The 57,671-nt window shown below is 34.4% G+C and carries 47 protein-coding genes, 14 tRNA genes, 1 pseudogene, 1 riboswitch and 3 other annotated features (1 of these 66 running past the window's edge); of the genes and pseudogenes, 16 read left to right on the top strand and 46 right to left on the bottom strand.

All coding sequences use genetic code 11. The features are described from left to right. The 4 genes from ACYSNW_RS14715 to ACYSNW_RS14700 all read right to left on the bottom strand — a co-directional run. Positions 1-85, bottom strand: partial view of a DUF2273 domain-containing protein gene (locus ACYSNW_RS14715; protein ID WP_461745714.1) — the start only. 131 nt of this gene lie to the left of the window's left edge; 85 of the gene's 216 nt are visible here — the first part of the coding sequence; its start codon is at positions 83-85; its stop codon lies beyond the left edge, outside the window. A 12-nt stretch (positions 86-97) separates the two neighbouring features. After that, positions 98-661 carry an alkaline shock response membrane anchor protein AmaP gene (gene amaP, locus ACYSNW_RS14710; RefSeq protein ID WP_461745712.1) on the bottom strand — a complete coding sequence of 188 codons (564 nt, stop codon included), beginning with the start codon at positions 659-661 and terminating at the stop codon, positions 98-100. A gap of 168 nt (positions 662-829) precedes the next feature. Beyond that, positions 830-2,473, bottom strand: a complete 1,644-nt coding sequence (locus ACYSNW_RS14705; protein ID WP_461745710.1) for a peptide ABC transporter substrate-binding protein — start codon at positions 2,471-2,473, stop codon at positions 830-832. A gap of 24 nt (positions 2,474-2,497) precedes the next feature. Beyond that, a complete protein-coding gene (locus tag ACYSNW_RS14700; protein WP_461745708.1) occupies positions 2,498-3,220 on the bottom strand; it encodes a gamma-glutamyl-gamma-aminobutyrate hydrolase family protein in 723 nt (240 codons plus the stop codon). A 402-nt stretch (positions 3,221-3,622) separates the two neighbouring features. Next, positions 3,623-3,859: a binding site (T-box leader), on the top strand. 45 nt (positions 3,860-3,904) lie between these two features. After that, positions 3,905-4,143, top strand: a binding site (T-box leader). 132 nt (positions 4,144-4,275) lie between these two features. On the opposite strand from ACYSNW_RS14700, the gene ACYSNW_RS14695 reads away from it, so the two are divergent. From ACYSNW_RS14695 to ACYSNW_RS14685, 3 genes are read left to right on the top strand one after another with little or no spacing between them, the layout of a single operon-like run. Next, the gene (locus ACYSNW_RS14695; protein ID WP_461745706.1) at positions 4,276-4,917 is read left to right on the top strand and encodes an amino acid ABC transporter permease; all 642 of its coding nucleotides are present in this window, start codon (positions 4,276-4,278) and stop codon (positions 4,915-4,917) included. A gap of 30 nt (positions 4,918-4,947) precedes the next feature. Next, positions 4,948-5,583, top strand: a complete 636-nt coding sequence (locus ACYSNW_RS14690) for an amino acid ABC transporter ATP-binding protein (RefSeq protein ID WP_461745704.1) — start codon at positions 4,948-4,950, stop codon at positions 5,581-5,583. Positions 5,584-5,598: 15 nt separating this feature from the next. Then, a complete protein-coding gene (locus tag ACYSNW_RS14685) occupies positions 5,599-6,417 on the top strand; it encodes an amino acid ABC transporter substrate-binding protein (protein ID WP_461745702.1) in 819 nt (272 codons plus the stop codon). Positions 6,418-6,723: 306 nt separating this feature from the next. On the opposite strand, the gene wrbA is transcribed toward ACYSNW_RS14685, so the two are convergent. The 3 genes from wrbA to fosX all read right to left on the bottom strand — a co-directional run bounded on the left by wrbA (position 6,724) and on the right by fosX (position 9,935). Further along, positions 6,724-7,329: an NAD(P)H:quinone oxidoreductase type IV gene (wrbA, locus tag ACYSNW_RS14680; RefSeq protein WP_461745700.1), complete on the bottom strand. Its 606-nt coding sequence runs from the start codon at positions 7,327-7,329 to the stop codon at positions 6,724-6,726. A 163-nt stretch (positions 7,330-7,492) separates the two neighbouring features. Continuing rightward, positions 7,493-9,079 (bottom strand): ribosomal protection-like ABC-F family protein, encoded by a 1,587-nt coding sequence (gene abc-f / locus ACYSNW_RS14675; protein ID WP_461745698.1) that lies wholly within the window; start codon positions 9,077-9,079, stop codon positions 7,493-7,495. Between the two features lie 457 nt (positions 9,080-9,536). Then, positions 9,537-9,935 (bottom strand): FosX/FosE/FosI family fosfomycin resistance hydrolase, encoded by a 399-nt coding sequence (fosX, locus tag ACYSNW_RS14670; RefSeq protein ID WP_461745696.1) that lies wholly within the window; start codon positions 9,933-9,935, stop codon positions 9,537-9,539. Positions 9,936-10,114: 179 nt separating this feature from the next. Between fosX and ACYSNW_RS14665 the strand changes: the two genes are divergently transcribed. The 3 genes from ACYSNW_RS14665 (at position 10,115) to ACYSNW_RS14655 (ending at position 12,136) form a co-directional block, all read left to right on the top strand. After that, positions 10,115-10,579, top strand: a complete 465-nt coding sequence (locus ACYSNW_RS14665; RefSeq protein WP_461745694.1) for a hypothetical protein — start codon at positions 10,115-10,117, stop codon at positions 10,577-10,579. Between the two features lie 102 nt (positions 10,580-10,681). Next, the gene (locus tag ACYSNW_RS14660; protein ID WP_461745692.1) at positions 10,682-11,023 is read left to right on the top strand and encodes a hypothetical protein; all 342 of its coding nucleotides are present in this window, start codon (positions 10,682-10,684) and stop codon (positions 11,021-11,023) included. A 231-nt stretch (positions 11,024-11,254) separates the two neighbouring features. After that, positions 11,255-12,136 carry a helix-turn-helix domain-containing protein gene (locus tag ACYSNW_RS14655; RefSeq protein ID WP_461745690.1) on the top strand — a complete coding sequence of 294 codons (882 nt, stop codon included), beginning with the start codon at positions 11,255-11,257 and terminating at the stop codon, positions 12,134-12,136. Positions 12,137-12,184: 48 nt separating this feature from the next. Here the strand turns inward: ACYSNW_RS14655 and arcC (ACYSNW_RS14650) are convergent, their stop codons facing one another. The 4 genes from arcC (ACYSNW_RS14650) to ptcA all read right to left on the bottom strand — a co-directional run bounded on the left by arcC (ACYSNW_RS14650) (position 12,185) and on the right by ptcA (position 16,788). Then, entirely contained in the window at positions 12,185-13,108 is a 924-nt protein-coding gene (gene arcC, locus ACYSNW_RS14650; RefSeq protein ID WP_461745688.1) for a carbamate kinase, read from the bottom strand. A gap of 11 nt (positions 13,109-13,119) precedes the next feature. Beyond that, positions 13,120-14,223: an agmatine deiminase gene (gene aguA, locus ACYSNW_RS14645; protein ID WP_461745686.1), complete on the bottom strand. Its 1,104-nt coding sequence runs from the start codon at positions 14,221-14,223 to the stop codon at positions 13,120-13,122. 22 nt (positions 14,224-14,245) lie between these two features. After that, positions 14,246-15,577 carry an APC family permease gene (locus ACYSNW_RS14640; protein ID WP_461745829.1) on the bottom strand — a complete coding sequence of 444 codons (1,332 nt, stop codon included), beginning with the start codon at positions 15,575-15,577 and terminating at the stop codon, positions 14,246-14,248. 188 nt (positions 15,578-15,765) lie between these two features. Beyond that, complete coding sequence (gene ptcA, locus ACYSNW_RS14635) at positions 15,766-16,788, bottom strand: putrescine carbamoyltransferase (RefSeq protein ID WP_461745827.1); 1,023 nt, start codon at positions 16,786-16,788, stop codon at positions 15,766-15,768. 283 nt (positions 16,789-17,071) lie between these two features. Here ptcA and ACYSNW_RS14630 point away from each other — a divergent pair, with 283 nt between their 5' ends. Further along, complete coding sequence (locus ACYSNW_RS14630) at positions 17,072-18,013, top strand: response regulator transcription factor (RefSeq protein WP_461745684.1); 942 nt, start codon at positions 17,072-17,074, stop codon at positions 18,011-18,013. Positions 18,014-18,076: 63 nt separating this feature from the next. After that, positions 18,077-18,298 (top strand): linear amide C-N hydrolase, encoded by a 222-nt coding sequence (locus tag ACYSNW_RS14625; protein ID WP_461745682.1) that lies wholly within the window; start codon positions 18,077-18,079, stop codon positions 18,296-18,298. 321 nt (positions 18,299-18,619) lie between these two features. Here the strand turns inward: ACYSNW_RS14625 and ACYSNW_RS14620 are convergent, their stop codons facing one another. The 3 genes and pseudogenes from ACYSNW_RS14620 to ACYSNW_RS14610 form a co-directional block, all read right to left on the bottom strand. Next, on the bottom strand, positions 18,620-19,525 hold the full coding sequence (locus ACYSNW_RS14620; protein WP_461745680.1) for a lysostaphin resistance A-like protein: 906 nt from the start codon (positions 19,523-19,525) through the stop codon (positions 18,620-18,622). A 316-nt stretch (positions 19,526-19,841) separates the two neighbouring features. Further along, positions 19,842-22,256, bottom strand: coding sequence for a leucine--tRNA ligase (gene leuS, locus ACYSNW_RS14615; protein ID WP_461745678.1), 2,415 nt, complete (start codon positions 22,254-22,256; stop codon positions 19,842-19,844). Between the two features lie 114 nt (positions 22,257-22,370). Then, positions 22,371-22,587: a binding site (T-box leader), on the bottom strand. 444 nt (positions 22,588-23,031) lie between these two features. Further along, a pseudogene (locus ACYSNW_RS14610) lies at positions 23,032-25,212 on the bottom strand (LysM peptidoglycan-binding domain-containing protein); the annotation flags it as partial. Between the two features lie 388 nt (positions 25,213-25,600). On the opposite strand from ACYSNW_RS14610, the gene ACYSNW_RS14605 reads away from it, so the two are divergent. The 5 genes from ACYSNW_RS14605 (at position 25,601) to mnmM (ending at position 29,623) form a co-directional block, all read left to right on the top strand. After that, the gene (locus ACYSNW_RS14605) at positions 25,601-26,284 is read left to right on the top strand and encodes a DUF1700 domain-containing protein (RefSeq protein WP_461745677.1); all 684 of its coding nucleotides are present in this window, start codon (positions 25,601-25,603) and stop codon (positions 26,282-26,284) included. Position 26,285: 1 nt separating this feature from the next. Then, a complete protein-coding gene (locus tag ACYSNW_RS14600; protein WP_461745675.1) occupies positions 26,286-27,221 on the top strand; it encodes a DUF4097 family beta strand repeat-containing protein in 936 nt (311 codons plus the stop codon). A 205-nt stretch (positions 27,222-27,426) separates the two neighbouring features. Then, on the top strand, positions 27,427-28,077 hold the full coding sequence (locus ACYSNW_RS14595; RefSeq protein ID WP_461745674.1) for a phosphatase PAP2 family protein: 651 nt from the start codon (positions 27,427-27,429) through the stop codon (positions 28,075-28,077). A 14-nt stretch (positions 28,078-28,091) separates the two neighbouring features. Next, positions 28,092-29,039: a tRNA modification radical SAM protein MnmL/YtqA gene (gene mnmL, locus ACYSNW_RS14590; protein ID WP_461745672.1), complete on the top strand. Its 948-nt coding sequence runs from the start codon at positions 28,092-28,094 to the stop codon at positions 29,037-29,039. Positions 29,040-29,056: 17 nt separating this feature from the next. Continuing rightward, the gene (gene mnmM / locus ACYSNW_RS14585; protein WP_461745670.1) at positions 29,057-29,623 is read left to right on the top strand and encodes a tRNA 5-(aminomethyl)-2-thiouridylate-methyltransferase MnmM; all 567 of its coding nucleotides are present in this window, start codon (positions 29,057-29,059) and stop codon (positions 29,621-29,623) included. Between the two features lie 51 nt (positions 29,624-29,674). Here the strand turns inward: mnmM and ACYSNW_RS14580 are convergent, their stop codons facing one another. The 8 genes from ACYSNW_RS14580 to allC form a co-directional block, all read right to left on the bottom strand. After that, the gene (locus ACYSNW_RS14580; RefSeq protein WP_461745669.1) at positions 29,675-30,898 is read right to left on the bottom strand and encodes a pyridoxal-phosphate-dependent aminotransferase family protein; all 1,224 of its coding nucleotides are present in this window, start codon (positions 30,896-30,898) and stop codon (positions 29,675-29,677) included. 124 nt (positions 30,899-31,022) lie between these two features. After that, complete coding sequence (gene arcC, locus ACYSNW_RS14575) at positions 31,023-31,961, bottom strand: carbamate kinase (protein WP_461745668.1); 939 nt, start codon at positions 31,959-31,961, stop codon at positions 31,023-31,025. After that, complete coding sequence (locus tag ACYSNW_RS14570) at positions 31,958-32,842, bottom strand: oxamate carbamoyltransferase subunit AllH family protein (RefSeq protein ID WP_461745667.1); 885 nt, start codon at positions 32,840-32,842, stop codon at positions 31,958-31,960. The genes arcC (ACYSNW_RS14575) and ACYSNW_RS14570 overlap by 4 nt, the downstream gene beginning before the upstream one ends. Positions 32,843-32,868: 26 nt before the next feature. Then, complete coding sequence (locus tag ACYSNW_RS14565) at positions 32,869-34,128, bottom strand: YlbE family protein (protein ID WP_461745665.1); 1,260 nt, start codon at positions 34,126-34,128, stop codon at positions 32,869-32,871. 24 nt (positions 34,129-34,152) lie between these two features. Next, positions 34,153-35,904 carry an acyl-CoA synthetase FdrA gene (fdrA, locus tag ACYSNW_RS14560; RefSeq protein ID WP_461745663.1) on the bottom strand — a complete coding sequence of 584 codons (1,752 nt, stop codon included), beginning with the start codon at positions 35,902-35,904 and terminating at the stop codon, positions 34,153-34,155. A gap of 30 nt (positions 35,905-35,934) precedes the next feature. Continuing rightward, positions 35,935-36,996, bottom strand: a complete 1,062-nt coding sequence (gene allD / locus ACYSNW_RS14555) for an ureidoglycolate dehydrogenase (protein WP_461745661.1) — start codon at positions 36,994-36,996, stop codon at positions 35,935-35,937. A gap of 17 nt (positions 36,997-37,013) precedes the next feature. Next, positions 37,014-37,799: a (S)-ureidoglycine aminohydrolase gene (gene allE / locus ACYSNW_RS14550; protein ID WP_461745659.1), complete on the bottom strand. Its 786-nt coding sequence runs from the start codon at positions 37,797-37,799 to the stop codon at positions 37,014-37,016. Between the two features lie 144 nt (positions 37,800-37,943). Further along, a complete protein-coding gene (gene allC, locus ACYSNW_RS14545; RefSeq protein ID WP_461745657.1) occupies positions 37,944-39,176 on the bottom strand; it encodes an allantoate deiminase in 1,233 nt (410 codons plus the stop codon). 527 nt (positions 39,177-39,703) lie between these two features. On the opposite strand from allC, the gene ACYSNW_RS14540 reads away from it, so the two are divergent. Beyond that, positions 39,704-41,317 carry a PucR family transcriptional regulator gene (locus ACYSNW_RS14540; protein WP_461745656.1) on the top strand — a complete coding sequence of 538 codons (1,614 nt, stop codon included), beginning with the start codon at positions 39,704-39,706 and terminating at the stop codon, positions 41,315-41,317. 205 nt (positions 41,318-41,522) lie between these two features. On the opposite strand, the gene ACYSNW_RS14535 is transcribed toward ACYSNW_RS14540, so the two are convergent. The 6 genes from ACYSNW_RS14535 to ACYSNW_RS14510 form a co-directional block, all read right to left on the bottom strand. After that, entirely contained in the window at positions 41,523-42,317 is a 795-nt protein-coding gene (locus ACYSNW_RS14535; protein ID WP_461745654.1) for an alpha/beta hydrolase, read from the bottom strand. A 91-nt stretch (positions 42,318-42,408) separates the two neighbouring features. Then, complete coding sequence (locus tag ACYSNW_RS14530; protein ID WP_461745652.1) at positions 42,409-43,884, bottom strand: MDR family MFS transporter; 1,476 nt, start codon at positions 43,882-43,884, stop codon at positions 42,409-42,411. Positions 43,885-44,030: 146 nt separating this feature from the next. After that, on the bottom strand, positions 44,031-45,218 hold the full coding sequence (gene metK, locus ACYSNW_RS14525) for a methionine adenosyltransferase (protein WP_461745650.1): 1,188 nt from the start codon (positions 45,216-45,218) through the stop codon (positions 44,031-44,033). Then, a riboswitch (SMK box riboswitch) is annotated at positions 45,216-45,304 on the bottom strand. (Overlaps the previous gene by 3 nt.) Positions 45,305-45,593: 289 nt before the next feature. Beyond that, the gene (locus ACYSNW_RS14520; protein WP_461745648.1) at positions 45,594-46,025 is read right to left on the bottom strand and encodes a hypothetical protein; all 432 of its coding nucleotides are present in this window, start codon (positions 46,023-46,025) and stop codon (positions 45,594-45,596) included. A 340-nt stretch (positions 46,026-46,365) separates the two neighbouring features. Then, positions 46,366-48,000, bottom strand: a complete 1,635-nt coding sequence (locus tag ACYSNW_RS14515; RefSeq protein WP_461745825.1) for a peptide ABC transporter substrate-binding protein — start codon at positions 47,998-48,000, stop codon at positions 46,366-46,368. Positions 48,001-48,023: 23 nt separating this feature from the next. Further along, the gene (locus tag ACYSNW_RS14510; protein WP_461745646.1) at positions 48,024-48,341 is read right to left on the bottom strand and encodes a cupin domain-containing protein; all 318 of its coding nucleotides are present in this window, start codon (positions 48,339-48,341) and stop codon (positions 48,024-48,026) included. Between the two features lie 345 nt (positions 48,342-48,686). Here ACYSNW_RS14510 and ACYSNW_RS14505 point away from each other — a divergent pair, with 345 nt between their 5' ends. Together ACYSNW_RS14505 and ACYSNW_RS14500 are read left to right on the top strand one after the other, a co-directional pair. Further along, entirely contained in the window at positions 48,687-49,400 is a 714-nt protein-coding gene (locus ACYSNW_RS14505; RefSeq protein ID WP_461745823.1) for an ABC transporter ATP-binding protein, read from the top strand. Next, positions 49,393-50,970, top strand: coding sequence for a hypothetical protein (locus ACYSNW_RS14500; protein ID WP_461745644.1), 1,578 nt, complete (start codon positions 49,393-49,395; stop codon positions 50,968-50,970). The genes ACYSNW_RS14505 and ACYSNW_RS14500 overlap by 8 nt, the downstream gene beginning before the upstream one ends. A gap of 482 nt (positions 50,971-51,452) precedes the next feature. Here ACYSNW_RS14500 and ACYSNW_RS14495 read toward each other — a convergent pair whose 3' ends face one another. The 18 genes from ACYSNW_RS14495 to ACYSNW_RS14410 form a co-directional block, all read right to left on the bottom strand. Continuing rightward, positions 51,453-51,938: a nucleoside deaminase gene (locus ACYSNW_RS14495; protein WP_461745642.1), complete on the bottom strand. Its 486-nt coding sequence runs from the start codon at positions 51,936-51,938 to the stop codon at positions 51,453-51,455. A 17-nt stretch (positions 51,939-51,955) separates the two neighbouring features. Continuing rightward, positions 51,956-52,720: a tyrosine-protein phosphatase gene (locus ACYSNW_RS14490; RefSeq protein ID WP_461745640.1), complete on the bottom strand. Its 765-nt coding sequence runs from the start codon at positions 52,718-52,720 to the stop codon at positions 51,956-51,958. Between the two features lie 299 nt (positions 52,721-53,019). Next, positions 53,020-53,850, bottom strand: coding sequence for a histidine phosphatase family protein (locus ACYSNW_RS14485; protein ID WP_461745638.1), 831 nt, complete (start codon positions 53,848-53,850; stop codon positions 53,020-53,022). 140 nt (positions 53,851-53,990) lie between these two features. Next, entirely contained in the window at positions 53,991-55,421 is a 1,431-nt protein-coding gene (locus tag ACYSNW_RS14480; RefSeq protein WP_461745637.1) for a 6-phospho-beta-glucosidase, read from the bottom strand. 600 nt (positions 55,422-56,021) lie between these two features. Further along, positions 56,022-56,093, bottom strand: a tRNA-Glu gene (locus tag ACYSNW_RS14475). A gap of 10 nt (positions 56,094-56,103) precedes the next feature. Continuing rightward, positions 56,104-56,177 (bottom strand) — tRNA-Ile (locus tag ACYSNW_RS14470). Positions 56,178-56,196: 19 nt separating this feature from the next. After that, positions 56,197-56,267, bottom strand: a tRNA-Gly gene (locus ACYSNW_RS14465). A gap of 13 nt (positions 56,268-56,280) precedes the next feature. Further along, positions 56,281-56,353 (bottom strand) — tRNA-Phe (locus ACYSNW_RS14460). A gap of 15 nt (positions 56,354-56,368) precedes the next feature. Further along, positions 56,369-56,442, bottom strand: a tRNA-Asp gene (locus ACYSNW_RS14455). A 62-nt stretch (positions 56,443-56,504) separates the two neighbouring features. Beyond that, a tRNA-Met gene (locus ACYSNW_RS14450) sits at positions 56,505-56,578 on the bottom strand. A gap of 37 nt (positions 56,579-56,615) precedes the next feature. Beyond that, positions 56,616-56,705 (bottom strand) — tRNA-Ser (locus tag ACYSNW_RS14445). Positions 56,706-56,716: 11 nt separating this feature from the next. After that, positions 56,717-56,788, bottom strand: a tRNA-Glu gene (locus ACYSNW_RS14440). Positions 56,789-57,038: 250 nt separating this feature from the next. Next, a tRNA-Ser gene (locus ACYSNW_RS14435) sits at positions 57,039-57,126 on the bottom strand. A gap of 31 nt (positions 57,127-57,157) precedes the next feature. Next, positions 57,158-57,231: transfer RNA gene (locus tag ACYSNW_RS14430), tRNA-Ile, on the bottom strand. A gap of 4 nt (positions 57,232-57,235) precedes the next feature. Then, a tRNA-Gly gene (locus tag ACYSNW_RS14425) sits at positions 57,236-57,306 on the bottom strand. Positions 57,307-57,324: 18 nt separating this feature from the next. Next, a tRNA-Asp gene (locus tag ACYSNW_RS14420) sits at positions 57,325-57,398 on the bottom strand. A gap of 62 nt (positions 57,399-57,460) precedes the next feature. Next, positions 57,461-57,534 (bottom strand) — tRNA-Met (locus ACYSNW_RS14415). A gap of 37 nt (positions 57,535-57,571) precedes the next feature. After that, positions 57,572-57,661: transfer RNA gene (locus ACYSNW_RS14410), tRNA-Ser, on the bottom strand. Positions 57,662-57,671: the final 10 nt, after the last annotated feature.

Below are 57,671 nucleotides of genomic sequence, written 5' to 3'. Positions count from 1 at the left end.
ACATAAATAAAATAGCAATTAAAATAAACAAACACGTACATATGATTTGATTTACATAAGGAGCTAAACGAGTAACTTTTTTCATCTATTTTCCTCCTTAAATCACGCGAGCTGCTTTTTTCCGACCAGTCAATAGCGATTGATCAGTTTTCATTTGTTTAAATACAACTTTAATTTCGCCAGTTTCTAACTTTGCCATTTTTGGTAAAGCGTAGGCAATTTGATTTTGAATCGCTTGTCCTTTTGCTTGTAGCTGAGAGTAATCGTTCGTTGAAACAATCACGTCAACGTTCACAAGCTGCTTTTTAGTCATCTGAACGTTGACCACAACATTCTCTGGTGCAACTAATTCATGAATTGAAGCTTTGGCAATTGCAGCTAGCGATTGCGGTGGAAAATTGATTTGACCTAATTCTTTTTCTAAACGCCAATTCTTTTTGACAATTGGTTTAGCAACAACAATCAATAACAAAAGAAGTATAAAAACTGTAACTACAACAAGTGTTCCTTGTAAAAATGGATAGAACCACTCGTACTGATTTAACAAGTATTGGAAAAAATAAGATACTGTATTTAAATCCTCCAAAAGAGAATACATTCCAACTAGTCCGAATAAACCAACTATTAAGATTAGTAGAATCATACTTTTAATAATTTTCATAGTAATCCCCTTCCAGCGAATTTGACACTCTTTATCTTTCTATATTTTATGTTAAACGTCTTTTAAAATAATTACAAAAGATATGCATTTATAAAAAAAATATAGAACAACGTCAAATTGACAATTGCTCTATATTCTTAAACATAAACACTTGACTAATCGGATAATCTATTCGACATAGGCTAAACGATAAGAAACTGTTCTTCCAAACGGAAATACTTGTAAATCTTTTAACTGGTCAGATTTTAAATAACCGATTGATCCTTGATACAACGGTAAAACAGCAGCATCTTTTTCTACCAAAGTATGCTCTAAATCAATTAATTTTTCCCAACGTTTTTCTGGTTCATTTGCAAGAGTAATTCGCGCTTCATTTAGTCCAGCATCATAATCGGTATTAACATACCCAGCTGTGTTGAGACCACTCTTAGAATCATAAAATTCTAAGAAATTAATTGGATCAGCATAATCAGGTGTCCACGTACCAAACACTAAATCAAAATCACCTGCTGTTTGTAAATCTAAACGATTTTGTAACGGTACTGATTTAAGTTTGATTTTTAATCCTGGTAAATTTTGTTGCAATTGGCCTTGAACATATTCAATCGTTTTCTTCGCTAATGCTGAATCTGCCGAAAGTAGTTCAAGTTCGATTTCATCTTTACCTAACTCTTTTTTCGCTGTTTCCCAGCTTTTCTTAGCAGCATCTAAATCATAAGGCAATAAATCGCCACTTTCTTTTCGGAAATCTTCTCCTGTTTCAGGATTTTTAGCAAAATCTTTTGGTACAAATCCATTGATAGCGGTCGATCCATCCCCTAAAATATCAGTAGCAAAGGTTTCTTTATCAATCGCTTGTTGAATTGCTTTACGAACATTCACGTTTCCTGTTATTTCACGTTTTTGGTTTGCGCTTAAATAACCAACCATTGCTTTTGGCACAAAATTAGCTTGTTTTGCATCTTTGTATTGCAAAGCATACGTATCAGCTAATGCAGTGTAGTCCAAATCACCATTGTCGAAAAGATTCGCTCCTGTACCGATTTCTTTAATTACTTGAACATCAATTGTATCAAGTTTTACGTTTTCAGCATCCCAATAATCTTTATTCTTTTTCAATTGCCATGTTTCACTGTTTCCATCCCAGCCAGAAATGGTAAATGGACCATTTCCGACAAAGTCATCGGTAGATGTTCCATAAGCCTCACCTTTTTCTTTTGCCAATTTTTCATTTTTAGGCATGAAAGGTGTTCCAACTAAAACTTGAGACAAATAAGGAATCGGATATTCTAATGTAAATTCTAGTGTTTGATCATCGAGAGCTTTCACTCCAAAATCATCTAAACTTGCTTGTCCTTCACGGATTTTACGTCCATTTTTAAAAATATCCATTTGATTGCTACTGCTTGATCCATATGCTGGATCGACTACATTTTTAAATGCATAAACAAAATCACCCGCAACTACTGGGTCTCCATTGGTCCATTTTGAATCCTTTAATTTAAAGGTATAAACTAATCCGTCTTCACTAACCGTTGGATCTTCAGCTGCAATTCCTAATTCAGGATCTTGATTTTTGTCCATTCGATACAAGCCTTCGACTACTTGTCCAATCATATCTGAACTATAAACATCTGTATAGTGCGCACTATCTAAGGTTGACAGTTCACCTCCAGATGCTACTTTAATCGTTTGTTCAACGGTGCTTTTACCATCAGTTGCTTTAGAATCATCGGTTGCACTTTTATTACTGCCACATGCAGCTAAAAGTAAAGTTGCTGTCAAAATGAGAACCCCAAATTTTTTCTTCATTTCTTTGTTTCCTCCCTTTTTTTCTTACAATTCTTGGACCGCATATCGAAAAATTGACATCTCTTGCTCCAAATATTCGTAAGCAAAATCAGGATGCCATTGCACGCCTAAGAATGTAATTCGTTTGTCGTTACTTTCTAAACCTTCTATTACGCCATCTTCACTATAAGCGGTCGCTTTGAAAGGCGAAGCTAAGTCTTTCACTGCTTGAAAGTGAAACGAGTTCACTTGAGCCTCTTCTCCATAAATATTACGCAATACACTTGCTTTTTCAGTTCTAATTTTATGAGTTGGAATTTGTCTCGGTACTGGCACTTGCATGTGAGCCACTGAACTATGACTGGTTTCACTCAAATCTTGGTATAGGCTACCGCCAAAAGCAACATTTGCTAATTGCATTCCGCGACACACCGCAAAAATCGGCTTATTTTGTCTAATTGCTTCTTGGATTAATTCTAACTCAAACGTGTCTCGCTCTTTTGCTAAACCCGCTTCGCCAACAAGCACTTCTTCACCATATAATTCTGGTGCAACATTTTGACCACCTGCAAGAATCAATTTATCAATTTGTGAAACATAAGCTCTAGCCATATCAGGGGTACCGATTGGTAAAACTAACGGTAAGCCACCTGCTTGATGGACTGCTTTTACATAACCTGCTGGAGTATATGTAATAGGTAAATTATACAGCGTTTCTCCAGCGTCAGCTATCTCATTTGCAGCAATGCCAATAATAGGTCGTTTCATTCAACATCATCCTTCTCTTATTAAACAATCATCAGCAATTGTGAAACAAATCATAGTCAACATAATAAACTATGACTCGATTGAGGTTGGGACAAAAGTGTTCTTTACTTTTGTCTCAACCTCCAAAAACAACTAGCTATTCTCAACAAAAGATTTATTTGGAAATTTTTCTTAAAAACTGATGATAATAGTTCTTATTTTACCAAATTTAGAGTAAAAAAGGTAGTTTAAAAGGTCTAGGTGCGATAGTTTTTAACTATCACCAATTCAACTTACTAAAAGTAACTAAGATTAGTTTACCGTATTTTTCACTAAACTGATAAAAATATGCTCAGACTTACACAATTCTGGTCTAAATTCAACATTTGACATTGACAGATAAAAAAACAGATGGTAAAGTATTAAAAAACGATGAAAAGAAGAGTAGTTTTATTTTTCTGTTTTAAGAGAGTCTTTGGTTGGTGAAAAAAGACCTGAATATAAAACGAAACACATCTTAGAGTTGATTTTTCGAACATTACTTTATAGTAGGAAAATCCGGGTTTGCCCGTTATTGCAAAAGGAGTCATTGACTTCATGAGACTATTACTGTGAAGTAATAGTAAATTAAGGTGGAACCACGAATTTATCGTCCTTTGGCATTTAGTTGTCAAAGGACTTTTTTTATTTTATTTAAATAAAATTATCGAACATATCAATGAAACAAGTAATCAATCTATTTTCTTGCCAGAGAGTTTTTCATTAAGCTGAAAGAAAAAACTAGAAAACATTGACGAACACATTCATTGCAGTTATTTTCTGAACTAACAGTAGGAATATACGGACTCACCGTTATCTGAGCGAATCTAGCTATAGATTCATTAAGGACACTATTGTGAGATAGTGTTAAATTGAGGTGGAACCACGAGATAATCGTCCTCTTGGCAATAATGCCAAGAGGCTTTTTTTATTTTTTCAAAACAAAAAGGAGTGACTAATCAAGGGGACAAAAAAGGAAAATTAGGAAAAAAAAGGGTTAAACAAAGGGATGATTACAAAAAAATGGAGGAAAAAAGATGAATTATATTTTAGAAATTTTGCCCGCACTATTAAGTGGCGCACAAATGACGTTAAAAGTATTTATATTTACACTATTAGGTTCGATTCCATTAGGTTTACTGGTTGCTTTTGCTTTACAAACAAAATTCAAGCCATTAAGTTTTTTGATTAATATTTATATTTGGTTAATGCGTGGGACCCCGTTATTATTACAACTTATTTTTGTTTTTTATGGCTTACCATTAATCGGTATTGTATTTGAACGATACGATGCAGCACTTTTTGCATTCATTTTAAACTATGCAGCTTATTTTGCTGAGATTTTCCGTGGTGGAATTCAAGCAATCCCTCAAGGTCAATATGAAGCAGCAAAAGTATTACGCTTAACTAAATTTCAAACAATCACTCGCATTATTTTGCCTCAAGTGGTAAAAGTGGTCTTACCTTCAATCGGGAATGAAGTCATCAATTTAGTAAAAGATACTTCCCTTATTTACGTTTTAGGTCTAGGAGATTTGTTACGTGCAGGAAAAATTGCCATGAGTCGCGATGTCACTTTAGTTCCTCTTGTTTTAGTCGGTGCGATTTATCTCTTGTTAACTGCTATATTAACACTAGCTGCTAAAAAATTGGAAAAACACTATCAATATTACAAATAGACCCTTACCGTTAAAATAGGAGGAAAAATAATGTTAGAAATCAAAAATTTATCAAAAAGTTTTGATGGTCGCAAAATAATCGATCAATTAAATTTAAGTATAAATGATGGCGAAATTTTATCAATCGTAGGACCATCTGGTGGAGGGAAAACAACTTTACTACGATGCTTGGCTGGGTTAGAAACCACCGATTCAGGAGAATTATTGATTGATAGTAAACCATTCAATCCCGTTGAAATGGACAATGCTGACCAAATCGTTGGTATTGTTTTTCAAGATTTTCAATTATTCCCACATCTGTCTGTTTTAGATAATGTCACTTTAGCACCCATTTTGGCATTAAAGCAATCAAAAGAAGCAAGTGAAACAGAAGCGAAGGAATTATTGGATAAATTAGGCTTGAACGGGAAAGAACATTTATTCCCTTACCAACTTTCAGGTGGTCAAAAACAACGGGTAGCTTTGGCGCGCGCTTTAGCGATGAAACCAAAAGTTTTAGGCTATGATGAACCCACAAGTGCTTTAGACCCAGAGTTGCGACAACAAGTGGAAGAATTAATTTTCGGATTAAAAACTCAAGGAATGACACAAATTATTGTGACCCATGACCTCACTTTTGCTGAAAATATTGCTGATAGCATCCTACGAGTAGAACCAGTCCAATAAGAAAGGAAGGAAGTTATGATAAAGAAAAAAAAGAGCCTTCTGATTTTATTTTGTCTACTTCTACCATTAATCATGATCGGTTGTGGCAGAAAAAAAACAGCGGAAGATCAGTGGTCTAGGATTAACGAAGAAAAAAGGATTATCGTTGGCTTAGATGATTCATTCGTACCGATGGGCTTTCAAAATAAAGCTGGAAAAATTATTGGTTTTGATATTGATTTAGCACGGGCAGTTTTCGACCTTTATGGCATCCAAGTCGATTTTCAATCAATCGATTGGTCAATGAAAGAAAATGAACTACAAAATCAAACCATCGATTTAATTTGGAATGGTTATTCAAAAACAGCGGAACGAGAAGAAAAAGTGCGATTTAGCGATGAATATATGAAAAATGAGCAAGTTGTTGTTTCCTTGAAAAAAAATAATATCAATAGTTTTGATGATATGGAAGGAAAAATATTGGGCGCTCAAAATGGTTCTTCTGGCTATAATAGTTTTGAAGAGCAACCAGACTTATTGAAAAAACAGGTCAAAGATCAAACGCCAATCTTGTATGATGGGTTTAATGAAGCCTTTATGGATTTAAAATCGGGACGAATCGATGGACTTCTAATTGACCGAGTGTATGCTAATTATTATTTATCTCATGAAGATAATTTAGCTGATTATAATATTGTCAGTGGTGATTTTGAAAGTGAAGCTTTTGCAGTTGGACTTCGAAAATCTGACAAAGAGTTAGCTGAAAAAATCAATCAGGGATTTGAAGAATTACGTAAATCTGGTAAATTAGCCGAAATCTCCACTGAATGGTTTGGTGAAGACGTAACAAAATAAAAAAGAGGTTGGGACAAAAGCGGTTAGCTCCGAGAAATAAGAAGGAATTTCCGAAAATTGCTCTTCAAATTTTTGGTAAATTTCGGCTTATTTCCGAAGGAGCTGCTTTTGCACCACCGTTTATCAGGTCATAAAACAATCGCATAGAATTGAGCAATTGGACGAATCAGCATTTATTGCGCTTTTTGCAATAAATGCTGATTCGGAAATTGCCGAGATTCTGATTGTTTTATGCCGTTTATTCGGTTTTAAAAGATAAAACAAAAGTATTTTTTACTTTTGTCTCACCCACTTTTTATTTCATTGTTAGTTTAGATATTTTGTTGTTACATCTACTAATCGTTTTACTTGATCTTCCACAGCTGCTTTTACTTCGTCAGCTTTCAATAAGTTTCCTTCTCCATCAACAGAAGCACTTGTTCCATAAGGATTTCCACCAGCCGCAAAGGTTGAAGCATTCACATAACCCGCTGGCACAATGATTGCTCCCCAATGTTGCATCACTGTATAAATTCCTTGAATCACTTGCTCTTGTCCACCATTTGGATTTTGAGCAGATGAAAAAGCTGTAACAAACTTATTCGCTAATTTTCCTTGTGCCCAAAGCCCACCTTGTAAATCAAAAAATTGTTTTAATTGACTGGCCATGACACCAAAACGTGATGGAGAAGAGAAGACATAAGCATCTGCCCATAATAAATCATCACTCGTCACTTCTGGAATTTCGTTTGTTTCATCGACTGTTTTACGCCATAAAGGATTTGAATCAATCGCTACATCAGGTGCTAATTCATGAACTTTTCTCAAACGAACTTCTGCACCAACTGATTCTGCCGCTTCTTTGGCCCACTGTGCCATTTTCACTCCTGTACCTGTTGAACTATAATAAGCAATCAATAATTTTATTGTCATGTTTTTTTCCTCCAATAGCAGTTGTTTTTTTCTATATCCCAATACTAATAAAAAGTAAGTAAACTTTCAAGTTATATGCTTACAAAAAGTAAGCAAGAAACCAAATGATTGATTTAACTACGTAAACAGCTGATTTATCAAAGAATTTTTGCCTCTGCATTTTCTATTTTCTTACTAGGATTTCGCTTTTTTTAATTTTTCCTTTCTCTATCAAAAGATAAGTTTGAAACATTTTCTCTAAGAAAAAACGATCATGAGAAACGACTATCAAGGTTCCTTCAAACAAAGTCAAAATCTCTTCTATTTCCTCTCTAGTATCAATATCCAAATGATTGGTTGGCTCATCTAGCAATAATAAATTGATTTCCTGCTGCATTAATTTAGCAAGTTCTAGACGAATCTTTTCACCACCACTTAAAAAACGGAGCTGTTTTGTGACATCTTCGGGATAAAAAGAATAGTTTGCTAGCCAATGTCGAGCTTCTTGCTCCACTAAAGAACAAGCATTCATCATTTCTTGTAAAATCGTCTGAGTTGGCTTTTCGTATTCAATTGTTTGAGATAAATACCCTATTCGTAAATTACTGCCCGTTTTGATCAGACCCACTGTGGGTTCAATTTCTCCTAAAATCATTTTTAATAACGTACTTTTACCTACACCATTTTCACCAATAATCGCCATTCGGTCCTGCCAATAAACTGAAAAAGAAACATTATCAAAGATCAATCGTTCATCAAATAATTGGGAAACTTGTTGAAATTGAAGAACTTCTTTTCCAGAACGATCTGCCTTTTTAAACCGACTCCTTAATTTTTTTTCATCTGTTTTTGGTTTGACTATTTGTTGAATTTTTGTCAATCGTTTTTCTAGCTCTTTCGCCTTTTTAAAAAATTTTTCATTGTCACTTTCGTGTCCCCATTGACGATAACGACGAATGGCTAGTTTGATTTTATTGATTTCTTTTTGTTGCTCTGCATAATTTTTTTGTAGACTCTCTAGTGCTACTTGCTTTTGTTTTTTATAACTAGAATAGTTCCCTTGATAGGTGACCAACTGGCCCAAATCTAATTCAATGATTTTTTCAGCTACATGATCTAGAAACAATCGATCATGGGAAATAACAATACAGGCCATTTGTTCATGTTTCAGATATCCTTCTAGCCATTCGATTCGCTCAGCATCTAAATGATTGGTTGGTTCATCAAGTAAAATTAAGTCATTTTTTTGAACCAATATTTTAGCTAAATTTACCAGCGTTTTTTCCCCACCACTCAATTCATTAAAATTACTAACTAATAAATGATTGATTTTTAAGCCATTTGTGATCATTTCTATTCGGCTTTCCATCATGTAACCACCTGCTTGTTGAAAAGCTTCTTGCTTTTGGCCATATTTAAGCAACAAATTTTCTAACTCATTTTCTTCACTGGTCATCTGCAGCTCTAAGTAGGTTAATTGCTCTTGCAATTCATTTAATTCCGTAAAAGTTGTCATCAAGTACTCTTTTACATTCAACGAGCTTTCCTCATGGATTTGCGCAAGATAGCCAATTTCAAGATTCTTTTTAAAACTAACCACACCACTATCGACATTCTCTATGCCAACTAAAATTTTTAGTAACGTAGATTTTCCAGAACCATTGGTACCGATAAAACCAATTTTTTCTCCTTCATTAATTTGTAAATCTAAATTTTCAAAAACAGGTACTGTACCATAATTTTTGGTTATTTTTTGTAGTTGCACTAACATCTTCTATTCTCCTCTTTCCACCATTCAGAAAGATTTACTATAAATATTCTTTTAGTTTTAAACATTTCCTTCATATTAATGGAAGCACAAAAAAAGCTGAACAACGATTGCTCAACCTTTTACCCAAATTAAATAATTTTTATCAAGAAAGTTACTCTATAACATGTTCTTTCAAAAAAAGAAAACTAACTTTCAACTTGTTATTTTAACTAACTACTTTTTTAGGTAAATAAGTCTGAATGGTCTGATTTATTCAATTTTTTATCTATTTTTAGACACACTTGTCCCTTTAGATAAAAAAATGGAAATAATAACATGACAAAAAGCCAGAAACTCGATTGTATACGAATAGCTACCTGTTATTTTTGACACGTTGACCATTGACGAATTCACCACCTTCTTTTTGATTAGCATTATTGTATCATAAAACAACTAAAAACAACATATCAAACACTTTTTAATCACGATATGCGTTCAATCTTTCCTGTAATGTTCCCGTGTGTAATTCAAACAAATGACTATCATAATCATAAAAATAAATTGATTGTGCCTCACCAGCAATTCGCTTTCTTCCCGGCTTTATTTCCACACCTAATTGTTGAATTCGCTGTAAATAAGTAGTATATTCCGATTCTTTAATTTTAAATGCAATGTGATTATACGTTTTCGTTGGCAAACTATCCCCTTCCATTAGTGCAATCCATAAATGATCAATCATTAAAAATTTCTCTTTTGTTAAAGAATAAAAATCATCACCACTAGAATAAACTTCTTGGGCACCAAATACGGTTTTAAATAAATTAGCAGATTTCTCTAAATCTTGAACCACAAACGTTAAGTGACTGATTGTTTCCATGACTAACTCCTTCCAACTGATTTAATTAGCTACATAGCCATTATCAGTATATATCTACAAAAGAAAGAAATACAACCTGTATTCAGGATACTTTACTTAAAAGACGAGCTTACTAAAAATTTTTTATGCGTTTTTGTCAATTAATGATAAAATAATTAATAAACAAGACGAAAAAGGGGTTGGGAATTATTTATACATTTAAACGAATCACTGGTCTATTGTCTTTAATGTTTGTTGAAATTTTTTTAGCAATCTTTTTTTTATTGACTTATAAAAAAATCTTGTGGGTCAGTTGGGATTCCTCACTGTCTATCTATTTTTTGATAGCAATTGGCTTAATCTTTTTAGTTACTTTATATATATTTCTAAAAACTAGACAAAAACTTAGCAAAATTATTGCTTCCACTATTGTAGTTGAGGCAAAACTAATCAATAAAAAGCAATTTAGTTATTCTAACCGTAAACTGATTATTTGGAAATATGAATACCTAGTAAATAATGAAAAAGTACATTCAAAATACTGGAGTGTTGTTATGTTAAGAGATTTAGAAATAGGCGATTCTTTTCGCTTAGCAATTGATCCTGAAAATCAAAAGTGTAGCTATTTTCCTTTATTAATAAAAAACGCTGAGATAAACCAATAATACGGTTAAGCTTATCTAAGAAAGCTAACTATCGTTACTTAAAACCATCGATTAGAGAGTGTAAAAAAAGCACTTTTTCAAGCTGATTGGAGGAAATTTGAAATGGAAGAAGATTGGTTATTGAGACAAATAAAACTGGTTGGGGAAGGAATTGGTCAACTTCTAAAAAAACAAATCGATTCAGTTGAATTTGGAGAAGTTCAAAATGAGAATGGAGATGTGATATCTAGAAAAACAATGATTTTAACTTATCTAGAAGCAGAAAAATTTGAACAAGCATTTCTACTAGTTAACTCATTAAAATATAAGCTATCTGTTTATGACTTCAATTGTGCTTCAAAATGGTTTATTGATTTATTAAAAAACATCCAGCAACAAAAACCAGACAAGTTAAATGAAAACATAATAGAAAGATACTCAGAAATTTTGGCTCAACTAATGTAAAAAATGATTCCGTGATGAATAGCTATTAAAATAAAACACCAAAAAGTACTTTTGACTAAAAAATTAACGATTCAATAAAATAATGTTGATTTCTCTAAACACACAAACAAAAAACACTTTTAATAATAAAAAAATCACATAAGGTAACCAAAAATCGCTTGCGCAACCAAAAAGTGCTTGCTTCGCTCATTGTTTTGGACTACTCTTGATTTAAATAAAGGGGGAATTTTCATGATTTTATCTGCTGATATAAAAGCATATAGATTAAAAAAGAAATACACACAACAAGAAGTTGCTGACCGATTAAATATTTCCAGACAATCCGTTAGTAAGTGGGAAACGGGACAATCTTTTCCCAGCATTGAAAATTTAATTTTACTAAGTGAGCTTTTGAATATGCCTTTAGATTTTGTGAACCAAGAAAAAAGCAAACTACCTTTACCTTTTGATTTTGGAAAACCAAAAAATCGGACACCATTTTTACTGTGGTTTTTTTTCCCTCTATTTTTTCTTTTTATTGGTATAGCAAACAAAGAATTTATTTTCATTTTTTTCAGTTTGTCTTTAGTTGGAATGGTTTATGTAATGTCTCCTTTTGATTTTAAAAGATATTATAATTATTTTTCAATCACAGAGGATGGATTAACAGTTTTTGCAGATATTCCGAAATTTTCTGGTTTTCCTTTTTGGTCTATTTTGAAAGGAGTTTTTGGTAAAAGAAAAACAAGAATGATTGCTTTTTGTGAAATTGATTATATTGAAATTTTTTTAGAGACTCGAGGTTTCGAAGGCTTCAACACATCTGTCTCTTTTAGACCAAGACAATCCTATAGCATGCGGGAAGAATTTAGTTTTGTTGTAGTTACTCGTGATCACAAAAAATATGATCTTAGCTTGGATAATATTTACTATTCTCAATCAAATGAACGCAAGTACTTTTTAGATATTATCCATTATATGGAAGCTAAAGGAGTCTCAATCACTGACAAGTTCAAAATTTTAGACTCACTTCAAAAAGAATTGGATTTTATTGCGGAAGCGTATAAAGTTCAGTCGTCTAAACCGAATCAGTATGTCATCAAAAGTCAGTTAAAAAATACTGAAAAAATATAGAAAACAGTTATGAATCGGAATTCCACCGCTTCATAACTGCTTTTTTAATTATAAATGAATGATTGTACCACTTTCTCCTTTAACCGCCAATGCTGCCTTCTCTAATGAACCAATAATTGATTTACGTCCTTGTTTTGAACTGGCAAAATCAATCGCTGCTTCAACTTTAGGTAGCATACTGCCTGGAGCAAATTGTTTTTCTTCAATATATTTTTTCATTTGCTCAATTGATTCATCTTTCAAGGATTTTTGTTTTTCAGTTCCAAAGTCAATACAAACATGATCAACAGCTGTCAAAACGATAAATAGATCCGCATCAATTAGTGCCGCCATTTTTGCAGCAGCAAAGTCCTTATCAATCACCGCATCGACTCCTTGATACCCATTTTCAGTTTGAATGACTGGAATTCCACCACCACCACAAGCAATCACCACTTGTCCAGCATCTACCAGTGTTCTTAAACTAATTTTCTCATAAATATCAATTGGCTTTGGTGACGGTACAACTCGACGCCATCCCCGACCAGAATCTTCTATATACGTATCACCAGTCTCCTTCATCAATCTTTGTGCTGTAACTTGATCATAATAACCGCCAATTGGTTTGGTTGGTTTAGAAAAAGCTGGATCTGTCGGCTCTACCACTACTTGAGTAAGCATCGTAATCACAGGTTTATCAACCAGTCCTCTTGCCACTAATTCTGAATCTATTGCTTGTTGTAAATGATAACCAATATAGCCTTGACTCATTGCTGTACACTCAGGAAATGGCATCACTGGCTCTTCTCCGCTTTTTTCAAATGCCAAACGAATTTGTCCAACTTGTGGTCCATTTCCATGAGCAATCACTACTTCATGACCAGAAAGTATCAACTCTGCAATTGGTTTTGCTGCTAAAGCAACTTTTTCTACTTGTTCTTTTACCGAAGTTCCAAGCGCATTACCGCCTAAAGCAATCACGATTTTAGCCATTTATTTGCCTCCTAATCTATAATTTTTGGTTGTTGTTGGGTAATGCAATGAATATTTCCCCCACCGTAAACAACTTCAACTGTATTGACACCCACCACTTCTTTATCAGGGAAAATGGCCTTTATTTGTTCAATCGCTAATGAATCATTTTGATCACCGTACTGAGGTACAATTACGCCATTATTCGTAATCAAGAAATTCATATAGGAAGCAATACAAATATCGCCGTCTTCACGAGGCATGGTTCCTTCTACATAATCGATTTTGAAATCGCCTTTAATCGTTACATTTTCAATAGGACAGCATAACTTATGCACCTTCAATTTGCGACCTTTTGCATCTGTCATTTCACTTAATCGATGATACGCATCTTGAGCGGCTTCATAAAACGGACTATTTTTATCTTCGGTATAAATACAAGCAACTTCTCCAGGAGCAACAAAACAAGCGACATCATCAATATGTCCATTGGTTTCCTCAGGATCTATTCCGTCTTTCACCCAAAGAACTTTTTCACAATTCAAATAATCACAAAGCATGGTTTCGATTTGTTCTTTCGTCAAATGTGGATTTCTTCCTTCACTTAACAAGCACATTTCAGTCGTTAAAACGGTGCCTTCTCCATCGACATGAAACGAGCCTCCTTCTAAAACAAAATCTTCTGTTCGATAAGAATCTACTTTTTCAATTTCACAAATCTTTTGTGCCACTAAATCATCTTGATCCCAAGGAAAATACAAGCCATCAACCAATCCACCCCAAGCATTGAATGTCCAATCAACCGCTCGCAACTCACCTTGATCATTAATTAAAAAAGTAGGCCCGCAATCTCTCACCCAAGCATCATTATTCAACATTTCATAAACAGAAATTTCACTCGGTAATTGACGACGGCAATTTTGAAATTGTTGCGCTGAAACTAAAACATTCATCGGTGTAAATTTACTGATTGCTTTAGCTACTTCGGTAAAAGCTGCTTGCGCTGGCTTGCCACCATCACGCCAATTATCAGGACGTTCTGGCCAAATCATCCATACTTTTTCTTGTGCTTCGTACTCAGCTGGCATTCTAAACCGATCTTTTTTTGGCGTTGTTTTTTCAATTCTTTTTGACATTTTCGTTTCTCCTCTACTTAACTTATTTTTTTATTTTCTTTATCCAAATAATTCCTTCACCAAACAAAACAAAAACTACGGCTCCAATTAATATCGGTAATTGCTCATTCAAGGTCTCTGCATCGAATTTCAATGGAATTGTTGTAAAAATTAATGAAATGATGATCATTAACATCGGAACAGCCACTAAAACTTTTAAAAAACCATCTTTCCCACTTACTTTAAATGGTCTTGGCGTATCTGGATCGATTTTTCTCAAGCGATAAAAAGCAGGAAACACAGGAACATATGAAAGTAAAAACATCACTAAGTTTAACGAGAAAAAAGCCCAAAATAAATCTTGATTCGGCAAAATCGGCGCGATTACGACTACAATCGAGGCAACGATTCCATTCATTAAAGCCGATCCAACCGGCATTTCATTCTTTTTACTTCTTTTAGCAAAAAATTTCGGCATATCTCCATTTTCTGCTGCATAACAAGCCGTATTATTCACGCCTAACGACCAAGAAATCATATTTCCAAACAATGTTAATAAGAATAAAAAAGCCATTGAAATAATAAACCAACCACCTGTAGAACCTGTCAATAACATAAAGCTATCCATCAAACCGCTACCTGTACTAATTTGATCAGTCGGAATTGCTACACTGATTCCAAAAGCAGAAAAAATATAAATTGCCGCAATCACTAAACCTGCAGCAATAATTGCCTGAGGAATTTGTTTTTTAGGATTTTCCATATCATCTGCAAACGTACAAATCACTTCAAATCCAAGTAAATTGAAAATAATTACTGAAATAAAAGATAAACTATGCAAATCAAATGATGGCAATAAAGACTTCAGCGTATATTCATTGGCCATTCCTTTGGTAAGCGCAACATAGATTCCTAGTCCGCCAATCAAAACTGCCAACAACATTTTAATCACCGCTGCGCCATTTAAAATCCAAATACTATCACTAACTGGATAAAAACTGATCCAAACAATCAACCAAATAAAAATTAGTTCAATCAAGACTGCTGTAATACCTGAGATTTCAATCCCAGTAATCGTGGTCACTAATTCGGGACACATGACAGCCAATGAAGCTAACCAAAGAGGATAATTAATCCAGTAATACCAAGAAACACGAGAACCCCAGCGATGACCAAATGCTTTCGTTACCCAATCATAAATTCCTCCATCACCAAGATACGTTGTTCCTAATTCTGAAGAAATAAGTCCATACGGTAGTAAAAAGGCAATCAATAAAAATATCCACCAAAAAAACTGAGAATTTCCAATCGCCGCCACAGGTGCAGCAGCTTCTGCAACGAACACTACACAAATGACAGATAAAATAGCGCTCATTAAGCTAAATTTTTTCTTTTTGCTTCCCACAGTTAATCATCCTTTCTATGATATCTCGGAAGCAAAAGGGAGAACAGTTTGAAACAAAACAATGCTTGTTTAATTCAACTTACTTTTTCCTAAATTAAAATAGCTTAGGTGGAACACCATTTGGCTCCAGACTCTTCCCTCTTTCCACTTCTGTCATTTTATAATGCGCGATTGATGCAGATTTCTAAAGCTGCTTTTGCTTTTGCCTGTTTTCCTAAATCAATTGGATTTTTTTCTGCATAATCAGTCATTAAATAAACCAGTAATCCACGAATAGAGGTCAATCTGTTTTCAGCTTCGTCAAAACAAATTGAATTAGCTCCATCAATCACATCATCTGTCACTTCTTCTCCTCGAGTTGCTGGCAAACAATGCATAAATTTAGCATCGGCTCCCGCTTTATTCATTAGTTGAGTATTGACTTGATATTTTGGATAGAAAACCGACATCCGTTCTTCTTCAGATAACTCTGCCTCATAAAGACCATACCAGACATCTGTATAAACAAAATCAGCCCCCACGATAGCTTCTTCTTCATCTGTTACCACATAGCTACCTCCAGATACCGCACAAATTTCAGCCAGTTTTGCTTTATGTTCTTCATTTAATTGGAAGCCTTGTGGTCCAAATTGAACAAATTTCATCCCCATTTTTGTAGCCACTAATCCTAAAGAGAAACAAACTTGAGTCGCATCTCCAATAAAAGCAACTTTACAGTCTTCGATTTTTTTATTAGCTGGTAAATGCTCAATCATCGTACATAAATCACCTAACTCCTGGGTTGGATGATTGTAGTCTGACATCCCATTGATTACAGGAATTGTTGAATATTTTGCCAATTCAACCACACTATTATGCCGTTCTACCCGTGACATTAAAATATCTACTAACCTTGAAAGTACGCGACTCGTATCTTCAATTGTTTCATGTCCGCCTAATTGAATTTGTCCAGGAGCCAAATATTGAGCATGACCACCTAACTGAGTCATTGCAGTTTCAAAAGAAACTCTCGTTCTAGTAGAAGATTGTTGAAAAATCATTCCTAATGTTTTATTTTTCAATAATGGTGGATAATAACCGTTTTTAATTGCTGCTTTTATTTTTAATGATAAATCAACAATTGATAAAATTTCCTCCTTCGAATAATTTTCGGTTGTAATAAAATCGCGTTTATTCATGATAATTCCTCCTAAATTTTTTTTACTTTTCTTTTTGCACTTTTACTATATCGATTTCATTAGCAGTTTACGATAAACTCCAAGTTGTAAACGCTAACATCATGTCTGTTTAGGTGTTTTAAAAAAAGTTTATTTTTAGATATAAACTGCTTTTTTATCAAGGGTTTAGAAAAGTTTAGCCGAAAGTTTAGCGGAATTATCAGTAAAACGCTTTAGAAAAAATGATATACTGTAGGTGAAAACGGGGACTATAAAAGGAAATTATTTTAAGAAAGGAGTTTTTAAAATGATCGGTATTTTCATTTATAATATCTTATTGATTGTTCTCTATACGATTGCGATGTCTTTCACAATTAATTTTTATTTTAAAACAAAAGAGAACTTATTTCTGTATTTAACGATTTATCTGACTTTTTTTATTTTCGATAATATTATTATATATATGACCGAGTTTATTAATAGTTTTGCAGTCAGTTATAATCAAACATTTATGAGTATCCCTACAGTGAAAACAATTATTTTTATAGTCAATGCGATTACTTCTTTATTAATTATTACTTCATTAGCCAAAGAAAAAGTTACTGTAGGTCAATGGATAATCGTCACGTTGCTTGGTTTATGGATGTTGATGATTCCATTTTTCCCAAATTCAGCCTTAAAAATTTGGTTTTATTACCTCCCAAATCAATTATTTTTATTTTACTTAGGTTGCTATTTGAACGTAAAAAATCGCCAAAAAGAAACTTCATTGAAATACTCTCATTATTTAAAGCAAATAAGCTTTCTTTTTATTTTTGCTAGTATAGCCATCGTGTTAGAAGATACGTTCGTCATCTTTAATTTAGATCACTATACTTCTTTAGCGCTAAAAATCAATAACCGAAATGTCTGCGAAGATCTTTTTTCAATTTTAGTTTGTTTGATGATTTTACGTTTCTTCTTTTTCGACTCAGAAAAAACAACCGCTCCTATTGAGGAGTTTGAGGAACAAAAAGAACAGAAACGAATAAACAGTTTTTTGGATCACTATCAATTCACTCAACGAGAAGCTGAGATTTTTTTGCTACTTTTAGAACATAAATCAAATCAAGAAATTGCGGATAAATTGTACCTTTCCATCGGTACAGTTAAAACTCATGTCCATAACATCTTTATCAAACTAAATATAAAAAAAAGAGAGCAAATTTTTATTCAATATGAAGAGTTTCAACTAAATGATTCCCAATGAAGTTGGAAGAAACAGCAACATCCTACCAAAAAAATTCTACTATCATCTTAATAAATAATTTTGATGTTAGATATTCCTAAAGGAACGATAAATTGCGACGATTCTTATGAATATGCTCAATACACCTCAATCTATAATTTAACCACAAAAGAAATGTATCTAAAACTATACAATAATTTAAATATTCAAAAAGTGATATTCGATATTGAGTTGAAACCAAATAGTACGCCACTCATTTATCAATTAAATAAAAAAGCTGACTATACTGTTTTAAGTCCATCATAGTCGCTACAATGAACGAACCCAATACGTTAATTACTTAATAATGTTTTGGGTTCGTTTTTTCTTTAAGACTGAATAAATGGCAGAACGACCTAAAAAACCCACCTCAATAGAAGTGGGCTAAAAAAAGGAGGTTGATAAATGAAAAGTATTTTATAGAGTAAAATCTCTGGGGAAGATATTGCTATTACTCTATAGATTAATAATAATATGATTTCACTAATAAATCCATTCCATTTTTTACTCATGGTTTAGCATTTTTTGAATATTTTTTTTATCATCTAAACATTTTTTTCATTATTTTTGTAACCAAGCATCTCATTTCTACTCCATGCTTTCATTAACCTTCGCTGATTTTCTATTGAAGATAATCCATAGAACACCGATTAAGATTACGCTAACAACAGTATACATCAAACCACCTTCTAGACCAAAGTTTCCACCATTTAGCAGAGAATGAGCCGAATTAATCGCTGTAGTAAAAATTGACTGCCCAAAATTTTGTCCACTTACCTCAATACCAAAAACTGGTCCTAATAGAAAATTCCAAATCATATGTGCTCCACCAACTAGCCAAATATTATCTGTCCAATAAAAAAGGACTGAAAAAAGAATCCCCGCTAAAAATAAATTAAATAAAGCAATCACTGAAATATTGGGATTAAGTCCGTGTAATAGACTAAAAAAGATAGAATTTCCGATTATTCCGGCCCATACACCTTTTTTACTTGAAATGGCATTCATTAAATAGCCTCGACACAACACCTCTTCCGTTAATCCCTGAATACTAAACCCAATAAGTAATAAAATGATTGTTCCCCAATCTATCATTTGATTTACAGTTATTGATAAACTTTTAGTTAGCAAACAACCAACTAAAACCAATACTAGTTCAGTTGCACCAATCACTACTCCTAAAGAATACTCTCTAAAAAGATGCTCTCTAAAAAAACCTAGTGATTTTAATGAACGTCGATTTATTTTTTTAGTGAAAAAAATCGTAACAGCTAGAATTGGAATAAACGACAATAAATCTAAAAAGGTATTGTCAAAAATACTTTCTAAAACTATTTTTGACTGTAGTACTTTTGCAATCAGTTCAAAAACCACGATAAGCAATCCCAACAAAATCTCAGCTGTAATAAAAATACCTGTCACCCACAAAAATGACGTCCACCATTTTCCTTGCCACTCCTGTTTTGTTAAAAGCATACTTTTATTTTTTTTCATTTTAACTCCTTTCAAAATTACACTACACTATAAAAAAGATTAAAAACCACAAAAATTTGAAGAATTTTTAGTAAGAATCATTTAGAGAGTATCTAAAAGCTATAATGGCGAATATTTTTAGAATTTAGCCAGAACTCATCCATACGAAGTCTCGCTTATACTCATCATATGATGTACTTTCTTGATCTCCAGCCAAGTTTCCAAAACATTCGAATTCCCCAATCGTTTTTAGATACTCCCTTGTTTCAAAATAAATTCTTGCTTCTTGCTATTTTTGTGATTTTCAATCTATTTTTTTGAATCATTCAAACGTATATTAATTCGCTACAATATTTACCAATTTATCTGGAACAACAATGACTTTACGAATTGTTGTTCCTTCAATAAACGATTGGATTGATTCAGACGCTAACGCTGTTTGCTCCAATTCATCTTTACTTAATCCACGTGGAATATTGACCTTTGCACGTACTTTCCCATTCACTTGGAAAACAACTTCTACTTCATTTTCAACCAATGCAGCTTCATCAAATGTCGGCCAAGGTACATACGTTAAGCTTTCTTTATTACCTAAAATTTCCCATAGCTCTTCTGAAATATGTGGTGCAATTGGCGCTAACAATTGGACAAACCCTTCAATATATTCGTAAGGTAAACTATCAACTTTGTTTGCTTCATTTACGAAGACCATTAATTGTGAGATGGCCGTATTAAAATGCATATTTTCTAAATCTTCGGTTACTTTTTTAACAGTTTGATTATAAACCTTTGCTAATTTGTTATCATTAACTGTTGTAATACGATCTCTCATTTTATTATTTTCATCAACTATCAAGCGCCATACGCGATCCAAGAATTTCCGGCTACCTTCTAAGCCATTTTCATTCCATGCAATAGACGCATCCAACGGTCCCATAAACATTTCATATAGACGTAAGGTATCAGCTCCATAGCGTTCTACTACATCATCTGGATTAACAACATTTCCACGAGATTTAGACATTTTCTCGTTATTTTCGCCTAGAATCATTCCTTGATTATAAAGTTTTTGGTAAGGTTCCTTCGTTGGAACAACACCAATATCATACAAGAATTTATGCCAGAAACGCGCATAAAGTAAGTGTAATACGGCATGTTCGGCCCCACCGATATAAATATCTACAGGTAACCATCGTTCTAGTTTATCAAAATCGGCAAGAGCTTTTTTATTATGCGGATCAATATAGCGTAAGTGGTACCATGAACTTCCCGCCCATTGCGGCATAGTATTTGTTTCACGTTTTCCTTTTTTCCCTGTTTCAGGATCAACGACATTGATCCACTCTTCAATATTTGCCAAAGGAGACTCGCCTGTTCCACTTGGTTTAATATCATTGGTTTCAGGTAAGGTTAATGGTAATTCTGATTCTGGTACAGTCGTTGTCGTTCCATCTTCCCAATGAATAACTGGAATTGGTTCACCCCAATAACGTTGGCGAGAAAATAGCCAGTCACGTAAACGATACGTCACTTCTTTTTTACCACAACCATTTTCTTCTAACCATTCAAACATTTTTTCATTGGCATCTTCTAAATTCAGACCATTCAGAAAATCAGAATTAATATGGATTCCATCACCAGTGTAGGCAGATTCTGTAATATCGCCACCTTCAATAACTTGAATCATCTCAATCTCAAATTTTTGGGCAAATTCATAATCTCTTTCATCATGGGCTGGAACCGCCATAACTGCACCTGTTCCATAAGTTGCTAAAACATAGTCTGCAATCCAAATCGGAATCTCTTTTCCATTGACTGGATTAATTGCATACGCACCAGTAAAAGCACCTGTTTTAGTTTTAGCTAAATCAGTACGATCCAAATCAGATTTTTTACTTACTTCTTTTTGATAGGCTTCTACTGTTGCTTTTTGTTCTGAAGTGGTGATTTCATCTACTAATTTTGACTCTGGAGCTAAAACAACATAGGTAGCTGCAAACAAAGTATCTGCTCGAGTTGTAAAAACAGTAATTTTTTCCGTACTGTCTTTTACTTTAAAATCAATCGTTGCGCCTTCTGAACGACCAATCCAATTTCTTTGCATGTCTTTAATATTTTCTGGCCAATCAACTAGCTCTAAATCATCTAACAAACGATCTGCATAAGCCGTGATTTTTAGCATCCATTGACGCATCGGTTTACGAACAACATCATAACCGCCACGTTCGCTTTTACCATCAATCACTTCTTCATTGGAGATTACTGTTCCTAGTTCTGGTACCCAGTTGACAGCAACTTCTGCTTCATAAGCCAGTCCATGCTCATATAATTTAGTGAAAATCCATTGCGTCCATTTATAATATTCAGGATCTGTTGTATTGATTTCACGATTCCAATCATAGCTAAATCCTAAAGAGTTGATTTGACGTTTGAACGTTTCAATATTTTTTTTAGTAAAAATTGCTGGATTGTTTCCTGTATCCAACGCATATTGTTCTGCTGGCAAACCAAATGCATCCCAGCCCATTGGATGTAAAACGTTGTATCCTTGGCTACGTTTCATTCTAGACAAAATATCCGTCGCTGTATATCCTTCTGGATGCCCAACATGTAATCCTTGCCCTGATGGATAGGGGAACATATCTAATGCATAAAATTTTTCTTTTCCTGGCTCATCATGGGTATTGAAAGAATTGTTTTTTGCCCAATATTTTTGCCATTTTTTTTCAATTAGTTTGTGATTATAACTCATGGAATATTTTTCCTCCTAATTCTGCGTAGATACTATTTTTCGCAGTTTCTTTGTTTGTTCAATCTTTGTTCTTTTATGCCGAAAAAAAAACGTCCTACAAGAAAAATAAATTTCCTATAGGACGTTGACATCATGTCTCGTGGTACCACCTAAATTCATAATTATTCATGACAAATAATTACCTCTACGTGATAACGGTCGTCACCGATCTTATCTACTTTTTTCAATAAAATAACTCCTAGGCGAGTTCAAAAGCTTGTGTACGTATTTCCACCAACCATACGCTCTCTATAACATCGTTCTTTCTACTATTCCTATTCATTGTTTTTACTATTGTTTCTGTGCTATATAGTATCAAATTTCGTTAGAAAATTCAATCCCTTTAGGCAACTTTTAAAACTTGCCCAATATAAATCACGTCACTAGATAAACTATTTAATTGTTTGATTCGTTGAACACTAACATTATATTTTTGTGCTAAATCCCATAACGTATCGCCACTTTTAACAGTGTGTGTGTTACCTGATTGGCTAGAATTGGTGTTAGAACTGTTACTTGCTGATCCACCTTGTTTCACCACTAGTTTTTGACCAATATAAATGATATCACTCGTTAAACCATTCCAACTCTTCAAGTTTGCTACAGTCGTTCCATATTGATACGCAATTCCTGATAACGTATCCCCTGATTTTATTGTGTATGAACCACTTGTTGTCGTACTGGATGAACTATTACTATTACTTGAACTACCACTCGTCGTTCCTTGTTTTATCACTAGTTTTTGACCAATATAAATGATATCACTCGTTAAACCATTCCAGCTCTTCAAGTTTGCTACAGTCGTTCCATATTGATACGCAATTCCTGATAACGTATCCCCTGATTTTACCGTATAAGAACCACTTGTTGATGTACTTGCTGAACTATTATTACTTGAACTACTACCAGTCGTTCCTTGTTTCACCACTAATTTTTGACCGATATAAATCGTGTCACTCGTTAAATTATTCCAGCTCTTCAAGTTTGCTACAGTCGTTCCATATTGATACGCAATTCCTGATAATGTATCCCCTGATTTTACTGTATACGAACCACTTGTTGTTGTACTTGATGAACTATTATTACTTGAATTACTACCAGTCGTTCCTTGTTTCACCACTAATTTTTGACCGATATAAATCGTGTCACTCGTTAAATTATTCCAGCTCTTCAAGTTTGCTACAGTCGTTCCATATTGATACGCAATTCCTGATAATGTATCCCCTGATTTCACCGTATAAGAACCACTTGTTGTTGTATTGTTGTTATTATTATTTGAACTTGTATTTCCTGATGTACTTCCTTGTTTAACAATTAAATTTTGACCGACATAAATCATATCGCTTGTTAAGCCATTCCAACTCTTCAAATTTGCTACAGTCGTGCCATATTGGAGCGCAATGCCTGACAATGTATCACCAGATTTTACGGTATATGAATTATTTGTTGTATTATTAGTATTCGGAACGTTACTATTTGAGTTTGAATTTGAGTTACCAGTTGAACTGCCTTGTTTAACAATTAGCTTTTGACCAATATAAATTGTATCGCCAGTCAAACCATTCCAACTCTTCAAATTCGCCACGGTAGTGCCATATTGATACGCAATTCCTGATAATGTATCGCCTGATTTTACTGTATACGTAGTACTTGTTGTACTGCCAGAGTTACCAGTATTGGTATTCGAACCAGAATTATTATTTCCAGTATTTGTTCCACCCGAGCCAGTTCCTTTTTTCACGATTAATTTTTGACCGATATAAATTGTATCACCAGATAAATTATTCCAACTTTTTATACTAGCAACCGTCGTTCCATACTGAGCTGCTAAACCAGATAGTGTATCACCTGATTTTACCGTATGCAACGTATCAGAAGTTGACGTACCTGTGTTACTCCCAGTATTCGAGCCATTATTGCCTCCAGTAGAACCACCGTTATTAGAATTACCTGTATCTGTATTTCCACCACCACTGCTAGGTGTATCATACTGCGTTAGATTGTAAGCTTCAATCAAATTATTGAGCTTTGTATTGTAAGTTGGATCAGTAGCATAACGCCCAGTTAGCCAAGCCGTTGCATCTTTGTATGAACTTGTATTGCTTTTCCATGCACCTGAATAGTAATAAACACCTGATTGGAATGAAGTATTTCTTAAGACATACGCATTATCATAAAACGATTCTTGGTAAGAAGGATATTTTCTAAATGGCTCTTTTTTGATTACCCATTGACCATTTAGATATTCCCAGGTATCCATATAAACAGTTTGTCCCTGATAGCTTCCTTTGATTCCAAACAAATTATAGTTTGGTGCTTGTGACAAAGTACTTCCACCCCAACCACTCTCAATAATAGCTTGCGCCATCATCACCGAAGCATAAAGATCATTTGCAGCTGCAACAGGTTGGGCATGTGCAGCAATTTCAGTAATAAATGTAGCTGGGCTAACACTTCTTGCTGAAAAAGCAGCTGCGGAACTCCTTAAACTAGGACCAATCGTATCAGAAGTAGCTTCTTCAGATGTACTTTCAGTCGCAGAAGGAATCAAATCCTTCGTTAAATCAATTTCGGTAGTCTCTGTAGTTGTAGAAGAATCTACTATTTCACCCGTTGACGTACCTTCTGTACCTTGCGTTTGTTCAGTCGTTTCACTCGTTTGTTCTTGAGTCGTTGTTGTATTTATATCAATAGATGGTTCTTGTACCTGTACTTTATTTGTGTAAGTAACTTCAGAACTCGTTGCTTCACCATCAGTTGCTTCAGCAATCGTTGATGATAAAGTAATGGGTGCTGCGATTGATGAAAAAACTAATGCAGAACTTAATACCGTCGTTCTTTTTCTTAGCTGTTCTTTGGCAAGCATGTTTTGAGCTGCTTTTCTACGCTCTTTACGTGATTGTCTCTGTTTCCCCATAACCTATCCTCCATGTCTTTTTGGACAAAATTTTCCTTATACACTAGTATACCTTCTTTTACTTAAAATAGAAATATTTTAAGCAAATTTTCTTTTTTTTAGTAAAGTATTCAATTAATCACAGGATACTATCAATCTTTTTCGATTTACATTTATTTCAAATGATCTATTCATAATAAAGTTAGTATTTTGAATTATCTACTACAAAATAATTATTATCAAAATACAAGCTCAAACGTCCTTTCTTCCTTCTCTTAATTACTAAGACCAAAGACCTATATTCTTCTTTACCTTAGGCTGATTTTTTACTTTGACTCTTGTTATTGATGACAAAAAAAATTATAGTTTAGATAAGGCAAGTAAAGACAAATGGAATGAGGGGAAAAAAATGAACAAGGAGCATTTTTTAGTCGAATTAAAGATTTACTTAAAATCTCTACCAGCAAAACAACAAATGACTATTTTAAATAAGTACGAAGAACTTTTTGATGAACGTTTAGCTACAGGTGAAACAGAAGAACAAATCGCGAAAGAATTAGGAAAACCTAAAATTATAGCAGCAGAAATATTGAAAGAATTCGATATTGATGTTTCCGAAAAGAAAATGGTTCATGATGGTTGGGAAGAAATTTCTCCGCAAAAAAATTCATCAGAAGAATTCGAGTATGGCGCATATTACAATTATGAGAATGATGACGATCCCTATAATGAATCGCAATCTTATTCACATTACAGACAACCTGTAAACAGTCCTTTTGTTCGCTTTTGTCAGGTAGCTGGAATTTTAGCTTTAAATTTTTTACTAATGTTTTGGGTAATTTTTGCTATGGTTATGGTGTTTTTCTCTATGTGGTTAGCATCTACGCTATTTATCGTTTCTCCAATTATAGGTATTTATTCAATGTTAGCTAATATGGGGGACTATGGTATGTTACAGCTTTTTGCAAGTATACTTTTCTTCGGTATAGGAATCATTGGTTCCCTTATCTTAACCCCTTTGACCAAATGGTTTATCAAAGGGTTGAAGCACTATTTCAAGTGGAATCTTTTTGTTTTAAGAGGGGGTGCTTAATATGAAAAAGACAACTGCATTTTTTCTAATTATCGGAGTTCTTGCACTTATTATTGGTGGTTCAGGTAGTATCTATTTTTATAATAAAGTAGATCAATCGATTGTAGCCAACGGCTCTCATGAAGAGTATACGCTGAAAAAAGGGCACTCTACCAAAGAAGCTACAATTAATTTGAAAGGCAATGCACATTACACCATTCAAACAGACAACTCCGACAAAATAACGATGGAAAATCAAGGTAGCCGTATTTCTACAATCAAAAGTTCTCTTAACGTCAAGGAATCTGACCAAAAGATAACAGTTGATGCTGAGGCAAGTTCTAAAGTTTCAGAAATAGCTAATCATAACTTTAATTTTAGTTTTTCATTCTTTAGTGACTTTGAACCACCTGTGATTATTACGATTCCAAGTTCTATTGAAAAACTGACGTTTAAAGGGAATCCAAATAATTATGTTACTTTCACTGATATAGATAGCAAAGAATTATCAGTTGATTTTAAAAATACTGATGTTTCATTCAATTCAATTATTTCTGATACGATGGATGTTTCAATGAATAACGGCGATCTCTATCTAAATCAAGTAAAAGGGGATATTTCTTTAAACTTAAATCATGGATCTGTTGATGCCTATGATTTAACAGGTTCGTTTGATGTACAAATCGATAGTGGTGATTTTAGACTTTCTGGCAGAGAATTACCGAAAAAATTAACTGTCTTAGCAAAAAAAGGGGATATTTCGATTGATACTGAGGAAATTTTATATGATATTTCCATCAATGCAAAATCTGGTTTAGGAGATGTTTCGATTTTCGATAACGATCACTCAACATACAAAAATGGAACAGCTAAAAGAACATTTGATTTAGAAAGCCGTTTTGGTGATATTTCGGTTGACGGACCTAGTAATGATTATGATGATGATTTCGATGACTAAATAACTAAAATAATTAATAAATTTGAGACTGATTTTAAATAAAATCAAATGATTTGGTGAATAGAAAGCTAATCATTTGGTTTTATTTTTTTAGTGAGTTACTGCTTAATTAATGCTATAATAGACAAGATTTCGATTGAGTAGATAGCATTTTTTCTTGCTTGATACTGCGATTATTCCACTCTTAATTTCAGAAAGGTTTTTTATGAAAAATAAATTATACTATCAATTTTCAGGAAGTTGTTTTTTGCTTCTTTTTATGTTTTTAGGTTACATGGTTCGTTTTTATCCTAGTGGGCTTACTTCCTTTGATCAAACGATTACGGAATTTGTTCGCTTACCTTATCCGAACTTTAATCAATTTTTTATTTGGTATACAAAATTTGCAAATCCACTTACGATTGGAATACTTGCAATCGCGCTTGCCTTTTTATTGATTAGAGGAAAATATTATGCAGAATCTGTTTGGCTGCTTATCAATACTGCAGTGATTGCAGGAACCGTCAATCCATTGATTAAATTAGTTTTTCAAAGAGCACGCCCGACCTTAGAGCATTTAGTTTCTGAACGAAGTTTTAGTTTCCCTAGCGGTCATTCAACTGGCAGTATGTTGCTCTACGGTACTATTATTTTTCTACTGCCTCAATTTATTAAACAAAAAAAGATTTGTTTGTTGTTTCAAGTCCTCTTAGGCATGGGGATTTTATTGATTGGTTTTAGTCGTATTTATGTAGGGGTTCACTATCCAAGCGATGTTTTAGGAGGCTTTTGTTTAGGACTCGCCTGGTTATTACTGACTTATCCCATCTATTTAGAAAAAAGATTTGTTTGGCGTTTCAAACGTAAACAACAATAGAAAGAAGTCGAATTATGTCAAATTTTCACTATACAGATGATTCAAATAAACGTTACCATACTTGGAATTATGCACTACGCCAACAGTTTGGGACAAAAATTTTTAAAGTCCCTATTGATGGTGGTTTTGATTGTCCTAATCGTGATGGAACAGTTGCTAAAGGTGGTTGTACTTTTTGTAGTGTTTCTGGCTCTGGCGATATGATTGTTGCTCCAGAAGATCCTTTACCGATTCAATTTCAAAAAGAAATTCAGATGATGCATAAAAAATGGCCTCAGGTTCAACAATATATTGTTTATTTTCAAAATTTTACAAATACTCATGCGCCTTTAGAAGTTATTCGGCATCGTTTCGAGCAAGTCGTCAATGAACAAGGTGTGGTTGGTATTTCAATTGGTACAAGACCAGATTGTTTGCCAGATGACGTCGTCGAATATCTAGCAGAACTCAATCAAAGGTATTATGTTTGGGTCGAATTAGGGCTACAAACAACCTTTGAAGAAACAAGCCAATCGATTAATCGTGCGCATGACTATCAAACATATTTAACTGGAGTCGAAAAACTAAGAAAACATAATATTCGTGTCTGTACACACTTGATTAACGGACTGCCTGGAGAATCGCTTGCTATGATGCGTGAAAATGTTCGACGGACAATTATGGACTCTGACATCCAAGGAATCAAATTACATTTACTTCATCTGATGACCAATACTCGAATGTTGCGAGATTACCATGAAGGCCGACTTCAATTAATGAGTTTAAACGATTATGTAGCCGTTATTTGTGATCAATTAGAGTTGATTCCGCCAGAAATCGTAATTCATCGTCTTACTGGGGATGCTCCTTTCGATGCTTTAGTTGGTCCAATGTGGAGCTTAAAAAAATGGGAAGTATTAAATGCCATCGATAATGAATTAAAACAAAGAGATAGTTGGCAAGGAAAATTTGCCCTTCGCTAAACAAAAGGAGAATTTTAATGTTACAGACTGCGCTCCACTTTAGTCATACATTACTAAAAGAAGTAATTCGTGAAAATGATATCGTTGTAGATGCAACTATGGGAAATGGAAATGATACCGTCTTTTTAGCAAATTTAGTGGGAGAAAATGGCCACGTCTATGCTTTTGATGTCCAAAAACAGGCAATTGAAAATACTACACTGAAATTAAAAGAACAGAATTTATTCGAACGAACCAGTTTGATTCAACAAGGTCATGAAACGATAGATGCTGTTATACCTGAAGAAATTGTTATTAAAGCTGCAATTTTCAATTTGGGCTATTTACCCAAAAGTGATAAAACAATTATTACTAAATCCAATACTACCTTACAAGCTTTGGCTAAGTTGTTAAAACTTTTATCTCCACAAGGTCGAATTATTTTAGTTGTTTATTTTGGTCATGATGGCGGTAAAGAGGAATTAGATGCGGTTCAAGAATTTTGTTCATCGCTTCCTCAAATTGAATACAATGTATTAACCTATCAATTTATTAATCAAAAAAATAATCCACCCATTTTATATTGCATCGAAAAAAAAGAATAAAAAAGACTGAACTCTCGTCAAATTTACGAGCAGTTCAATCTTTTTTTATTATTAACCGATTTGATTATAGAAAGCAAATAAATCAGATAAGGCTTTGTCTGGATTTAGACCTGTTACACCTTGATTTTTTAAGTAAGCAGAAAAAATCGTAATAAATGTCACGATATTTACTTTCTCAACAATATAACCCATCGTTCCAATACGCCAAATTTTTCCTTGAAGCGGTCCAAATGAAGAAGCAATTTCAATTCCGTATTCTTTTAATAAATTAGCACGGATTCCTTCACTATCAATTCCTTCAGGGATTTTGACACATGCAACCATTGGCATTTCGTTTTCTTCATCACCGAATAATTCTAAGCCTAAGCCTCTAAGACCAACTTTTAACGCATCATGATGTAATTGGTGACGGTCCGCACGCTCATGAACACCTTCTTCTTCAACAGCTAAACGCAACCCTTCATGTAATGCATAAACCATTACAGTTGCTTCAGTATGATGATTTAGACGGCGATCACTCCAATAATCTTGCAGTTGTGTCAAATCTAAGTAATTGCTTGTAATAAATTCTTTTTCTGTGTGGTCTTCACTAGTACGAATCCCTTGTTCTACACGTTTACGCTTATTGATTTCTTCAGCAAAACGGTCATTAAAAGTGATTGGTGTAATTCCAGATGGAATCGACAAACATTTTTGTGCACCACCAATTACTGCATCCAATTGCCATTCATCAACTGGAATAGCTGTTCCTAAGTACGTTGCTACAGCATCAACAACTGTAAATACACCTAACTCTTGACATGCTGGACCAATTTTATCTAGTGGCTGCATACGACCTGTAGAAGTTTCGCCATGAACAATTGCTAAAACTTTAGGCTGAACTTTTTTCACTGCTTCGATAATCTTATCTTGTTCGAAAACTTCTCCCCAAGTACATTCGATTGTGTGAACTTCTGCTTTTGCCCGTTCACATAATTCGACTAATAAGTGTCCAAAGCGACCAATAATTGGCACAAGTACTTTATCTCCTGGTTCAACGATACTGCCAATCACAGCCTCTAAACCAGCTCTACTTGTTCCATCGATAGGAAATGACCATTGATTCGTTGTCAGGAAAGATTTTCTAATTAATGCCATTGTTTCATTCATAATTTCGGTAAAATCCGGATCAAACTGACCTAAAATTGAATAGCCCATTGCTTTTGATACTCTTGGATCAATTCCAACTGGTCCAGGAGTAAAGATTATTCGTTTTGAAATCGATAATTCTTTCATTGATACTCCACCTCTAACTTTCTTATTTTAATTTTATAGAATCCAACGACAATTGCATTGGTCACCACAGACAAAACAGCCTGCCGTTTTTGTCTAAAACAAACAAAAACGGCAGACAATCTATTTATCCAACAACTCTTGTTCCAGCTTGACCATTCAAAGCCTCTAAAGCTTGATCAATAGAACAAATGATTGCTGTATTTCCTTGAGAAGCAAATTGGATCGCTGCTTTCATTTTCGGTCCCATACTTCCTTCTGAAAAATGACCTTCATCGTAATACTTTTGAGCAGTTTCCACAGATAGTGTTTCTAGTTTTGCTTGATTCGGTGTTCCATAATGAATATATACATTAGAAACATCTGTCAAAATCATCAAAACATCGGCCTCAATTTCTTCTGATAATCGTAACGCAGATAAGTCCTTATCAATAACTGCGGCAACACCAGACAAATTATTATTCTCATCACGAGCAACAGGTATCCCGCCACCACCAGAAGCTACAACAATTGTCTCACTACTTAGTAAGTTTTTAATTGCTTTAACTCCGATGATACTTTTAGGAATTGGTGATGGAACAAAACGACGATAACCTCTTCCAGCATCTTCTCCCATAAACCAACCTTTTTCCTCGGTCAGTGCTTCAGCTTCTTCTTTGGTAAAAAAAGTACCAATTGGTTTTGTTGGATTATTAAAGACCTCAGGATCTTTCTCTACTTCGGTCATAGTTAAAATCGCCGTAACTTCTTTGTCTACTGCTAAACGAGTTAATTCATTAGTTAATGATTCTTCAATCATATAACCAATAAATCCTTGTGATTCTGCAGCGCAAACAGGTAAAGGCTGCATAGGAATTTCTTCACTTGCAATTTCATTTTGTTGCAAAATTTGACCGACTTGCGGTCCATTCCCATGCGTTACAACTAATTCATGTCCTGCATGAATTAAGCTTGCAATCTTTTCACAACTATCATCAATATTTTTTCTTTGATTCTCATATGTACCTTCTTGCCCAGGTTGTAAAATCGCATTTCCACCTAAAGCAATCACGACTCTTTTTTTCATTCCTTATTCTCCTTTATATAGTGAGCTACTCCTACATAAATACCGGCCAGCGTATCCCAACCAGAAGTACTGCCACTTTGCGTTAATTTTATTACTTGATTGATCCGCTGATTTTCTTGATTTAAGGTTAAAGATTCAACGACTTGTTTCACAACTAAACTAAATTCGCCACCAGAAGCACTTGCTAAATACATATTCGACACATCTGTCGTCCATTTTCGTTCAACAAGTAAAGCGTCTATTAGCAGATAGAAAAACGGATCTAATTGTTGAAAAAGTTGATCTGCTGCCATCAATCCAATAAGAAAATCATCTCCCGACGGAGTCAATCCTTTCCCACGGCCTAAATAATGAAAAATACTTTTTCCAATTCCCGTATAATTTTTCAAAAAGAGTGCGTCTACATGAGAAGTACAACCTTCTATTTCATCACTTAAATCAAGACCTAAATCGAACGATAAGCCTTGAACTTGTTTCAACCAAGATTTCAATGCTTCTTTACCTGGTTGCTTAGTTGCTATGACCCCTTCATATGTGTTATCCAACGACAAAGTAAAACTCTGATTCCCAATTATCAAACAGCTTTGGTTATTTTCAGGTAAGTAATCAATTTTTACTTGCTGTTCTTTTTTCAACAAATATAAAATTTGTGGCGTTATTTCCTCCGAAAAATGTAAGCCAAATGGGACCATGCCTTTATTAATCGCGCCAATATAAATCAACTGATTACCTATTTGAAGATTCCCGCTACTTCTATAAAGACTATGCACATTCAACGTAAGGTTTGAATGAGTTTCAGAGGTAGCTGGGTCTACTAAAAGCTCGCATAACGCATGTTGAATCAAATTCGCAGCATAGTTGCCAACTTTTGGTACACCCATACCGCTATCTCCTCTCTAAATTGTACTTATTTCATACCTAATTTTTTAGCATAAGCTGCAATTGCTTTTTCAAAACATTCTACAGGCGGATTTACCGTTCCTGCACCAATTTGACCAATACCAGCTTTTTTATGAGCAATTCCTGTATTAATTACAGGTGTAATTCCAGTTTCAACTACTTTTCTAGCATCGATTCCTAAACAAATTCCTTTGAAATCCCATGTTGGTACAGGGAAATTAGGGTTATGATCAATACAAATTTCAGTCATCTCATTACTGATTGCCAATGCTTCGTAAAAGCCACCCGTTCCAACAAAACGAGTAACTGCAGGTGCTGCAATCATTGCCATCCCACCAACACCAAATGTTTCAGTGATTGCACTATCACCAATATCCGTATTAGCATCTTCACTAGAATAACCAGAGAAGTATAATCCTTGCGGTGTATTAACAGGAGCTGTAAACCATTCATCGCCCATGCCGCTGATGCGAATACCGAAATCTTTACCGTTACGACACATGGCAGTCACGACTGTACCACTTTCGATTTGTCTAGCCCCATCCATAACAGCTTTTGTAGCAGCCATCATGATATTCAAGAAGAACTGATCTGTATCAGCTAAGAATTTGATTGTTTGTTTCTTCTCTTCTTCTGAAATTGGTAAAACAGTGATGATTGGTGCCATTTCTTTTAAGAAAGCCAATGATGCGGCAATATTTCTTTGGTGGAATTCATCCCCCATCGCTACTGCTTTCGCTACTAATACATTTAAATTCAGACCATTTTCAAGCGTACGAACGGCTTTTCCTAATACTGGTCCTAAAGTATCTCTCATCCAACGTAAACGATCAATTACTTCTTGCGAATAGGCACCAAAACGTAAAACAGCTCCAATTCCTTCATTCATCGTACAATAAGCACGATTGTTATCTGTTTTATTTTCAACTACAAAAACTGGCATGTTAGCAGAAGTAATTCCGCCCATTGGTCCTACCGCTTGAACTTCGTGACAAGGAATAAATTTGACTTTTCCATTTGCTAGCAATTCAACGGCACCTTCTTCATCAGCCGCCCATTCTTCAAATAAAACCGCTCCAATACATGAGCCTTGCATAGGATTTGTCATTTCTTCCCATTTGATTGGCGGGCCTGCATGAAGTAATACATGTCCTTCTAATTCTGGAATAACTGTTTTAGCTGGAACAACATCTAATAAAAATGGTGCAGATGCAATCACCTTGTCAATCACTGCGCGATTCGCATCATCAATAGTTTGATAACTCATTTATTTCCCTCTTTTCATGGTTTATTAAAATTGATAGGTATCAAGAAAATGTAGTACTTTTTGCATTTCAATATTTCCACCAGCAACTGGAGCCCAATCGTATTGAACCACTGTACCATTATTTTCAACAACGGATTCTGTAAAGCTATTTAGTCCAACATTGATTACAACAGGTTTTTCTGTCAATAATTTCTTCATTTGTTCTGATGGTTCAGCTAATTTGAACCCATCTGATACTGGTTTTTTCGCAATCACTTCTTTAGCAGAGAAATTCACTTTTTTACCAATTAATTGAAGCGCTGTTTGAACTGCCTGAGTATTGTTTTCGCAAACTATCACATTGACATCTGCAAGAATTTGTTTTTGTTTTTCCAAGCCTTGAATGTCTAAATCAGTTCCCACAATCGTTCCAATGAAAGCAACTTGACGGTCTAAAGCCGCTAGTTCTTCTTGTACTTCATTGATTGCAGTTGCTAATTCAGCTGCCATATTTTTATGTGCACCGTAACCTAAAACAATATCGAATAAGACCGCTGCAATTGTTTCATCTTCAACTACAGAACGAATTTTTTTAATGCGGTTTTCAGGATCAATCATTGGATGTGGTTTTCCCTGAGTATACATATCATCACCCAAATCGATGACTTCATGTTCGTCTGTTTGCAACATGTAGCCTTCTTCATGTGTTGTATCGGTTAATTCCAATGCATCTTCAAGCAACATTGCTGTTTCATACGCTAACGTTCCGCCAGCATAAAAACCACGAATACCTGTTTGATTTTCTTTCAAGCTAATCCCTGTTGCTAAAGGTACCGCTGGTTGATAATCCACTTCTTTTCCTTGTTGAATCTTAGTTGCTAATTGCGCAGCTTCTTCTAATGTATACGCATGATAAAGAGCTGACTCATGATAAGTAGGATTTTCACCTAAGAAAATTGTCACAGCAGGTTTTTTACTACTTCTTAATGCATTCATTACTTTTTCTTCGATTTCTTTTGCAGGTGGCTTAGAAATAACAACAATCGTTTCTGTATCTGGATCATCATTCAAAGCAGCAATACCATCTAACATAGAAACAGCGCCTACTTCTGAAGATAAATCACGACCACCAGTTCCAATAGCATTCGTCACACCACCGCCATAACGATGAATCAACGTAGATACTTCTTGAATCCCAGTTCCAGAAGCTCCAACGATACCGATATTTCCAGGGCGGATATTATTAGTGAACGCAATTGGTAAACTCTTAATCATGCCTGTACCACAGTCAGGTCCCATAACGATTAAGCCTTTTTCATGCGCTTTTTCTTTCAAACGTTTCTCATCTTCAACCGCTACGTTATCACTAAACACAAAAGCATGTAAGCCATAATCTAAGGCTTTTTCAACCTCTAATGCAACATAATTTCCAGGGATAGAGAAAACAGCCATCGAAGCATTTGGTTCTTTCGCTAGTGCTTTTTTCCAAGAATTGATTTTTTCTTCTTTTTGTTCGCCTTCTTCACCTTGACCTAACAATAATTCTTCAATTTCAGCTAATACTTCGTCTTTTTTATCTTCATTGTTCATTTCTAAAATAATAACCATATCATTTGCCGAAGCATCTTTAAGTTCAGGCGTTTCAAACCCACTGGCAGCAAAAATATCTTTATTTGCTGGCGTTCCCATCATAATCGACACACGTTCAACTTCTTCTAACTGATTGATTTTACTTGTTAAAAGCATTAATACAACAGAATCTTGATAACTATTTTTCTTAATAATCGTTTGTAACATTCTTTTCCCTCCAATTTCGGCTAATTACTTCTAAGCAAAACTACTACTATTTTCGTATTTATCGTTATGAATCACATCACTCTTTAAATAATCATAGACTGATGTTACTACTGGAATTCCATTTTCTCGATTTTCGGCCGCGACTTTTTCTGAAAGTTCACCGGGATAAAGAACTTCTTTAAACCCATCAGCTGGTGCAATTTCATGAATTTCATCAATCATTTGTGATAATTGTTGCTTAAATTGATTAATATCAGTAAAGTTCGCTGGATTAATCACAATGTGTAATTGACCTAAATTGCGTTTTTCTGTCAAATCATTGTACATAGATGTCACATGTTTTCCAAACGGCAAGCCCAATAATGGACCTGAAAGAATATCAATCATCATCATTAAGCCATAACCTTTTGGACCTGCAATCGGTAACAAGCCTTTTACAGCATAAGGATCAGTCGTTGGCTTCCCTTCACTATCAACTGCCCACGTATCAGGGATTTGCATATTTTTACTTCTAGCATCAATGATTTTCCCCCAGGCTTGAACGGTCGTTGCCATATCAAAAATAATAGGTGTGTCATTTGCAGTTGGAGCAGAAAAAGCGATTGGATTGGTTCCAAAAAAGTTTTCTGTTCCGCCAAATGGTACGACCATCGGATCTGACTGACAAACAGAAATTGCAATCAAATCTTGTCTCGCCGCACGATCGACATAATACGAAAGCGTGCCGCTATGTCCCATACGTTTGATCCCAACAACACCGATTCCCGTTTCTTTTGCTAAACGAATCGCTTCATCCATCCCTTTTCTTGAGGCGATATGACCAATCGCATTATCCCCATGAAAAATGCCAGCACTTGGACCTGTTTGCTCAAAGCGAAAGTCTGGATCAATCGTCGTACCGCCTTTCGCAATTCGTTCTGCGTAATACTCGACCCTCACAGCTCCATGTGAATGAATTCCTCTTTCATCGGCAAACACTAAATTATTCGCTACTTCTTCTGAGTGATCTTCTTTCAAACCAGCGGCGATCAGTTTTGCTTTAATAAGTTGCTTTAATTCGCCTGAATTAATTCGAATAATTTCTTCTGACATACTATATTCTCTCCCTGCTATAATTCAACGTCTCGATTACAATCTTTTGAATAAAGATAAGATAATGGTTCATCACGCCCTACAGCGTAACAAGCTTGCAAGCTGTATGCTCCCATAAAGATGTAATCGCCTTTTTCTACTGGAATCCAGCGATTATCAAGATTATACATCCCTTGCCCTGAAAGCAAAATCGCTCCATGCTCTTGAACGTGTGTTTCAATATATCCATGTGAAGCTCCAGGTTGGAAACTTAAAATATGGAAATTCATATCAAAATCAATATCTTTTGGTAATAAATCAACCAATTGTACATCGGTCATTCCTTCATATGACTCACTTGATAATTCATTTACATTGCCAACCACAGTATAAGGTTGTGCGCCATCTAATGATTGATATTTTTTCTTATATAAGAAAATTTCAGTATTTTCTTTCGTATCATTTCTAAATGAAATTGTTTTGCCAGGAGGTGCATAAACATAGCCACCGGTTTCAAGTGAATAACAATCTTCAGCCACTTTAACTTGCAAATCCCCTGAAATCACATATAGAAAAACTTCAATATCAGCCCCGCCAAAACCAAGTTCATTTTTGCCATCTGGCAATACAGTACAACTATAATCAACAAAACTTGCCCCTAATTTAGGAGAGCCCAAAATCGAAATTTCACAATTTTCAAATCCAGGAACAACATTTTTTACTAGTCCTTGTGGCGGAATTAACGCAAAATTACCTCGTTCGATTATTGCTCTTGATGCTAACAATTTATCAGAATACCCTACTTCGTTCGTTCTATAACCCATTTTTATCCTTCTTTCTTATTTTTTGATTGTCTAATTACTTTCATAGAAATATAGTCACATCTAAAAAGATAAATGCAACACATAAAAACAAACCCTTTTCATTTTTAACGATTGAAACAATTATCCCCCATTGCTTACTTTCCCCTATTCTTCGTAAGCAAGTTTGTAAAGCGATGCACTTAATGCTTTTACGCCTTCAACTAAATCCTTAGTTAACGTTGCCTCGGCAGGATTATGACTAATACCTTTGATACTTGGAACAAATAACATCGCAGTCGGCACGAATTGAGCGAATATTTGCGAATCATGTCCAGCTCCACTATGCATCAAATGATAATCTAATCCGGCTTCTTCACACGCAGTTTCTAATATATGAACAATTTCGTTTGACATTGGTACAGGTGATTCATTCATCCAACAATCAATTGAAATCTCTATCCCCATCTCTTTAGATATTTCTTCCATATCAGCTTCAATTTCTTCTGTAAAGCGCGCCAAAGCTTTTTCATCTGTATGACGGCAATCAATTGAGAAAGTCACTTTTCCAGGAACCACGTTTACAGTATTTGGAATAACTTCTACATGTCCAAAAGTTAATACAAGTGGATCGCCTTCATTAAACGCTTTATCAATTGACTGACTCACGATTTTGCTGTAAGCATAAATCGCGTCTTTTCGGTATCCCATCGGGGTTGTTCCTGCATGATTTGCTTCACCAGTTAAAGTCACTGTATATCGTTTTTGCCCAACAATGTTATTAACCACGCCAACAGGTTTCCCTAAACGCTCTAGTACACTTCCTTGTTCAATATGAATCTCGACAAATGCCTTGATATCTGAACGAACTTTCTCACTAGGATTACGGAAGTCAAAACCAGACTCTCTCATGGCATCAACAAAACGAACCTCTTGGGCGTCAGACGCCTCTTCAACATCTGCTTGATTTGCAAGTCCCCAAATGTTTTTACTCCCCCAAAAAGCATATGGAAAACGACTGCCTTCTTCTTCTGCCATTGAGACAATCTCTAAGCTTCTCAAAGGCTGTCCATAAGTCTCTTTTAAGTGAGCAACAGCTAAATACGCGGCTAAAATACCAAATTGACCATCTAAACTACCGCCATTAACAACTGTATCTACATGTGAGCCAGACATAATCGTTTCATCTGGATACTTGCTACCTTCTAAACGACCAAATAAATTTCCAACGGCATCAAATTTTGTTGAAAGTCCAAGATTCTCAAATTTTTGCTTTAATCCATTTTGCGCAATTCGCCAGTTTTCGTCATATAACAAGCGACTGGTTCCACCTGTAGGATCACTACCAATCGCTGAAAGCCAACTAACATGTTCTTCTACTTCATTAAAAAGATTATCCATTTCGCTGCCTCCTATTAATTCTATAAACTTATTGTAAGCGTTCACTGAACAGAGTTCATTAGTTAAATACGACAAGATAAAGTTTTTTTTTTGTTCACACTAAACAAAACTGTTTTTCACAGAAAAAGCAACTAATATCAAGAAAAACACTCATTATTCGTTCTAAAATTCACAAACAAATCTATTTATCGTATAATTTATTATTAAAAATAAACAATAAAACATGCCCTCCTTATCAAAAGGTACATTGCACTCAAATCCATCCTATGCTACCATATAAATAACGAGTTTGAAGAAATAATAGGAATTAATTTTTCTTTTGTTGAATCCTTAAAAAATTGAATCATACAGTTGAAAAATGAAATAAAAAATAACAATTCTCTTTAAGACAATTCAGTTTCCAACTTATTTTATTTATGACAAAATAACTGTAATTAAAGACAACTCGATTATTTTAAGAAATCAGTCTGCCGCTTTTTTATAAAATAGCTTGTCACATGTATTAACTTAATTGGAAGGATATTACTATGGCCACACTTAAGGAAATTCTCAAAACACCACGATTTTCTGAATTAAAATTATTAAATAAAAATGCTAATATTGATGTACCAATAGATACAATTGAAATCTCAGAAACACCCGATGCAGCGAATTTTGTTCCAGCAAACACGTTGTTGATTACAACGGGTATGATTTTTAAAGACGATCCACTAAAACTTTGTCGGTTTATTGATAGCTTGCACTCCTTACCTTCTGCTGGTTTAGCAATTAAAGTAGGGCGATTTCTTTCTGAAATTCCTCCTGAAGTATTAGCCTATGCAGATTCACTTAATTTCCCACTGATTCAAATCCCCATGGATCGAACATTAGGCGATATCTCACATAAACTCTTAAGCTACATCTGGCATGATCAAACAGAACAAGTCTTTGTAGCAATTGAAATTCAGCAAAAATTTGCTAATCTGATGATCAAAGGAGCTTCGATCAACACATTAATTAATCAACTGAGTTCTATGATTAAACAACCGATTTTATTACTTGATTCTCTAGGTGAAATTTCTTCTATTAGTCAACACTTTGCGATTTCAAGTTTACTTATAGAAGAAAAAAAACAAGAACTGATTCAAAGATTGCAAAAAATTCAAAAAGAAAAGAAAAAACAATCGTTTCTTTTTGAGTTAGCACCCAATAAAAATATCTTAGTGACCGTTTTTCCAATCGGAATTGAAAACTATTTTCCTAATCTATTGGTGATATTCAAAGCAGAGCAACTCCCTTACCCACTCTCTCAATTCGTAATTGAACAATCTTTGACCGTTCTTTCTCTATCACTTTATAAAGAACAAACCTTAAAAAATAAAAAAAGAGCAGATCGACTTATTCTATTTTCAAATCTATTAAAAAACGATAGTTCTTCTGATAATACACAAATCATGGACTATCAACATTTTTTCAACCCATTAAATGGAAACTATTTTCGAGCTGTTTTTATCAATCATATTATTCCTGAAAATAGACAATATTATTCTAGAGAAATCGATACGATTGCTTATGAATTCATTTTGACATTTTTAAAAAGAAACCATCACGAAGTTTTGCTTTTCCCCACTAATGAGGCGAATCAATATGTCTTACTATTTCAAAATAAAGAAATAGATTTGATTACCTTATTAGAAAACTTACATTTTCTGATTCAAAAGTTACTAGCTACTTCCATGCAATTTGGGATTGGCGACCCGATCAATAAGCTAGAGCTATTTCACTTTTCTGTTAGCGAAGCGAAGGAAACAGTGGAATCAAACACTTGTGATGATGCATATATTTTTTATAATAAGATTCAAGGAATCAAACGAATTGCCGAAAATGTCTCTGAAGAAGAGATGGTTTACTTCTGTAAATCGATTTTAAAAGACTTAGCTTATCCTGAAAATTCAAAAGATTTAGAATTACGTAAAACATTGGCGACTTATTTAGATAATCAATGTGAAATTACAGAAACGGCTGAAGCCTTATTTGTTCATCGTAATACGGTCAAATATCGAATTGATAAGTGTCGTCAATTATTTGGCCAAGCTGTGGAATCACCAGAATTTTCTTTACAGTTACGCGTAGCTTTATTCTTATCGGATTTAGAAAATTGAGTTAAATACTCAAACAGATATTTAATTTCATTGAGCTCAATTAAAATAACTATAGAATTTTTTTTAAAGTAAACATGGCCAGAAAAACAAGTAGATAAATAAAACAAACATCTATGGCAGCTTTCAAAGACGCTCCCATAGATGTTTGTTTTCACCATGTATTTTAAATCAAAGATATTTCTTTACATTTATAACTAGCTCTTAATTAATTTTGTGTTTCAAGCGGTAACCAAGCCAAAACACGTTGAATCCATTCATCCCAAAAAATCCAATTATGGTCTCCTGGTCCGGTCTCAAATTGATGATCAATTCCTTTTTCAGTTAGCACTTCGGAAATTGACTTACTAGCAGACAGTAAGAAATCATCTTCTCCACAACAAAGAAAAATCTTAGGCGGTTCTTTCCCATCTTCTATTAGTTGATCAATCAAGAATCTTGGATCATTAACCGAACCCTTAAGGTCTTCAAATGAACCAAAAATTCCTTGCCAGTATTTTTCTCCGCGAATAGATAATAATGCCTCTTCATTTCCAGCGATATCTACGGCTCCTGATAAGGAAGCGACTGCCGCAAATTTTTCTGGTTTTGCTAAAGCTAACTTGAATGCACCATAACCACCCATCGATAACCCTGCTACAAAAGTTTTTTCTCTTCTAGTTGTTAATTGTGGAAATAATTCATGACAAATTTCAGGTAATTCTTCAGAAATAAACGTCCAATAATTCATATCATAGGTGGTATTTGTGTACCATCCTAAGTCAGTAGATGGCATAATAACAGCTAATCCTAAATCTGTCACATATCTTTCAATCGAAGATTTTCTTTCCCAAGACGTGTGATTTCCTCCCATCCCATGAAGCAAATAAAGAACAGGAACATCTGTTGAATGGCCTTTAGAACTTGTTCCAACAATTTTTTTCGTTGTTTGTGGTAAGATCACAGTCAAACCTACATCTATTTCCAATACATTTGAATATACAGTTGCTTGTAATACAGCCATCGAAAATCCCTCGCTTACTTTTTTATTTTATTGTATCATTAACACGTTTATTTTTCTTAGATAATTTATATAAATTCATTCAGGCACTGACTTAGCTACTTTGATTCACAGTGGCTTTGTCTTTGTAAACTAGATTCAAAAGAATCGCTACAATAACTAAAATCAACCCGACTAAATAAACCATATGAAGTCCATTGTATAAAAATCCTCTAAGTGGAGTTAATAATTCAGGTGCAATAGTATTAGCCGTGTGTGGATTAACTAGCTGATTTAAAATATCTGAATCCACTTCTAGTGAACTATTAGCTAGTGAATTTTTAGTCACTGTATTTAAAATCACACCAAAAATCGATACCATTAACGTTTGTCCAATCGTTCTTGCCAACGTATTAAAAGAAGTAGCTACGCCCATTTCCGAATGATCTACACTACTTTGAGCAGTAACCGTGGTAGTTGTTACCGTTATTCCAAAACCAACTCCTAAAACAGCTGAAATAGCAAAAAACCAAATAAAAGAAACCGATACAGGAACAACAGCTAAAAATAGACCTCCCAATAAAGTAATACTTAGTCCAATTAATAAAACACTTTTAGTAGATTTTTTTTCCATTAGATAACTCGCTATAAAAGAACCAAACATCCATAAAATAGACATTGGCGCTAACACCAATCCGCCGATTGCAGCGCTTTTTCCTAAAACGCCTTGCATCCACATAGGAACATAAACCTCAACACCCATTACAAAACCACCAATCAAGGCAGCAACAATATTAACAATTACAAATGTTGAATTATTGAATAATGATAAATTGATAACTGGATCTGCCACTCTTTTTTCGATCATAATAAAACCGAAAATGAAAACAATCGAGGCAACTAAACACAGAATCACATTGATGTTAAAACCACCTTCACTGATCATCTGAAATCCTAATAATAACGTCAACAATACCAACATCAGCAAGATACTTCCTTTAATATCCATCGGCACTGAGGATTTTTCTCTTTTTGGCTCTACTAAAAAGTAAGCAATCATACCTAATAATACTAGTCCAATTGGCACATTGATAAAGAAAATCCAATGCCAACCAACTGTATCAACAATAAAACCACCAGCAAGCGGTCCAAAAACACTAGCTATTCCCCATGCCGCACTGTTTAATCCTAAAATTTTTGCTCGTTTGTCAATTGAATAAATATCACCAATGATTGTCAATGCTACAGGCATAATTGCACCAGCTCCTACACCTTGAATTGCTCGAGCAACAATCAAAGTCATCATGTTTTGCGCAAATCCACACAATGAAGAACCAATAATAAATATAATAATTCCAAGTATAAAAATCGGTTTACGACCAATTTTATCTGCTAATTTCCCATAAATCGGTGTCAACATAGCATTAGTTAATAAGTAAATTGAAAAAACCCAATTCATAATTTCCATTCCATGTAATGAACCAACAATTGTTGGCATCGCAGTTGATACAATTGTTCCTTCGATTGCCGTCATAAATGTTGCAATAAAAACACTAGCAGTCACTAGCTTAACATTCGTTTTTCGTTCCATTTTTCCACTTCCTTAATTCCTATTAAATTTTCACTTTTATTCGCAGTTGTCTTCTCTTTTTCTAACGAATGTTGTAACCTATTTTTTTCTTTCTTAACCTTCGCAACAAAATAGCGCTGTTAATTTACATTAACAGCGCCGCCTCTTTAATCCTTCAAACTAGCTTTTAAGGCTTCAACTTTATCCGTCTGTTCCCAAGGTAGTTCGACATCTGTACGACCGAAATGACCATATGCAGCCGTCTGTTTATAAATTGGACGACGTAGGTCAAGCATTTCTATAATTCCTGCAGGACGCAAATCAAAGTTTTCTCTCACCGCTTCAATCAATCGACTTTCAGCTACTTGACTTGTGCCAAAGGTATTGATTGAAATCGAAACTGGTTGAGCTACGCCAATCGCGTAAGCCAACTGAACTTCTACTTTTTTTGCTAAACCTGCAGCGACAATATTTTTAGCAATATAACGAGCAGCATAACTTGCAGAACGATCTACTTTCGTTGCATCTTTTCCTGAAAATGCTCCGCCGCCATGACGCGCATATCCTCCATAAGTATCAACGATAATTTTCCGCCCTGTTAATCCTGCATCCCCTTGTGGTCCACCAATAACAAAGCGTCCAGTAGGGTTAATAAAATATTTGGTTTGTTCATCTAACCATTCAGCTGGAATCACTTCATCAATCACTAATTCTTTCATATCTTTTTGAATCTGTTCTAACGAAGTATCTTCATCATGCTGTGTACTGATTACTACGGTATCCACTCTTTTGGGTTTCCCATCCTCATCATACTCAACAGTTACTTGTGATTTAGCATCTGGTCGTAAATAAGTAAGTGTTTCTTCTTTACGCAACTCTGCCAAACGACGAACAAGTTTATGACTTAAAGAAATCGGTAATGGCATCATTTCTGGTGTTTCATCGATTGCAAAACCAAACATCAAACCTTGATCGCCAGCTCCAATATCTTCTTGTGATTCTTTTTCACCACGTGTTTCTAACGCATCGTTAACTCCTTGAGCAATATCGGGTGATTGTTCATCAATCGCTACTAAAACAGCTACAGTGTCTCCATCAAAGCCGTACTTTGCTCGAGTATAGCCGATATCTTTCAACGTTTGTCGAACAATTTTTTGAATATCTACATACGCTGTTGTAGAAATCTCGCCAAAAACTAAGACTAAACCAGTTGTGACACTCGTTTCACAGGCTACTCTAGCTTGTGGATCTTGCGTTAAAATTGCATCCAAAATCGCATCACTGACTTGATCCGCTACTTTGTCTGGATGTCCTTCAGAAACTGATTCCGAAGTAAATAAATGTCTCTCTGTCAAATTTATTCCCCCTAATTCTATTCGGTTACAAGGCATCTTTACTTGATTTGATTTCAAGCAAATCCTTTCGGGAACTTGTAACAGTACCAGTATAACAGATTCCTATCGAAAAAACTTGATTTAAAGAATAAAAACCTGAAAAATCAAAAAGATTCATTAAGGTAAGGACGAAAGTAACGCTATCGGAAATAAGCCTTTTATCTCAATCTCCTCATTCACGAATGGTATAAAAAAATGAGCAACTGCTAAGTCCATAAAAATAAATCGACAATCTTTGAAATAAACGAAATTCAAAAATCATCGATTTATTTTTATAGCGTTTTACTACTTGTCCACTTAGCTATTCACAAAAATAAAAAAAAGAAAATAAGTTCATTATAATTTGTGGACACTATGTGCTGTTTGAATCCCTCCACAAGCTGCTTTACAAGCTTGATTGATCAAGTTAAAAGAAGACTCTTTATCTTGTAAGCCTCTTTTGTATTGGGAATGATCGGATACTTCACATTGCTCACTCAATGCATCGAACCAAAAAAAGACGCCTGACTTGTAGGTGTCTAATCCTTCTAAAAGAATACGAATCGATTCATTATCTGGATATGAGTCTAATGCTTTTTTAAAAGTTGCTTCTTCCGCAAAAAAACGATTCACATTGTTTCTACAAAAAAGATACGTGTCTTTTTTTCGTTTATTTCTTGCTTGACTACAGCTATTTTCCTGTACTTCTTTAGACACTGCATCGAAAATTTCATTATATACCTCAACTCGTTGCATTACCGACAAAATAATATCTGTATAACTGAGCATACTTTTCTTCCCTCCAATATTTTCAGTAAAAATTACTTTCTTATATTCATTATAAGCTCACTTAAGAAATTATATCAAGAAATAAGCTAATGAAATAACTATTTTTTGTCTATTATTTCATCCCAGTTAAAAAAAAAGAAAAAAACCTTACAAATCCTTGGATTGTCTAGTTTCTCACTTTTATTAATTAATTTAGAAAAATATGTTTATTATAACAAAAAAACTAAAGTTTATCAGAATTTGATTACACAATTCGATAAACTTTAGTTTTATATCTTTTTATAAAAACTAGCACTTTGTTACTTTACAAGATTCCTTTTATTTCCTCTTCAATCAAAAACTAATTTGCTTCTTTATAAACATTTTTTAATGTTAATGGTGCAGCAAATGTATGATAGTCCATCCCTTTGACTTGCGGATTTTGTAAAACAGATTGTTGATTTTGACTAATTACAATCATTCCTGCAGTAGTTTCAATCATCTCTTTTTCTGCTGCAATCAATGTTTCCCAACGTTTTTCTAAATCTGTCGCATAAGTCATTGTTGCATCGTCCAATAATGTATCATACGCCGGATCAGAATAATTACGATTATTTCCTGAACGCATCGTATTTAAAGTAGAAATCGGATCTTGATAATCAGGTGTCCAATAAATCAAGAACATATCGTAATCACTATCTTTACTTAAATTCAACGCTGTTTCAGTTGGTAAGGCAGTCAATTGAATGGTTAGCCCTGGGAATAAATCTTGTAAACTCCCTTGAATACTTTCTCCCATTTTTTTGTAAGAGCCATCATCTGTCACCATTAAATCAATTGTTACTTTTTCACCTAGCTCGGCTTGAGCTTTTTTCCAATAGCTAACAGCTTGTTCTTTATCATAGCTCATAACATCGCCAGCTTCTTTACGGAAGTCTTCACCCGTTTCAGGATTGCTAACAAAGCCTTCTGTCACTGCGCCATTCAAAGGTTTTGAACCATCAGCAATAATGTTATTAACTAAGTTTTCTTTGTCGATTCCTAATGCCAACGCTTTTCTTAAGTTTTCATTTTTTAATGGCGTATCTTTACCGTTTCGTTTTTGATTTAAACGAATATAGTTCATTGTAGCTGTTGGATATGAATGGAAATCAGGATTATCTTGATTTTGTTTAGCAATCTCTCCATTGATTGTTGCAACATCTAATTGACCATCTTCAAATAAATTTAAAGCTGTCGAAGCTTCTTTGACTACTTCGTAATGAATTTGATCTGATTTTACATTTTCTTTATCCCAATATTTTTCGTTCTTCTTTAAATCCCAATTCATATCTGTCTGTTTCCAATTTTCGACAGTAAATGGGCCATTATATACAACATCTTCACTAGAAGTTCCGTAATCTGTCCCTTTTTCTTCAACTACTTTTTGATTTTGTGGGAAAAATGTTGGGAACGCCAATAATGAAGTGAAATATGGTTTTGCTTCAGTTAATTTTATTTCAAGTGTATAGTCATCTAACGCCTTAACACCTAACTCATCTACCTTTTTTTCACCCGCAGAAATTTCAGCTGCATTTTCAATTGTATCAACAACTAAAAAGCTATAAACTAAACCATTTTTAGGATCAATCATTTTTTTCCATGCATATTCAAAATCTTTAGCAGTAACTGGATCATCATTGCTCCAAACAGCATCTTCTCTTAATTTAATTGTGTATGTTTTTCCATCTTCAGAAATTTCAGGTAATTCTTTGGCTACAGCCGGAATTGTTTTATCGTCTTCATCTAATGAGTAAAGACCTTCAAATGCTGCGGTTTGAACGATTGCATCTGGAAAATCTAACATCACTGAAGTATCTAAACTCGTTAATTCTGAAGCTGACATCAAACGTAATGGTTCGATTTCCTTTGTTGAATCACTTTTTCCTTTCCCACATCCTGAGATAATCATTGCCGCAAACGCAAGCCCCAGCATGCCCTTTACTATTTTGTTCATTTTCATCTTCTTTTCTCCTTCAATTATGTTCTTTCTACCAATAACCAAACAACAACAACTGGCTCTTCTCCATCGTTATAATTAATATGTCCTTCGCCAGCTTCAATCAACTGCGCATCACCCGGTTTAGCTAATAAATCTTGTCCGTCTTCTAAAATTGTATGTGCTTCTCCAGAAATTACATACGAATACTCATCCTGCTGATGGCGAGCAAAGCCTTCTTTAGGACTTTTTTCACCCGGTTGTAAAGTAATCAAGCCCATCTGAACATTCTCATTTGGCTGATTATCAGCATCAAAAAAAATATTCATTGCTTGAGGCAACGTTGGTTTTATTATCATTTTTTTTCACTCCTTTTTGAACCATTATTTTAAACTACATTCACTTAAACGTTTATTCATTTTCCACAACATAAATAAACGTTAAACGATTTGTTTTAATCTCGACTAATTACTCAGTAGCAACTATTCAATTCAAAAGTCTTTTGTTTTAACTTTTTGGTTCCTTTTAGTATTATCTCTTTTTACTCTCTTAAAATCAATATTTATTCAGAATATTTGCATTTTTCAATTTATTTCTTCATTTTCTCTGTTATTTAGTCTCTTTTTCTGCTTGCAATAATCTTCTTTTGTATTATAATGATTAATACAAACAATACAAAAAAAGGAGTGACTCTTATGGTGGCAATTTTATCTATTAAGCAGTTATCTAAAAAATATTCTAAAGAAAAATGGGCAATTAATGATTTAAATTTAGAGATTGAAGCAGGCGATATTTTTGGCTTTATTGGTCATAATGGTGCAGGAAAAACAACAACCATTCGTTCAATCATTGGAGCATTATCCTTTGATCAAGGCGATATTTTGATTAATGGACAATCAATCCAATCTGAGCCTATTTCCTGTAAACAACAGATAGCATACATTCCCGATAATCCAGATCTTTATGATTATCTGACAGGTATACAATATATAAATTTTATAGCAGATATGTACAATGTTTCTGAACAACTTCGTAATAAACGAATAAAATCTTACAGTGAACAGCTTTCAATGACGGATTATTTAGGAAATCCAATTGCTTCTTATTCTCATGGAATGAAGCAAAAGTTAGCTATTATTTCAGCTTTTGTCCATCAACCAAAACTGCTAATCATGGATGAACCCTTTGTGGGATTAGATCCAGAAGCTGTTTATATCGTTAAACAAATGTTAAAAGAACTTTGTCAAAATAACAGTGCAGTCTTTTTCTCAACGCACGTTTTAGAAGTAGCAGAAAATTTATGCAACAAAATTGGTTTAATCGATCATGGAAGGTTAAAAAAGGTTGGCTTGACGGATGAAGTTCGAGCTGGTAAAAACTTAGAAGAAGTTTTTCTGGAGGTAACAACGCATGAATAAATTACTGTTTTTATTACGAATACAGGTAATCAGCTTCTTTCGTTTAAATAAAATGAATTTCAGTGGAAATAGCAAAGAACGAAAGCGCTCAATTCTTTTTTTACTAAGTCTATTGCTTGGATTTATTTTGATTGAAAGCTATTTTTGCAGTATGGTTTATGGTTGGATTTTGATGGGAATAACACTTTCTATCCCTTCATTATTGGTATTTTTAACAGGAATGATTTGTTTTATGCTAACTTTTATGAAAAGTAGCGGACTCCTTTTTAATTTTAATGACTTTGATCTATTGATTGCTTTACCTATCTCACCGAGATTATTATTACTAAGTCGTTATTTATTTGTCTACTTGATGAATCTAGGGATTGCTTGTCTGAGTTTTTTTATCCCGATGATTGTTTTTTGGATCCAAAGCTATTTTTCACTGCTCTCATTGATAATTACTTTGGGAGTTACAATTTTGCTCCCGATACTTCCAATAATTGTTGCAAATTTAATCGATCTGCTTCTTTCTTATTTAGCTAGCTATTTTCGTCATACCAACTTAGTCATTATTCTTTTTAATTTTTTATTGATTTCTTTGTTGATGCTGGGGGCAATCTTTTTAAATTCAAATAGTTTTTCACAATTAAAAGAAGATTTTACTAGAATAATCAACGAAAGTATTCCTTTAGCCTATTTTTTACAAACAACAATTATTCAATCTAATTGGTTTAATTTCATAATTATGGCTTCAATTTCTCTAATTAGTGGTTATATTTTTATGCTCGGATTGGGAAAATGGTATCTTGCCTTAAATAGTCGTTTCTCAGCCAAACAAGTATCAACGAAATTCCAGTGGAAACCTACTCAAAAAAAGACTCCACTTTTTGCTTTATACAAAAGAGAGTGGGCGCTCTATTTATCTAGTCCAATTTATGTTATCAACACTGCTTTTGGAAGTCTATTACTTTTAGTAACTTCGCTTCTTTTATTATTTTTCCCTATCAATAAATTAGAAAAAATGCTTGAAATTACTAATTTAGTAAAACTGATTCAGCCTTATCTATTTATACTTCCAGTCATTCTATCTGCCTTTTTAGTTCTTTCAACAACTACAGCTTCCACTATCAGTATTGAGGGGAAAAGTCGTTGGCAGCTATCGATATTGCCAATCTCACTTACTAAAATTTATCAAGCTAAACTATTATTGCAATTAACTATTACTTTACCAGTTATCTTAGTGAGTGGTCTCTGTCTAATGATTTCGTTATCACTCTCAGGTATTTGGTTCATTTTCTTGTTATTAATACCGATTGCTTCTGTTTTATATTGTGGATTATCGGGCTTATTAATTAATTGCTGCTATCCTATTTTTAATTGGACAAGTGAACAACAAGTAGTCAAGCAATCTTTAGCCATTTTACTTACGCTATGTTCAACTATTTTTATGCTTATATTTAGTGTTTCATTTATCATTTTCTTACCATTTTCAAAAATATTAGGTCTCAGTTTATTAACACTTATTTTATTGGTAAGTTCTTTACTATTATATCACCGAGTTCTTACAAAAAATCCATTTTTATTTTGACTAATTAAACAGAGAATCTGGATAGCGATAAACGCCAAGAGCTAAGTGGGTAAGATCCGAATCACTTCAGTTTTCGGAAATAACACAGAAAACGACAACTCACGAACATGACAAGAAACACGAAAGGTTTCCATTCGATGTTGAATGGCTCCTATCTGGTGTTTTTCATACTTTTGTGAGTTGTCGCTTATTTTATAAGATTGGAACAAAAGCGTTTGTCCGGTTTTAAAAGATAAAATAAAAGTATTTTTTACTTTTGTCTCACGCACAGTTCGGATTGCCTGTTGTATAACTGGCTGATTGTTTCCATAAGAGTTTCTTTTACTCCCACTATTCCTCTCTACAATGAGTAATAGCTTGAAAATTAGCGATATTCTGATTGCTTTATGGCGTTTGTTTTTGAGAAAATAAAAACAACTTTTGCTTCAACAGCCTCTTTTTTATGGGTGAAATCTTTCGGAAAAAACTTATTATACTTAACTTTATGATTTCCAATAGCCTGCATGAACCATACTAGCTTGTTTTTCGACTTCTGGAAATGGCCCGATAACAGCTATTTTTTTCTGTCCGTGATTTAAAATTTCTTTAGTTGGCAAATCAAATGTCGGATTTTGTGCATCATTACCTGTTAAAGTTAGTAATCGTTTTTCTGTCATTGCATAGACAATAGTACCGATATTTGCCCAATAAATAGCGCCTGTACACATAGCACATGGTTCAGCTGTTGTATATAATAAACAATCCCATAAGAACGCCTTACTATATTTTTGTGAGGCTTTTGCAGCCAAGGTCGTTTCAGCATGCCCTGTACAAATTGATTCAGTAATTTCAATATTCTCTTGTTCTAAAAGAATTTCTCCTGCTTTATTTGCTAGTAATGCGCCAAATGGAGTATTTCCATGAACTCGAGCATTTTCCGAGATTTCGATGCATCTTTTCAACAATTGAATATGCTTTTCTCTATTCAAAAAAGTCACCTCTCCTATTATTTACTGATAAGAAATCGTTCATGCATCTCATCTTTCATTGACTTATCTACTCCAATTGCATTGCTTAAATACTGATTGATTGATCCATAGTGTTGATTGACCGTTGCGTAAAAGGCATCTAGATACTTACTATCGACATTTAATGCAATATTCAATGCATCCAATGCACTTGCTTCCAAGTGAGCTTTTTTTGCTTGCTCAATAATTGCTGCATTTTCTTTTTGTCTAAGTTGGTTCGTTTTCAGATAATCTTGATAGATTAATGTTTCTGAAACGTCTAATGATTCCAAAATCAGAGCAGCGCCAATCCCAGTGCGGTCTTTTCCTGCAAAACAATGGAACAAGATACTTTCTGTAGATTGTAATGAAAGAATTTCTTCAAAAAATTTGTAATATCCTTTGATTGCACTTTGATCTAGTGCAATTTGTTCGTATAAATTTTCCATGTATTTTTCAGCATTTTCAGGAGAACCAATTTTAATAAAATCCTCTACAGAAGCTCCTTCATCATGAATATCTGCCAAGATATCAATATGTACATAGTCAGTATTAGGAACCAAAACATCTGGTCGATCTTTTACTTCTTCATCACTTCTAAAATCGATAATCTTTTTTAAATGATAAGTTGTTTCTAATGTTTCTGCTGCGCTGGTTGACAGAGATGATAAATCACCTGAACGAAGGAATACACGTGGACACACTTCTTTTCCTGCTTTATTTTGAATTCCGCCAATGTCTCTAAAGTTTGTGATAATTTGCATTTTCTACACCTCATTAAATTTTAGTTTTTTAATTATGCTCAAAACTCATTTTTCAGACAAACGCTAAATTTATCTATACTTAAATTATACACAAGAATTCTAAATAAAAAAAAGAATCCTCGGTAAAAATAATGGCATTCTCTTTTTTTTTAATAAAAAGACAACAATTGATAAAAGTCTATAATATTAAAAAAATCAATTTACGGTTATGTGAATGGAAAAAATTGATACTTCGTTCCAACCCCACTATTGTAAATTGATTTTTTATTTTTACTAACAAATTGATTTTAATTTATTAATTACTTAGTCGCTTCTTTTTTCCCAGCTTCAACGTAACTCAAATCATTGACTTCTCCCAATGAATATTTACCATCTTTGTATTTGATAATCGATACGCTGGCATTTTTCAAACCACCTTCAGGTATTTTAAAATCATCAGATATCGTATCTAGTAAAGCAGAAATACTTAGACCATGAGAAGCGATCAAAACATTTCCACTTCCATCATTGTTCTTCATTTCTTTAGCTACAATCTCATCTAAACCTTCTTTTAAACGAGTGGTGATTGTTTTATAATCTTCAGCTGGCCAATTCAATCCTTCTTCATCTCTGCCTTTATCCAATTTTGCTACACTGTTAGCAAATGATTCTGGTGTCATATTTTTCATAAATTCTTCCAAAGTCACACCTTGATCATCTGCAATATCTTGCCACATCGTTTCATTTAAATCACCTTCATATGTACCAAAATTAAATTCTCTTAATCTTGGATCTGTGATCACTTTCATATCCGGAGTATTTTTATTTTCTTTAATAATTAAATCAGCCGTTTGAATTGCGCGACCACTATCACTACTATATGCATTTTGGAAACTGATATCTTTTAAGCCAACACCACAAGCAGTGACTACTTCTTCTCCTGCTGGTGTTAACACTGCATCTGACCATCCTTGTACTCGATCCGTCGTATTCAACATTGTTTTTCCGTGTCTAACCACATACAGCGTTAGTTCTTCTGGCACCTCTTTTTCAGTTGACTCTGATTTTTTAGTAGATTCGCCATTACCACAAGCGCTTACAAAAAACAATCCCATTAATAAAACAGATACTACTTTTACCATTTTTTTCATTTTTCTATTCCTCCATTTTTTTATTCTATTTAAGTGCTTTGAAAAGCATCTCAAATTTATACCAAACATTTTTACACTCTCAAAGGAGGTTGAGCTGCCAATTTCAATTATTGACAGACTCATCCTTCTTATTATAGCTATTAATTACTTAAATCTTCACCATTTGTTGCAATCACTTTTTTATACCAATCAAATGATTTTTTCTTCGAACGTTTTAAGGTTCCATTTCCTTCATTATCACGATCGACATAAATAAAGCCATAGCGTTTTTTCATCTCACCAGTTCCAGCACTTACTAAATCAATACAGCCCCAAGTCGTGTAACCTAAAAGATCCACACCATCTTGTTCAACCGCATCTTTCATTGCTTGAATATGCTCAGCTAAATAAGTAATACGATAATCATCTTCTACATAACCATTTTCATCTGGTACATCAACAGCACCTAAACCATTTTCTACAATAAACAATGGTTTTTGGTAACGATCATATAAATCATTCATAGTAATACGAAGTCCTAGTGGATCAATTTGCCATCCCCATTCGCTCGCTTCTAAATATGGATTTTTCACAGAAGCAAAAATATTGCCGGCTGTTTGCTCATTTATTTTTGGATCAGTAGACTCGACTCTAGAAGAGTAATAAGAGAATGAAATGAAATCAACTGTATGAGCTTTTAGCAATTCTTCATCGCCATCTTCCATCACGATTTCAATTCCTTGACGTTCCATTTCCTTAATCGCATAAGTTGGATATTCTCCACGAGATTGAACATCAATAAAGAAATAATTCTCTCTATCTGCTTTTTTAGCTGCCCAAACATCTTCTGGTTTACAAGTATATGAATAGTTTGTTCCTGCAGCTAACATACATCCAACTTGATTTTCAGGATCGACTTCGTGCGCAATTTTAGTCGCAATCGCACTTGCTAGTAATTCATGATGTGCTGATTGATATTTTACTTGCTCTTTATTCTCACCTTCTTCAAAGTAAAGGCCTGCCCCCATAAAAGGTGCATGTAAAATCATATTGATTTCATTAAATGTCAACCAATATTTGACTAATCCTTTATAACGATTAAAAATAACTCTACATAGGTTTTCATAAAAGCCAACCATTTTACGACTACGCCAAGCGCCATATTTTTCCACCAAATGCATTGGACAATCGAAATGAGTAATTGTTACTAATGGTTCAATACCATGTTTATGGCATTCCTTAAATAGGTCTTCATAGAATTTTAATCCTTCTTCATTTGGTTCAGCTTCGTCTCCCAATGGGAAGATTCGACTCCATGCAATTGATAAACGATAAGTTTTAAAACCCATTTCACCAAACAAAGCAATATCTTCTTTATAATGGTGATACATATCAATTGCTTCTTGTGCAGGATAAAAATGATCTTCATCAAAATTGAACATTTTCATTTCACCAGTGATTACTGGGAAACGATCTGGACCTACTGGAGCTAAATCAACATTTGCCAAACCTCGACCGCCTTCGTTATAGCCTCCCTCACATTGATTAGCAGCAGTTGCGCCACCCCATAAAAAATCTTTTCTAAATGCCATGTATAGTTCCTTCCTTTCGACCAAATAGTATAAAGTTCTCGCCACACTATCCAATCTTTGATTATTATATTACCCCTGTGATTAGTATAACTTATACCGTTGCTATTTACTTTTGTATTTCAACAATATTAGTCACTTTACAGGGGTTTCAACCCTAAAATCAAAATCTTTGATTGCTCTAATTGCAAAAGTTAAAGAAGTTGGGACAAAAGTGATTAGCTCTTAGAAATTGTTATAGCCGAAGCGCAGCGTAGTAGCTACTTTTGCACCACAGTTTGTTAGGTTTAAAAGTGCTTTTAACTTTTGTCTCAGCCACACTTCTTTAATCTATCTTACAATCCAATTGCGTATTTTTTAAGATCAAGCGTATTCCTTAAGAAGACAAATAGTCTTTTAAGAAAAAATAAAACCTAACCTTTTCAAAAAGAAGGAATCTATCCTCCACTTTAAAAAAATTAGGTTTAGCTTGTAATTAAACAATAACTATCCATTTATTTACTTATTAAATTATACTTAAAGATTACAATACAAAAAAGATTTTGTCAACGTTTTCAATAAATTTAAAAAAAGAACTTAACAAACGATTGTTAAGTTTTAAAATGACCCGTACGGGAATCGAACCCGTGATACCGCCGTGAAAGGGCGGTGTCTTAACCGCTTGACCAACGGGCCTATTCAATTATGGGCCTAAATGGACTCGAACCATCGACCTCACGCTTATCAGGCGTGCGCTCTAACCAGCTGAGCTATAGGCCCTAATTAATAATTAGAAAAAAGCGGGTGACGAGAATCGAACTCGCGACAACAGCTTGGAAGGCTGTGGTTTTACCACTAAACTACACCCGCATATTTTCAAAAATGGCGCGGGACAGAATCGAACTGCCGACACATGGAGCTTCAATCCATTGCTCTACCAACTGAGCTACCGAGCCAAAGTACAAAACTAACGGTCTGGACGGGACTCGAACCCGCGACCTCCTGCGTGACAGGCAGGCATTCTAACCAGCTGAACTACCAAACCAATTTGTTTTATGCTTATCTATTCTTTTGTACTTCTACCAAATATAATAAAATATTCAGTAATTGCGGGGGCAGGATTTGAACCTACGACCTTCGGGTTATGAGCCCGACGAGCTACCTGACTGCTCCACCCCGCGATATTAGTATAACTGAAAATCACAATGATTATCAGAAAGGAGGATAAGGGATTCGAACCCTTGCACGGTTTTACCCGCCTGACGGTTTTCAAGACCGTTCCCTTCAGCCGGACTTGGGTAATCCTCCATATTATTAAATGACCCGTACGGGAATCGAACCCGTGATACCGCCGTGAAAGGGCGGTGTCTTAACCGCTTGACCAACGGGCCATAAATCATATTAGTGTTATCGTGAAACAACAACTGACTAACGACAAGTAATACTATAACAATTTTTTCTTTTTTCGTCAACCTTTTTATAACAATAAAATGATTTTTTTATTGAATGAATAATCAATAAAATGTTGACTACAGTAACCCATTATTGAGGTAATCGATATCAAAAGATAACTTCAAACAACTTAAAAAGCAAACATTTAAAACTAACAAACAAAAAGAATCCTTTTTTAGGATTCTTTTACGGAGAAGGAGGGATTTGAACCCTCGCGCCAGTTTCCCGACCTACACCCTTAGCAGGGGCGCCTCTTCAGCCACTTGAGTACTTCCCCAAGATTGAAAAATCTTATTATTTATTGATAATGGGCCTAAATGGACTCGAACCATCGACCTCACGCTTATCAGGCGTGCGCTCTAACCAGCTGAGCTATAGGCCCATAAAGCGGGTGACGAGAATCGAACTCGCGACAACAGCTTGGAAGGCTGTGGTTTTACCACTAAACTACACCCGCAAAAAACATTATTACTAACGGTCTGGACGGGACTCGAACCCGCGACCTCCTGCGTGACAGGCAGGCATTCTAACCAGCTGAACTACCAAACCAATTTGTTTTATGCTTATCTATTCTTTTGTACTTCTACCAAATATAATAAAATATTCAGTAATTGCGGGGGCAGGATTTGAACCTACGACCTTCGGGTTATGAGCCCGACGAGCTACCTGACTGCTCCACCCCGCGATATTAGTATAACTGAAAATCACAATGATTATCAGAAAGGAGGATAAGGGATTCGAACCCTTGCACGGTTTTACCCGCCTGACGGTTTTCAAGACCGTTCCCTTCAGCCGGACTTGGGTAATCCTCCATATTATTAA

This window comes from Enterococcus sp. LJL99, assembly GCF_054871725.1.
This window is presented reverse-complemented; position numbering and strand designations above follow the sequence as displayed.

Coding starts and splice junctions, on each gene's coding strand:
- amaP (WP_461745712.1), bottom strand. CDS start 661: ATGAAAATTATTAAAAGTATGATTCTACTAATCTTAATAGTTGGTTTA.
- ACYSNW_RS14705 (WP_461745710.1), bottom strand. CDS start 2,473: ATGAAGAAAAAATTTGGGGTTCTCATTTTGACAGCAACTTTACTTTTA.
- ACYSNW_RS14700 (WP_461745708.1), bottom strand. CDS start 3,220: ATGAAACGACCTATTATTGGCATTGCTGCAAATGAGATAGCTGACGCT.
- ACYSNW_RS14695 (WP_461745706.1), top strand. CDS start 4,276: ATGAATTATATTTTAGAAATTTTGCCCGCACTATTAAGTGGCGCACAA.
- ACYSNW_RS14690 (WP_461745704.1), top strand. CDS start 4,948: ATGTTAGAAATCAAAAATTTATCAAAAAGTTTTGATGGTCGCAAAATA.
- ACYSNW_RS14685 (WP_461745702.1), top strand. CDS start 5,599: ATGATAAAGAAAAAAAAGAGCCTTCTGATTTTATTTTGTCTACTTCTA.
- wrbA (WP_461745700.1), bottom strand. CDS start 7,329: ATGACAATAAAATTATTGATTGCTTATTATAGTTCAACAGGTACAGGA.
- abc-f (WP_461745698.1), bottom strand. CDS start 9,079: ATGTTAGTGCAACTACAAAAAATAACCAAAAATTATGGTACAGTACCT.
- fosX (WP_461745696.1), bottom strand. CDS start 9,935: ATGGAAACAATCAGTCACTTAACGTTTGTGGTTCAAGATTTAGAGAAA.
- ACYSNW_RS14660 (WP_461745692.1), top strand. CDS start 10,682: ATGGAAGAAGATTGGTTATTGAGACAAATAAAACTGGTTGGGGAAGGA.
- ACYSNW_RS14655 (WP_461745690.1), top strand. CDS start 11,255: ATGATTTTATCTGCTGATATAAAAGCATATAGATTAAAAAAGAAATAC.
- arcC (WP_461745688.1), bottom strand. CDS start 13,108: ATGGCTAAAATCGTGATTGCTTTAGGCGGTAATGCGCTTGGAACTTCG.
- aguA (WP_461745686.1), bottom strand. CDS start 14,223: ATGTCAAAAAGAATTGAAAAAACAACGCCAAAAAAAGATCGGTTTAGA.
- ACYSNW_RS14640 (WP_461745829.1), bottom strand. CDS start 15,577: ATGAGCGCTATTTTATCTGTCATTTGTGTAGTGTTCGTTGCAGAAGCT.
- ACYSNW_RS14630 (WP_461745684.1), top strand. CDS start 17,072: ATGATCGGTATTTTCATTTATAATATCTTATTGATTGTTCTCTATACG.
- ACYSNW_RS14625 (WP_461745682.1), top strand. CDS start 18,077: ATGTTAGATATTCCTAAAGGAACGATAAATTGCGACGATTCTTATGAA.
- ACYSNW_RS14620 (WP_461745680.1), bottom strand. CDS start 19,525: ATGAAAAAAAATAAAAGTATGCTTTTAACAAAACAGGAGTGGCAAGGA.
- leuS (WP_461745678.1), bottom strand. CDS start 22,256: ATGAGTTATAATCACAAACTAATTGAAAAAAAATGGCAAAAATATTGG.
- ACYSNW_RS14605 (WP_461745677.1), top strand. CDS start 25,601: ATGAACAAGGAGCATTTTTTAGTCGAATTAAAGATTTACTTAAAATCT.
- ACYSNW_RS14600 (WP_461745675.1), top strand. CDS start 26,286: ATGAAAAAGACAACTGCATTTTTTCTAATTATCGGAGTTCTTGCACTT.
- ACYSNW_RS14595 (WP_461745674.1), top strand. CDS start 27,427: ATGAAAAATAAATTATACTATCAATTTTCAGGAAGTTGTTTTTTGCTT.
- mnmL (WP_461745672.1), top strand. CDS start 28,092: ATGTCAAATTTTCACTATACAGATGATTCAAATAAACGTTACCATACT.
- mnmM (WP_461745670.1), top strand. CDS start 29,057: ATGTTACAGACTGCGCTCCACTTTAGTCATACATTACTAAAAGAAGTA.
- ACYSNW_RS14580 (WP_461745669.1), bottom strand. CDS start 30,898: ATGAAAGAATTATCGATTTCAAAACGAATAATCTTTACTCCTGGACCA.
- arcC (WP_461745668.1), bottom strand. CDS start 31,961: ATGAAAAAAAGAGTCGTGATTGCTTTAGGTGGAAATGCGATTTTACAA.
- ACYSNW_RS14570 (WP_461745667.1), bottom strand. CDS start 32,842: ATGGGTGTACCAAAAGTTGGCAACTATGCTGCGAATTTGATTCAACAT.
- ACYSNW_RS14565 (WP_461745665.1), bottom strand. CDS start 34,128: ATGAGTTATCAAACTATTGATGATGCGAATCGCGCAGTGATTGACAAG.
- fdrA (WP_461745663.1), bottom strand. CDS start 35,904: ATGTTACAAACGATTATTAAGAAAAATAGTTATCAAGATTCTGTTGTA.
- allD (WP_461745661.1), bottom strand. CDS start 36,996: ATGTCAGAAGAAATTATTCGAATTAATTCAGGCGAATTAAAGCAACTT.
- allE (WP_461745659.1), bottom strand. CDS start 37,799: ATGGGTTATAGAACGAACGAAGTAGGGTATTCTGATAAATTGTTAGCA.
- allC (WP_461745657.1), bottom strand. CDS start 39,176: ATGGATAATCTTTTTAATGAAGTAGAAGAACATGTTAGTTGGCTTTCA.
- ACYSNW_RS14540 (WP_461745656.1), top strand. CDS start 39,704: ATGGCCACACTTAAGGAAATTCTCAAAACACCACGATTTTCTGAATTA.
- ACYSNW_RS14535 (WP_461745654.1), bottom strand. CDS start 42,317: ATGGCTGTATTACAAGCAACTGTATATTCAAATGTATTGGAAATAGAT.
- ACYSNW_RS14530 (WP_461745652.1), bottom strand. CDS start 43,884: ATGGAACGAAAAACGAATGTTAAGCTAGTGACTGCTAGTGTTTTTATT.
- ACYSNW_RS14520 (WP_461745648.1), bottom strand. CDS start 46,025: ATGCTCAGTTATACAGATATTATTTTGTCGGTAATGCAACGAGTTGAG.
- ACYSNW_RS14515 (WP_461745825.1), bottom strand. CDS start 48,000: ATGAACAAAATAGTAAAGGGCATGCTGGGGCTTGCGTTTGCGGCAATG.
- ACYSNW_RS14510 (WP_461745646.1), bottom strand. CDS start 48,341: ATGATAATAAAACCAACGTTGCCTCAAGCAATGAATATTTTTTTTGAT.
- ACYSNW_RS14500 (WP_461745644.1), top strand. CDS start 49,393: ATGAATAAATTACTGTTTTTATTACGAATACAGGTAATCAGCTTCTTT.
- ACYSNW_RS14490 (WP_461745640.1), bottom strand. CDS start 52,720: ATGCAAATTATCACAAACTTTAGAGACATTGGCGGAATTCAAAATAAA.
- ACYSNW_RS14485 (WP_461745638.1), bottom strand. CDS start 53,850: ATGAAAAAAATGGTAAAAGTAGTATCTGTTTTATTAATGGGATTGTTT.
- ACYSNW_RS14480 (WP_461745637.1), bottom strand. CDS start 55,421: ATGGCATTTAGAAAAGATTTTTTATGGGGTGGCGCAACTGCTGCTAAT.